Source organism: Frankia sp. Hr75.2 (assembly GCF_949319125.1).
GTDB classification, from domain to species: Bacteria; Actinomycetota; Actinomycetes; order Frankiales; family Frankiaceae; genus Parafrankia; species Parafrankia soli.
Map to the genome: position 1 here is coordinate 1 of NZ_CASGGV010000122.1, position 57,671 is coordinate 57,671.

Sequence of the window (57,671 nt, forward strand, 5' to 3'; positions counted from 1 at the left end):
GCATCGTCGTGCAAAGACAACACCGATCGCACATTCGATCATGTTCGGCTGGCGCTGCCCGTGACTGCTATCAGCGTAGAAGAACAAGGCCGCTCCCATGGTGCGATCTTCGGAGTCACCGTCCTGGAGGTAGGTGCTCGGCCGGTCTCGGGTGGCCGTCTGGCACGAGGGAGGACAGTGGGCTGGTCGGCAGTGCTATCCACCCCTCCCGTTCCGCGGTGGTGGCGTCGTCCGGTCCGGGGGCGGCGGTGTGGCCCAGCGTCGCGGCACGGGCGGTCATCGCGGCGATCACGGCATCGAAGGCGTCGTCAGAACGGCGGCAGAGATCTTCATGGGTGCCGAGATCCAGCCATCCAGCCGCATCGAGGAGAACGTCGACCAGCGTGCCGAGGACGGAAATGTTGTCCCTGGTCTTGTAACCGCGGTGCGGTAGCCCCCACCGGGCAAGCGACGCGGCTGGGTACACCTCGACGACGACGCCACCTCCGGCGCGGTCCACGGGCATGCCGTCGCCTGCGAGTGTTGCCAGTAGTCCCGCGCAGCGCATCGCCGTATGCGCGATCCGATCGGCGGCGACGCTGAGCGGCCGTAGCCCCGTCTCTGCCTGGACCCGCCGATCAGTGGCTCGGTACGCCAGGGCACGTCGCCACTCCAGACCAGTGACCCCCGGTGAGACGACGACGTTACCGGCCTGGTGGGCCGCGATGAAGGCGACGAAGGACTCCGGCCAACCGAACGGGCAATCGATACCGACCTTGTCCGCTTTCTTGATCGACATGACGATTGCGGTGTCCGACGTACCGAGTAGGACCTCCCTCACCGCCGCTGAACCTGGCGACCAGTCGATCCGGGCGAGTGCGGTCTTCTTCGGCTCCGCCGCCAGGTCCACGCCGATCGTCATCATCTGATCAGGGTACGCGACAGGGCATAAAGGTCTCTTCGCGATCGAATCCTCGGAGATCAGCACTACACCCAGCACCAGATGCGCTCCACTGGGAGGAGGAACGGGGCTACAGTAACTGGTAAGAACCCGCACGGTTCTGCGGCCGTCATAAAACCGGTCCAGCCAGCTTCCGGTGACCGCGAAAGCGCCAAAAGATTGACCTTGAGAGTGCTTGAAAAGTGCGCAGGAAGTGCCCTCCGAGGTGGGCCGTCAGGGACTCGAACCCTGAACTCACCGGTTAAAAGCCGGTTGCTCTGCCAATTGAGCTAACGGCCCTGCTGCGCACCATCGTACCCAACTGCTCGGTCAGGGGGAGGGCGGGGCGCGAGGTTCTGGCGGGTGGGCACGTTGGGAGGAGTTCTGAGGGTTGGTGGGGGTGGGGGTGTGGCCCCGCCCGGGTCAGGCCCGGGCGGGGCTGGTGGGGTCAGTCCTTGGTGATGGTCTTCGGGTAGTGGTGGGGGGTGCGGGCGCGGGGGATGAGCCGGGCGGTGTTCTCGGCGATCTCGCTGGCGAGATCGGGAGGATGTGGGTGTAGGTGTCGGCGGTGAGGGTGATGGTGGAGTGGCCGGGGAGTTCTTGGACGGCTTTGAGGTCGGCGCCGGCGGCGAGGGCGAGGGTGGCGGCGCCGTGGCGGAGGCCGTGGAGGCTGATGGGGGGTAGTGCGGCTTCGTCGAGGAGGGTGTGGAAGCGGTTGGTGAGGTGTTCGGGGTGGATGGGCTGGCCGTCGGGGTGGGTGAAGGTGAGTCCGGTGTCGGGCCAGTCGCGGCCGGCGGCGAGGCGGGCGGCGTGTTGGCGGGTGCGGGCGGTTTTCAGGACGGCGAGGGTGTTGGCGTAGAGGGAGATGACGCGGTCGCCTGCGTCGGATTTGGGCCGGCCGAGCTGGGTGGCGTAGCCGATCTGGATGACTTGCCAGCGGATGGTGAGGGTGGCGTGGGTGAAGTCGATGTCGTCCCAGTGGATGCCGACGGATTCGCCGCGGCGGAGCCCGCGGTAGGCGATGAGGTGGTAGATGGGGTAGAGCGGCCGGGTAGCCCGGGGGGATCTACCCCGCCACCGTTATCGACTGCTACTCCCGCAATGTCCTCGGCTGGTCGATGGCCACCCACCTGCGCACCGAACTCATCACCGACGCGTTCACCACGGCCACCTCCCGCACCACCCTCACCCAGAACGCAATTTTCCACTCCGATCGAGGCGCACAAAGATACGTCGGATGCCTACCATCGCGTCCTGAAAAGCCACGGTGTACGCCCATCGGTCGGGGCCACCGGAGTGTGTTGGGATAATTCCGCCGCGGAGTCGTTCTTCGGAACACTCAAGAACGAACTCGTCCACCGGGAAACCTATCCGACCCGCCGCGCCGCGCGTACGGCGATCGCCGAATACATCGAGGTCTTCTACAACCGGCAACGACTCCACTCCGCTCTCGACTACCGCACCCCAGAACACATCGAGCGCGCATACCACGCAACCCAGACCGAAGCGAAGGAAGCAGCATAAAGCTGATGTAGTCCGACTACACCGGTGTCCGAGAAACGGGCAGCACCTCAAAATATCTGGCCGCCTCTTCGGGATGCGCGGAGTCGTGCCCGCGCCGCTCGTCGACATCCACCGGCCCGGCATCGACCCAGCCTGACCCAGGCCCTGGCCGCCGACGCGGCCCGATTCCACACCCAGCTCCCCAGGAAACCGGCGAAGGCCGGAGGGCGGCACCGGGGGGCGGGGCCGGGGAAGGGACCACGCCTCGCCTCATCCTCGCCATGTGACGGCGCCATGCACCAGCGCGGTGGGGCGACAGTTCCCTGACAGATATTGACAGTGTCACTGCCAACTTGGCAGCATCACTGCCATGAAGTCGTCGCTGCGGGAGGCCCGCTCCGAGGTCGTGCGCGAACGCGTGCTCGACGGTGTGGCCGCCCTGCTTACGGCCGGGGAGGACCTCACCTTCGCGAAGGTGGCGAAGGAGGCCGGCGTTCCCGAACGCACCGTCTACCGGCACTTCGCCACAAGGGAAGCGCTGCTTGCCGCGGTCTTCGCCTGGGCCAACCGGCGGATCGGGTTCGACGGTGAGCTGCCGACCGACGGTCGGGGCGCCGTCGCGCTCGTACGGCGGGCCTTTCCAGGGTTCGACGCGGTAGCCCCGGTCATCCGGGAACTCCTGCTCACTCCCGAGGGCCTGCTCGCTCGCCTCTCGAGCCGGGAGCAACGCCAGAGCGCCGCCGTCGCGCTCGTCCGCGCGGAAGCGCCCGGCCTTGGTGCTGAGGACACCCGCCGCGTCGCCGCGGTCGTCCAGCTCCTCACGACCGCGTCCACCTGGCAGACCCTGCGCGACTTCTGGGAGATGGACGGTACGGAGTCCGCCGAGTCGGCCGCTCTCGCCCTCGAGCTCCTCCTCGAAGGCGCCCGGGCCCGAGGTGTCGCCCTTACCGCCCCCACGACTGCCGCCCACGCAACCGGCGGCATCGCCTCCGAAACAAACGCCTCCGAAACAAACGTCCCCTGAACGAAGACCCTTGAACCTTGCCCTGCCCGGGAATGACCGAAGGATCTCACATGTCTCTGCTCGTCGGCGTCAACCACGTCGCTGCCCTCACCGGGAACCTCGACCGGTTCATCGACTTCTATCGCGGGGTCTTCGACCTGGACGTCGTCTTCAGCGAGACGACCCCGGCCTTCCGGCACGCGATACTGCGGACCGGCCCGCATTCCTGGCTGCATCCCGCCGAGGTGGTCGGAAATCCCCACAGCGCCGCGCTGCCCGCGATGTTCGACCGGGGCCACCTCGACCATCTTGCCCTAACGGCCGAATCGCCGGAAGCGTTCGAGACCCTGCGCGCCCGCCTCGTCGCGTGCGGCGCCAGCGACGGCACAGTGGAGGATCTGGGTGCGTTCCATGCCGTCTGGTTCACCGATCCCGACGGCATGCGCGTCGAGCTCATCGTCATCGTGGACGCCGAGCTGCGGGACATCCACGAGCCCCGTCCCCTCGCTGATTCCGCCGCCTGACCCGGGTGGCGAGCCGGCCCACGCCGCACACACCGAGCCGGCGGCGTGTCGCGCTGCCTCCGGGAAACGCTGGCCGCCTGGTGCCAAAACCGGGTCTGGGTCATCCGGCAGCCGAGCTGCTCCGAACAGAAGACAACTGACCGCCTTCCGTCCGGAGCTCTCATGCCCCGGCCCCATCCCCATCCCTCCTACAGCCGTTTCCGCCAGGCCGTCTTCGGTCTGCTCGCCCTTGTCGCCCTGGCTGGAGCCGTCCTCATGGGCGCCGGACCGGCAAGTGCGGCGGCTGCGGTGGACTGCTCGCCCCACTGCAACACGCCGCGTCCCACACCGCTGCCGCCGCTGCCGCCGTCAGGTCCGGTGACCCTGCCGCCGGTGGACCCCGACATCCACCCGTACGTTGGACCGATCCCTGCTCAGGACAACGCCGTCGACACCGCCTGGGCACGCCGGTACGCCGTCCAACTGATGTACGAGAACCCGGCCTGCAACGACCTCATCACTGGAAAATTCACCCAGAAGGCGGTGAGCATTCTGCGGACCATATCCATCTTCGACGCCACGGCCCCAACCCAGCCGGCCGTCAGGGAGGGTGGAGGACTGCTTCCCTGGCGCGACGGTGGCCGTTCGCCTCAATCGCGGCGGGACGCACCACGCGGAATGCTGTCGGCATTCGGCAGCGGTCCGTCTATGCCGAACAGGACGCTGGCGCCGCCGTTCCAGTAGCGGCCCCCGTCCCGCGCGATCAGAAGCGGAGGTGGTCGCGTTCGTCCTGGTCGAGGTCGTGCAGCAGGCTGGTCAGCAGGCTCACCGGGTAGCTCCTCGTCGCGTTGGCCTGAGCCGGCGCATGATGTTCGCGGCGTTCGTTCGGGTACCCGGACAGCCCCGTCTCACACCGCGCTGAGCCGCCGTACGCCAGGCAGGCACGTCTCACCCCACCCCGCGGGCGGTGGGTTACCGACATCGGAGGGGGTAGGCCCGAAAGGAGAAGTGAAAGCCGACACGGAGGGTGTTATGCGTACACCGGCCCACGGGCATCGGGAGGTAGAGACCAAGTTCGACGTGAGTTCGACGTTCGTCGTCCCGGCCCTGACCGGTCTTGCCGGGGTCGCCTCGACCGCCGGGCCGACGGAGGAGCATCTCGACGCCGTCTACTACGACACCGAAGATCTGCGGCTTGCCCGCAACCGCATCACGCTGCGACGGCGCCAGGGCGGGCATGACGCCGGCTGGCATCTCAAGCTCCAGAGCTCGGGGGCCGGCCGGGACGAGATCAGCCGTCCGCTGGACGCGATCGAGCGGGACCCCTCCGCCGAGGGCACTGTCCCGGGCGAGTTCGCCGACCTCGTGGCCGCCACCACCCGCGGCAGGCCCCTGGCCCCCGTCGCGAGGGTGCGGACCGTCCGCCGCGCGACCACTCTGCGCGCCCCCGACGGACGGGACCTGGCGGAACTAGCCGACGACGAGGTCCACGCCCAGACACTGGGCACGTCGACGACGCTGTCCCGCTGGCGGGAGATCGAGGTCGAGGCCCTCGGCGACGACCTCGACGTCCTGCCGGCGGCCGGCGCGGTGCTGTGTGAGGCCGGGGCCCGGCCGGCCGCCGGGCCGTCCAAGCTCGCCCGGGCACTCGGATCGCGGGCGGCGCGGCCGGAACTCCCCGAGCTCCCCGCCGACGGCGCCCCGGCCGGGGGAACCGCGGGTGAGGCCGTCCGCGGCTATCTGGCGACCCATACCCGGGCCCTGCTGGCCGCTGACGCCCGCGTGCGCCTCGGCGATCCCGAGTCTGTTCATGACATGCGGGTCGCCGCCCGCCGGCTGCGCAGCGCCCTGCGCACGTTCCAGCGGCTGTTCGACCCAGCACCGGCGCGCGCGCTCCAGGCCCGACTGCGGGAACTGAACCTCCTGCTCAATGCCGCCCGCGACGGCGAGGTCCAGCTCGAGCGGTTCACCGCCGGGATCGACGCGCTCGACGAACGGGACCTGCTGGGCCCCGTCGCCGCCCGCGTGCAGGGCCATCTGCGCGCACAGCACCTGCGCGGCCGGGAGCAGGCCCTGACCTGGATGCGCGACGCGCAGTACCTGGATTTCGTCGACGACCTGATCGCCTTCGTCGGCGAACCACCGTATTCCGCCCTTGGTCGCCGCCCGGCAGGGCCGGCCCTGCGCGCCCCGATCCGCAAAACCGACCGCAAGCTGCGCCGCCGGGTCGATCGAGCCCTCCACACCCCCGCCGGCGACAGCCAGGACGTCGCCCTGCACGCCGCGCGGAAGGCCGCGAAGCAGCTGCGCTACGCGAGCGAGGCGGCCACGCCGGTCTACGGGGAACACGCCGCGAAGCACACCAGGCGAGCCAAGAAAATCCAGAACAGCCTGGGTGAGCACCAGGACTGCGTCGTCGCCCAGGGCGTCCTGCGCGAGTTCGCGATCGCCGCCAACCAGGCCGGCGAATCCTCCTTCACCTACGGCCTTCTCCTCGGCGGCGAGCGGGAACAGGCACACCTGACCAGGGATGTCTTCGCCGCCCGCTGGCCGAAGCTCTCCCGCCGGCGCCACCGCCGCTGGCTGCACTGATACACCACCCCAGAACGGGGCACAGATGCTTTTATCGCACTGATGGATGTGGGGACGTGGGCCTGGTGACCCGGAAGGCCCGAACGGCTGTCGCTCCACCCGGCATGCGGCGCTCCCCAGCCCCCGTCCCCGGGGCACGGCGCCCAGAGCGAACGCGGCGAACGGCGGAGCCGACGCGGACCGCCGCGCACGCCCTGCGGGAGACGACGGTGATCGCCTCCGACGGGGTGTCCCTGCATGTCGACGAGATCGGCCCGAGCGACGCGACGCTGACCCTCGTCTTCGCGCACGGCTTCTGCATGACCGCGGACGCCTGGTCCTCCCAGCGCCGGAATCTCGCCGATCTGGGACGCACGGTCTGCTACGACCAACGCGCGCACGGCCGGTCGGGCCCGTCCGACGCGGAGCACTGCACCCTCGCGCAGCTCGCCGATGACCTGCTCCGGGTCCTCGACGACCGGGTGCCGACCGGCCCGATCGCGCTCATCGGTCATTCGATGGGCGGGATGACCATCCTCGGGCTGGCCGAGACACACCCGGAGCTGTTCGGCGACCGGATCGTCGCCGTGGCCCTGCTGTCCACAAGCGCGGGTGGGCTGGCCAGGTCGGTACTCGGCCTGCCGGCCATGGTCGCCACCGCGGCACGCCGGACGCTGCCCGGTGTGGCCGCCGCGATGCGCCACTCCCCGTCAGTGCTGGAACGGGCCCGGTGGCGGGGCAGCAGCCTGTCGAGGGCGCTGACCCGACGGCTCGGCTTCGGCACCACTCACGTGCCAGACGAGGTGGTCGACCGCCTCGAGAGGATGATCGCGGACACCCCGATCCCCGTGGTCGGCGCCTTCCTGCACACGCTGCTCGACCACGACCGGCTGGCGGCGACGGGTGTGCTGCGGGACGTCCCCACGCTGCTTCTCGTCGGCGACGCCGACCTCATGACTCCCCTGGAACACAGCAGGGCGCTGGCCGAGGCCGTGCCGGCCGCCGAACTCTCCGTCGAGGCAGGTGCCGGGCACGCGGTGATCCTCGAACGCCCGAACGCGGTCAGTGCCCGCCTACGCGAGCTGATCGACAGGACGCTGCCGGGCCGCCGGGTGTGCCGGCGCCCAAGCCTGCGTCCGATGACCCCAAGCCTGCGTCCGATGACGCGGACCCGGCGCATCCCCACCACCGGCGATCGACAGCCCTGAGACCCGAAGAAAGGAAGGACGGTACGGCTGTTGGGCGCGCAGGCGCACATCGGTACGTCCGGCTGGAGCTACGCCCACTGGACCGGCGTGCTGTACCCGCCAGGCACGCCGGCGCGTCGACTCACGACGTGAACCACGAGCAGCGTTCGCTGTACCTGGCCATCGTCCTCCTGCCGGCCGGTGCGACCGGCCTGCTCGTGATGCCGGTCAGCATTCACCGGGCCGTGTTCGGTCACCGGGAGAAGCAGACGCTGGTCCGCGTCGCGAGCCGGGTCGCCCGGGTAGGGCTCGCGCGGCTCGCGCTGCTGGTGGTCCTGTGGGCGATCGTCCCGATGGCCGTCCGGCTGCGCGGCAATCGGGACACCGGCCGTTAGGCGGCCGGGGCCAGGGCTCGCAGCGGCGCCGCCAAGGTCGAGCGGAAGAAGTCGAAGAAGCCGTCCGGGTCAGGGCCGGCGTTCATCAGGACCAGCTGGTCGAAGCCGGCATCGGTGAACTCGCGGGCGGCCGCCAGATGCCGCGCCGGGTCGGGACCACAGGCGAACTGCCCCCTCACGTCGTCCTCGGTGACCGTCGTCGTCGCGGCGGCGAAGTTGACCGGGTTGGGTAGCTCGCTCATCACTTTCCAGCCGGTCAGCGCCCACCGGTTGGTCGCGTGTACAGCCTTGGCCGCCTCGGCCTCGTCCGCCGCGTAGGCCAGCGGAACCTCGGCGTAACGCGCCCCGGTTCCGCCCGCGGCCGCGTAGTCCTCGACGATCCCGGGCTTGGGCTCGGTGGCGAACAGGGCATCGCCGCACTCGGCCGCCAGCCGAACCGACGGCCCACCGCTGGCGGCGACAGCGATCTCCGGCAGCGGATCGGGCAGATCGAACACCCGCGCGTCCTCCAGCTGGAGGTAACGCCCGTCGTAGGACTGGTACCCACCCCGCCACAACAGCCGGATGATCTCGACAGCCTCCCGCAGCATCGCGTGCCGCCTGGCCACAGCGGGGAACCCGCGCCCGACGACATGCTCGTTGAGCCGCTCCCCCGACCCGAGCCCCAGCGTGAAACGCCCGTCGGACACGAGGGCGACGGTCGCCGCCGCCTGCGCGACCACCGCCGGGTGGTACCGGATCGTCGGGCACGTCACGCCGGTCACCAGCCCGACCCGGTCGGTGCGCTCGGCGATCGAGCCGAGCATCGTCCACGTGAACGCCGAATGCCCCTGGTTGTCCAGCCACGGGTGGAAGTGATCGCTCAGCTCCACGAAGTCGAAGCCGGCCTCCTCGGCGGCGACCGCCTGACGGATGATCTCCCGGGGGCCGAACGCCTCGGTTGCCAGCTTGTAGCCGACCCGCATCTCTTCTCCTCTCCCTCGTCCGGATCCCTCGTCCGGTCTCCCTCGTCCGGTCTCCCTCGTCCGGATCCCTTGCCCGGATCCCCCCGGGCCGCCGGCGAGATCGGAGTTGATGTCATCGGCTCTGTCAATGCGACGGGCCCGGCGGGTCTCGAACTCGGCGGTGCCGTTCTGGAGCCTGATGTCACCCGCCACCGCGCATCGGTCAACGCGTGGTGTCCTTCAGGTTCTCGCCGGCCTGCTTGATGTTCCCACCGATCTTCTCCGCGGCACCTCGGGCTTCCAGCCCTCGGTCCCCGCTGGCCCGGCCTGCGGTCCGCTTGCCGCGTCCCGTGAACCGCTGCAGGGCATTCCTCGCCTTGTCCACCATGCTCATCGAAAATTCCTCCGTCGGATGACCGCTCGCGCGTGGTTGCGGTGCGGCTATACCCAGCTCTGGCCCGGTGACCCGTAGGAGCAGGCACGTTCAAACGGTGGGAACTCTGCACGATGGCCACCGATCCGGGTCAGGTCAGGATCTCCCGTTACAACCCGCCGTCGCCGGGTAAGACGGCCATATGACCGATCCGAGCATTATCGGCACCCTTGCCGCTATCACGCTGATTGTGATTGGTGTCCTAATTGCTTTCACCTCCGCCATCTCCTGGGACACACAGACGACGTTCGGGGCGTTCGGGATCCTTCTGGGAGCGATTGGCCTGTTTGGTGGCGGCATAGGTTCGTTGATCCGTCACCGGGCCTGAGTCAGGGCGCCGCACGCAGTCGCCCGCGCGTTCATCGTCGGCCTGGAAGCCACGCCGGTGGGTGCACCGGCGCCGATCGCGACGACCCGGCACGCAACTCGGGGCGGGATCACCAGCGCTCCGTCGGTCCCGACTGCCGCAGGCCTCGTCCGCATCGGTTTTCCCGGTACGGGGATGGGTAGCCGACGAACAGGGGGTGGCTGTCGCACGGCGCTGCCGTCCGGCATCTGGTGACACGGAGCTCGTGATCGCCGAGGCCGGGATCGCGGTCCGGGACGGGTGCCGCGGCTGTCGACCGGGTGGGCAAGTCCCGCGATGTCAAATCCCGCGATGTAATGGAGTGAGTCGTGACCGTTCAGAAGCCTCGTCCGACGACGACCGATGCCGGAATACCCGTCGCCAGCGATGAGCACTCGCTGTCCGTGGGGCCGGACGGCCCGCTGCTGCTGCAGGATCACTACCTGATCGAGCAGATGGCGAACTTCAACCGGGAACGCATCCCGGAGCGTCAGCCGCACGCGAAGGGCGGCGGCGCGTTCGGCACCTTCCAGGTCACCCAGGACATGAGCGCGTTCACCCGGGCGGCGGTGTTCCAACCGGGCACCGAAACGGATGTGATCATTCGGTTCTCGACGGTGGCCGGGGAGCGCGGCAGCCCCGACACCTGGCGCGACCCACGCGGTTTCGCGGTCAAGTTCTACACCAGCGAGGGCAATCTCGACATCGTCGGGAACAACACGCCGGTCTTCTTCATCAGGGATCCGCTGAAGTTCCAGCACTTCATCCGGTCCCAGAAGCGCCGGGCCGACAACAACCTGCGTGACCACGACATGCAGTGGGACTTCTGGACGCTGTCGCCGGAATCCGCGCACCAGGTCACGTGGCTGATGGGTGACCGCGGCATTCCGCGTACCTGGCGAAACATGAACGGATACTCCAGCCACACGTACATGTGGATCAACGCCGCCGGCGAGCGGTTCTGGGTGAAGTACCACTTCAAGACCGACCAGGGCATCGAGTTCTTCACCCAGGACGAGGGTGACCAGATGGCCTCGGTAGACACCGACTACCACCAGCGCGACCTCTTCGAGCACATCGCCGCCGGGGACTTCCCGAGCTGGACGCTGAAGATGCAGATCATGCCGTTCGAGGAGGCCAAGACCTACCGGTTCAACCCCTTCGACCTGACCAAGGTCTGGCCGCACGGCGACTACCCGCTGCACGAGGTCGGCCGGCTGACGCTCAACCGCAACATCACCGATTTTCACACGGAGATGGAGCAGGCCGCGTTCGAGCCGAACAACATCGTCGCGGGCACCGGGCTGTCGCCGGACAAGATGCTGCTCGCTCGCGGGTTCAGCTACGCCGACGCCCACCGGGCCCGCCTTGGTGTGAACTACAAGCAGATCCCGGTGAACTCCGCGAAGGTGCCCGTCCACAGCTACTCCAAGGACGGCGCGATGCGGGTGCAGAACGTCACCGACCCGGTGTACGCGCCGAACTCCTACAGCGGCCCGGTGGCCCAGCCGGAACTGACCGACGACGGCGGCCACTGGTACTCCGACGGCGAGATGGTTCGCGCCGCCTACACCTCGCGCCCGGAGGACGACGACTGGGGGCAGGCCGGGACGATGGTCCGCGATGTCCTCGACGATGCCGCGCGGCAGCGGCTGGTCGACAACGTCGTCGGGCACCTGCTCGACGGTGTCAGCGAACCCGTGCTGGTCCGCGCCTTCGAGTACTGGCGCAATGTCGACAAGGACCTCGGCACCCAGATCGAGGCAGGCGTACGGGCCAAGCAGGACGAGACCGACCCGAAGGCCGCGCAGCAGGCCAACCCGGCCCGGTCCAGCGCGCAGGCCAAGGCCTGACCGTCCGCCGGCCGTGGTTCGGGGCCCGCCCTCCCAGCCGGGCCCGAACCACGGCCGGCGGCGCCACCTCCGCCACTACCTCGAGTCCGCCACTACCGCGAGCACGCTGAGATCGCCGGTTGGGCCAATGACCTCCAGCTCGGCGAGATCATGCGGGGCCCAGGGTGTTGACCATGACGGCGAGCAGGGCGGTGTCGTCGTCGTGGCCGGCCAGCCGGCCGAGTGCGGCCAGGGCCTGGTCGCACAGCTGGTCGGGGGAAGCTGCCGCGGTGGCAGCCACCCGCAGGAGCTTCATCCCCTCGTCCACTGGCCGTTTGCGGTCCTCGACAAGCCCGTCGGTGAAGAACAGGAGAATGCTGCCCGACTCGAGCGTGGTCTGCGTCTGCGGGTACTCGGGTAGTCCCGTGCTCAGTGGGGGACCTGGATCGACCGGCAGGTAGTAGGCCTCGCCGCGTGGAGGGACCAGCAGCGGTGGCAGGTGCCCGGCGGATGCCAGGGTGAGCCGCGCGTTCGCGGGGTCCAGCACGGCAAGCGCCGCCGTGGCGATCTGTCCCTGCTCGAGACGATTCGCCGCCTCATCGAGCCGGGCCAGTACGGCCGACGGACTGGGATCGGTGGTGATGTGTGCGCGGGCGGAGGCCCGCAGCTGGCCCATGGTCGCGGCGGCCTGGATGCCGTGCCCCATGACGTCCCCGATGACAAGCGCCACCCGACCGTCGTCCAGGGGAAGGACGTCGTACCAGTCGCCGCCGACCAGGGCGCCGGCGCTGCCAGGAAGGTAGCGCCAGGCGAACGACAGCCCACCGATCGTCGGCAGTCGCTGCGGGAGAAGGCTGCGTTGCAGGGTGAGAGCGGTGCGCCGTTCCTGTTCGTACAACTGAGCGTTGCCCACCGCGACGGCCGCACGCCGGGCGACCTCCTCGATGGCATCCTGCTCGTCGCGGGCGCGTGGGCTGTCCTCGCGACAGAGCACAGCGAGGACGGCGACCGTACGGCCGCCGACGGTGAGCGGAACAGCCAGTACGGTCTCGTCGCCGTCGGTAGTGGTGGTCGTGGTCGTGGTCGTGGTCGTGGTTCCGGTCTGGGTAACCGCCCTCATCAGGGCAAGTTCCCTCGGGGAGGGATCGCCGATGGAGGTCATCGGCTCGTCCGTCAGGACCGCGACGGCCCGTTCGGCGTACCGGGGCACCAACAGGTCGGTGGTCTGCTCGAGGACGCGCCGTGGGTCCAGCGTGGTGGTGATCCGGTCGGCGAGCGTCGCGAGGAAAGCGCTGCGTTCGAGCGCACGGCGCTCGGCGGCGAACAGCCGGGCCCGTTCCACGGCCAGCGCGGTCTGCACCGCCAGCGCCAGGACAAAGTCACGTTCGTCAGCGTCGAAAAGCCGGGGGTGGTCGAAGGAGAACCGCAACGCCCCGAGCACACGGTCACCGACGAGCAGCGGCAACGCACACATCGACACCACATTCGGTTCCCGCTCGGCCAGCTCCGGGTAGCGCGAGTCGCGGTCCTGGCGGGATTCCAACCAGACCGGCATACCGCCGCGGATCGCATCGGCGGCCGGCAAGCGGTCGTCGAGCCGTTCCGCACGCAGCATCGAGACCACCTCCTCGCGGTACCCGACGGTGCCGGGGACCGCGAGCCGCCCAGCGTCCCGCGCGACCAGCAGGCCGCCCCCGAACGCGCCCAGGGCGGTCACCCCCTCGGAAACCACCACCTCAGCGACTTTCTCCGGCGTCGTCGCCAGAGCGAGGGCCGCGGTGACCCCCTGCAGCCGCGCGGCCCGTTCTGCCGTGCGTTGGGTTCTGACCACCTCGTCGAGAGTGTCCAGCAGATACTGCTCGAAGGTACGCACCGGCTCGGGCACGCCGCCCCGGGCAGCGATCCGGAGCTGTGTCACCAGCGATCCCACGTACCAGCGGCGGAAAGCCACATGCTGCGGCGGCGATTCCAGGGTGAGCAGGCGGGCGGCACGGGCGTAGCTCTCGATCTCCTCCAACGCCGCCAGGTACTCCTCGCCGGCGTCCGCGGCATCCAGGGGCAACGCCAGCTGGAGATGGGTTCGCGGCTCCCCGGCCGCGACGGCGGCCAACGCCTGACGCTTGATCGCCTCCCGCGGCCGGGCGAAACGGTTCGTCACCAGCTCCAGTAGTTCCGCCAGCCGCTGCGGCACGGTGCCGCTCGCGCCGGTGGCCGCGCCGCCCGCGGCGAGGGCGAACTCCCGGATGAGGCCGTCCACGTGGTGCTTCGCCCCGAGCAGTAGATCTGTCGGGACATCCCCGAGAGTGATCAGATACTCGCCCCGGTCAGCCCTCGGCGCGCTGGGTGACGGCGCGTCGGACACAGCCCCGTGGTGGTTCCCCGCCTCGCCGAGCTCCGCCCACACGGTCTTTCCACCATGATCGGGTTCGACCCCCCACCGTGTCGCGGTGAAGGCGACCAGCGCCATACCACGCCCGGTCAGACCGCCGCCGTCCGGCGGCGGCCGGACGGGCTCCACCCGACTTCCGTCACTGACCTCGACCCGGATCGCCGAGGCGCCGGAACGGAGCCGGACATGCACCGGAACGCTTCCGTGTAGAACGGCATTTGTCGCGAGCTCGCTGACGACGAGCGCGACATCGGACGCGATCGCCTGCCAGCGGGTACCGGAGAGAGCCCTGGTGGCCGCCCGACGCGCGTGCGCGACCGCGTCGGGGGTGGCGTCGAGACGCAGCTCGGCGAGGGTGTCAGCCCGGCCCCCCACAGTCACCGCCGCCCACCCCGCTCCAGTCCAGGTGGACATGCCACCCCAGCCGGCACACAAACGCAACCGTGCTACCTGGATTATCAGCACATCCCCTGGCCACAGGGTCGCCCAAGCAGACGACAGCCGCAGCCCCGATACGCGAACGCAGAAGGCACCGGTCGGATCACGCCAAGCCGGATCACACCAAGCCGAAGATCATCCTGGCTCCCGCAGCCTGTAGCGGTGCGGGCCGTCGTCAGCCGGCGGGGGCACCGACGAAACGGGCGACCCGAGCGTCATCGGGTAGCTGGAACGCGCCCTGGGGCAGGCCGGAACCGGTCTCGTCGCCCGCGTCCTCCGGCAGGTCGGTGACGGTGGCGGGCTTCGTCAGAGCGTGGCGCGCCTGATGAGATCGGCCGTCGCCGCGGGCTGAACGATCATCGCGACGTGCGAGGCACCGACCTCGACGGTGCGCGCGCCGGCCCGCCGCGCCATGAACCGCTGCGCCGCGGCGGGAAGCACGTTGTCGTTGCGGGCAACGAGGTACCAGGAAGGAACGGTCTTCCAGGCCGGGGCGCCGGACGGCTCCTGCAGCGTGCGCACGTCACTCGGCCGCTGGCCGGCCCACATCAGGTCGGTGGTCGCCCTCGGCACATCGCCGGCGAACACGTCGCGGAAGACCTCTTTCTTGATATATTCGTCGGCGCCCGCACTGTGGGGACGGAGGTCCAGCGCCGTCTCGTTGAGCTTGCTTCCCGGGTACTTCGTCTGCAGGCCCAGCAGCGTCTCGCCCTGATCTGGTACGAACGCGGCCACGTAGACCAGCGCCTTCACGTTGGCGTTGCCGGTCGCGGCGTTCGTGACGACGATCCCGCCGTAGGAGTGGGCCGCGAGGACGAGCGGGCCGCTGAGGGTGGCGAGGATGCTGGCCAGGTAGGAGGAGTCGGCGGCAACGCCGCGCAGCGGGTTCGCCGGGGCGATGACCGGGTAGCCGTCGCGGATGAGCCGGGCGGCGACGTCGTTCCAGCCGGAGGCGTCGGCGAACGCGCCGTGCACGAGTACCACGGTGGGTTTCTGCCTGCCGTCGGGCTGGGTGCGTGCCTGCGCGGCGGACGCTCCGAGCACTGCGCCGGCCGTGGTGCCGGTCGCGACCGCGGCTGATCCGGCCAGCAGCGTTCGGCGAGTTGTCGTAGTCAATGTAGACCTTTCGATATCCGTTGCGCTCTAAGCCGCGATCTAGGGTCAGCGTAGAGTCAGATACTTGACGAGCACTGAACGAATTCGGACGCACACGACGGCGGATCCACAAAGAGTTCGCGCCCCGTCAAGTACGTCGACCTAGCCTGCTGGAATGAAATCGAAGAAAAGTGAGACCGCCGAGAAGTGGGGCCTGAGAATCCATCTTCTGTGCTATGTCCTGGCCAATCTTGTCCAGGTCGTACTGTGGGCGGTTCTCACCCCGGATCATTTCTTCTGGCCCCTGTGGTCGATACTGGCGTGGGGCATCGGGCTGGCGTTCCACGTCTGGGCTGTCCGCTCGCCGTCCACGTTGAACTCCAGGCACTGAGCCGTATCGTTCATCCGCTCCAGCGCGTCCGGGACCAGCAGGTGCAGTCGGGCCAACCGCCACAACGGTGTGGTGTCGGCGACCGACTCGCGGACGAGGTCGTGCGCGAAGCGGTAGGAGAACGGCTTCCCCGGCCGGGGTTCGAGCAGGCCGAGTGCTTCCAGGGGTTCAAGGTGGTCGATGCAGGTCCGGACGTCGAGCTCGGAGACGTGGGCGAGCAGGGCGAGGTCGACGTCCCGGCCGATCAGTGCGGCAATCTGTAACAGGTCTGTGGTGTCGTTGTCGAGGCCGGCCATCCGGTCACGGACGACGTCGCGGACGGTGGAGGGCACCCCGGCCTGTGCGGCGGCGGCGTCGGTGAGATCGCCGCTGTCGGCGAGATGCCGGGCCAGTTCCCGGATCAGGAAGGGGTTGCCGGCGGTGCGGGCGTGGATGCTGCGGGCGGCGCCGGGGCTGGGAATCTGGCCGGTGTCGCGGCGGACGAGTTCAGCTGCCTCTGCCGGGTTGAGCGGGCCGAGCCGGATCCGGCGGTGCCGGGGTTGCCGGCTCGCGGCGGCGAGCATCCGGGCCAGCTCCGAGCCGGGTGCGGGTAGCCGGTCGCGGATCGCACCGATGACCACCGTGCTGACCGGCAGGCGGGCGGCCAGGTGGCTGAACATCTGCAGCGAGGCGACGTCGGCCCACTGGAGATCGTCGACGACGATCACCACCGGGCGTCCCACCGAGATGTGGCTGATGAGGGCGACAGCTCGTTCGAACAGCCGGAACCGGGTGCCGCTGTCCGACAGCACCGGCGTGTCCGACAGCACCGGTCTGTCCGACAGCACTGGTCTGTCCCGCGGTGCCGGAGCCGCGGGGGTGACGCCGCGGGGCTCCACGAGGCGGCCGAGCTCACCGGCGTGCCAGTCCTCCCGCGCCGCGGCGGACAGGTTGTCGAGGAGCAGGGCGACCGCCTGTTCCCATGGCCACATCGCCGGTGTGCCGTCGCCTTCGAGGCAGCGGCCCCAGACCACGAGCGCGCCGCGCCTGTCCGCCTCCGCGCCGGCCTCCTCCAGCAGGCGCGTCTTGCCCACCCCCGACTCACCCTCTACGACGACGAGTCCCGCGCCGCCGGCGAACGCCGAGTCCACCGCGCGGCGCAGCACCGCGAGTTTCTCGGCCCGACCGATCAGGCCGTCTACGGACGGCGTCCCGAGGGCAGGCGCCCGCAGAGGCACCCGCAGCCGCTCGGAAGGCCTTCCCTCGGCCGATGCCGGCTCCAGCACACGCCGGTGTGCGGCCACCAGCGCCGGTCCGGGATCGATGCCGAGCTCCTCGGCGAGCCGGGCACGGACTGCCCGCAGGACGGACAGCGCTTCCGCCTGCTGACCGGCAGCGGCCAGGGCGATGACGAGACTCGCCTGCACGGTCTCGTGCAGCGGCGCCATCCCCGCGGCCAGGCGCAGCGGCGCGAGCACGCGCGCAGGCCGGCCCCGGGCCACCGCGAGCTCGGCCGCCGCCACGCACGTGTCAAGGAACTCACCATCCAGTGCGGAGAACACGGACATCGCACTCGATCCGTGAGCCTGGCCGTCACCTGCGGGGCCGTGCCAGAGCCCGAGTGCCTGCACGTACCAGTCGAGTGCCGCGTCGGGGCGCTGCTCCGCGACGCCGGCCCTGGCCACCTCGACCAGTTCCCGGAAGGTGACGACGTCCAGCATGACGGGGCCGGCGGCGAACAGGTAACTGTCACCGCGGCGCTGCAGGTACGACCCGGTCGCACGCGCGGGCAGCGTGGGCTCCAGCAGCCGCCGCAGCGCACCGACGTACTTCTGGAGAATGTTGACAGCCGAGGCCGGGACGTCGTCGCCCCAGATCAGATCGATCAACTGGCTCATGCTGGTCGGCCTGCCCGCACGGGCGAGCAGCAGAGCGAGCAGGTACGCCTGCTGGCGAGGCCCGGCCTCCAGCTCGACGCCGCCCCGCCAGATCCGCAACGGGCCGAGAATCCGAAGACACAGCTGTCCGCCGGAGGAAGCCGTGCCTGTTCCGGGGGTGGCGGTGGTACTCACTGCGGGCTCCTCCGTGCGGGCGATGCGCGCAGCATCGCCGAGCAGTCGGTGCCCGCTGATCTGTCAGATGACCTACGTCGTGTCAGCCGCTCTGGAGCGCGTCACGTAGCGAGGCCCGCGACGTGATGCCGAGCTTCGGGAAGACCTTGTACAGATGCGCACCGACCGTGCGCGGTGACAGGAACAGCCGGGCACCGATCTCCCGATTACTCAGCCCGGTCGCGGCCAGCTCGGCGATCTGCCGTTCCTGCGGGGTCAGCGCGGCCACCGCGGCGCGGTCCGCGCGGGTCGGCCTGCCGGCGGCGCGTAGTTCGGCTCGGGCCCGTTCGGCCCAGGTCGCGGCGCCGAGCAGGTCGAACGCGCCGAGTGCCTCGGTCAGCGTCTGGCGCGCCAAAGTCAGCTCGCGGGCGCGCCGCAGCCACGCGCCGTACGCCAGACGGATCCGCGCCAGCTCGAACGGGAACGCCCGACCGGCGGGATGCGCGACCGCGGCGACGAACAGCGCACCGGCCTCCTCCCGCGGCGCGGTGATCGCCAGTGCCCCGGCGGTGAGCAGCGCCAGACGCGGCGACAGCGCCGGCAGGCCCGCATCCCGGGCGGCTTCGGCGTGCGCGAGGGCGGCCTCGTGCCGGCCGGTGTGCGCGGCGGCCTCGACCAGGTCGAGCAGCGTGCGGGTGGCCTGCTGCGAGTAGCGGGAGAACGTGCCCGGGGCGGTGATTCCAGCGGCGTAGGCGTACGCGGTCTCGTACTCGCCTTCGCTCAGTGCCGCGGCAGCGCCGATCGCCTCCGCGTACTCGGTCAGGAACCCCAGCCCGCGCGGCCGCCCCCAGGCGTCCACGGCCGCCTGCAGGTCACGGGCTCGGGCCAGATCACCGCGGTAGGCGGCCAGCAGGCCGAGGAACGCCCGGAACGACTGAGCGAACAGCGTGTACCCGTGCCCGGCGGTCAGGTCCAGGCCGCGACGGCCGGTGCGCTCAGCCTCCGCCCACGCGCCGGCGCCGATCTGGTCAAGCATGACCATCTGGAGCAGCACCATCACGCTGGTGACCGCGCCGGCCTCCGTCTCCCGGTCGACCGTCCGCAGCAGCAGCTCCCGGTGGTCGCCGAGAACGCCCACATAGTAGGCGGAGACGGTCAGCCGCATCACGTCCCACGGCGCGCGAGCGGCGGGATCGGCGAGGGCGTCAGCGATCCGTTCCGGTATGCCGTGACCGCGCTTCACCAGGTCGCCCCACGCGTCCCGGGCAATCGCCGTCGACGGGCCCATCCGGTCGCCGAACCGGTCGAACAGCGCGTCGGTACGCTCCCAGCGGACCGGGTCGGCAGCGAACTGGCTGATCGCCAGCATCAGGCTCAGCGCACGTTCGGTCAGCTGTTCGTCGGCGACTCCGGACTCCAGCAGCGCGGTGATCCGCCGGTGATTCGCGACGACCTCACCCTCGCGGTAAAGCGCCACGTACCCTGCGGTGATCTCTGCGGCCGGGCCGTCCAACGCGGCGTCCTCCGCGAGGCCCTGTGCGGTGTCGAGCAGACCGGCCTGCCCGGCGACGTACGCGGCGTCGGCCAGCCGCCGGGACCGGTCGGCGGGTCGGCGGCTGAGTTCCGCTGCGCGGGTCAGCCAGGTGATCGCGGTCGCCGCACCGCCGCGCCGCGAAGCCGAGACGGCCGCCTCTTCGAGGGCCGCGGCGACGTCGTCGTCCGGGTCGACGGTGGCGGCGGCCAGGTGCACGGCCCGCCGTTCCGGGCTGTCGCGGTGCAGCTCGGCGAGGTCAGCGTGGGCGGCCCGGCGTTCGTGCGGGGTCGCGGCCTGCACGACGGCCGAGCGGACGAGGGGATGCCGGAACACCGGCTCCCCGGTGGCCGGGTCCGGGGCCAGCAGGCCCGCCTCGACCGCCCGGCCGACGCCGCGCATCCGGTACCGGGCCGCGCCGACCCTGCGCGCCGATCCGGCACCGGTGCCGTCCAGCGCCGCCAGCAGCAGCTCGCCGCGCTCGGTCGCCGGCAGGCCGCGCAGCCGCGTGCCGTAGATCTTCTCCAGCCGCCGCGGCAGCGCGATCGCGCCGGTGTCCAGCAGTTCCGCCCGGGGCAGCTCGATCAGCGCCAACGGGTTGCCAGCCGCGGTCTTCAGAATCATGTTCCGGTGGTACGGGCTGAGCCCGGTCTGCTGCAGGTCCAGCAACCGGGTGGAAACCTGCTCGGTCAGCGGCTCCAGGTTCAGCTCCGGCAGCCCAGCCCCGTCGAGCGGTGACGACGCCTCGGGGCGCACCGCGACTGCCACCCGCACGGCCGTACCCGCGAGGCGCCGCGCGGTGAACGCGAGGACCTGTGTGCTGGGTACGTCCAGCCACTGGCCGTCGTCGACGGCCAGCAGCAGCGGGCTGGCCGCCGAGACGAGGGTCAGCAGGTCCAGCACGGCGATGCCGAGCGCCATCACCTGCGGGGCGGCGGCGGCCGTACCGGTGAACGCCGCGTCGATCACCGCCCGGTGCGCGGGATCCAGGCCTGCCGCGTCGGGCAGCAACGGAAAGACCAGCTGATGCAGCCCGGCGAACGCCAGGTCCCGCTCCGCCTCCGCCCCCGCGCAGCGCACGACCCGGAACCCGGCCGCCGCCGCTGCCAGCTCGTCCAGCAACGCCGTCTTGCCGAGGCCGGCCTCCCCCCGGAGCACCAGGACCGGCCCGGCCGCGTCGCCGAGCAACGCCAGGAGCCGGGACCGTTCCTCGTCCCGCCCGATGAGCTTCCCTTGGCCCACGCGGGAACCTTATCCGGCGACAAATCCCCAGACGGCCCTACCGGACACCGGGTGATGTGACGATCAGTGGCCGGCCGGCTCCGTCGCCAGCCCGGCCGACAATTCCTCGGCGCGGTGGGCGAACAGGTGAGCCTCGCGCTCGGCGGACAGCGCGCGAGCCCGCTCGGCGGCGGCCTGGACGACGGCGGTGGGCTCGCCGCGTGCCTGCATCATCCGTGCCCGCAGCAGGAGTATCAGGCCTTCGGGGTAGCGCTGGCCGTAGGTGTCGAGGAACGAGTCGGCCCGGTCGAGGGTGGCGGTGGCCTCGGCCGGCATCCCGGCCGCCAGCCACATCTCGGCGAGCAGTCCGTACCAGGTGGCCAGGCCCGAGCGTGGCGGGTCGAGCAGGGTCGCCGCGATGATCATTTTGGCCTCTGTCGCGGCGCCGGCCGGGTCTTCGCCGGTCACGGCCCGCGCCCAGCACCGGGCCAGTCGCTGGTAGCTGCCGAGGAAGACGAAGGAATGTTCCGGGTCCACCGCGATTCCCCGTTCCGCTGCGCGTAGTGCCCAGGCGGGGTCGCCGGCCAGCGCCGCTACCGTGACGGCGAAGGCGGCCCAGACCGTGATCGCGTAGGAGTCGCCACACGCGGCGGCCTCCAGCCTGTCGAGCAGCACCCGCGCCCCGTCGACATCACCGTGCAGCGCGGTGTTCAACGCGAGCATCACGGGCGAGAGCAGCTGCAGGTCGTGCCGGAGCGGATCATCCTCGCGCTGGGCCAGGCCATCGAACATGATCGAGTTGGACTGGCTCAGATACCGGAACGCCTCGCCGATGTTGCCGACGTCCCACTGGTGGATGCCCCAGGCGTGCCGGCCGTAGGCACGCACGACCGGGTCGGCGGACGCCTCGCCCTGATCGAGCAGCCGGCGCGCCAGCCGGCCGGCGCGGTCGAGCTGGATGCCCTGGGAGCACGCGGCCCAGCGGGAGAAGAGGAAGTCGGCTGCCTCCCGTTCCCGGCCGAGGTCACGAGCCAGCTCCTCGGCGCGCTCCAGCAGGTCGACCGCGGAGCCGACGTACCCGGACCGCATCCCGACGACCGCGGTGAGCTGCGACAGGGCGGACAGCTCCCGCTCCGACATGCCCGCTGTCCTCGCCACCTGCGCGGCCGACACCAGCTGCCGTGCGGCGGCCTCGAACGCGGACTTGGCCGCGGCCCGGCGCCCGGCGCGCTCCAGCGCGCTCGAGGTCCGGGCCGGGTCCGCGAGTGGGCCGGCGGCCCACAGGTGGTGGGCGAGGCGCTCGGCGACGGACTCGCCGTCGGTGTCGGAGCGCTCCAGCGCGTCCGCGACGCGCAGGTGCAGCCGGGTGGCGCGCAGCGGCGGCGTCGTCCGGACGACCGACTCCCGGACCAGGTCGTGCGCGAAGCGGAACGAGAACGGGTCCCCGGGCGTGGGCTCGAGCAGACCGAGCGCCTCCAGGGGCTCGAGGCGGTCGATGCAGGTCTGTGCGTCAAGGTCGGCCGCGCGTGCGAGCAGGCCGAGGTCGATCTCCCGGCCGATGAGCGCGGCGATCTGCAACAGGCCGCCGGTGTCGTCGTCAAGGCCCGCCATCCGGTCGCGGACGACATCCCGCACGGTGGACGGCACACCGGCCCGCGCCGCGGCATCCTCAGTGAGAACCCCGCCGTCGGCGAGGAGCCGGGACAACTCCCGCACGAAGAAGGGGTTGCCAGCAGTGCGGGCATGGATGCTTTGGGTAACACCGACGTCGGGGGTCTGACCGGTCTCGCGGCGGACGAGCTCGGCCACCTCGGCCGCGTCGAGCGGGCCGAGCCGGATCCGGCGGTGCCGGGGCAGCCGGCTCGCGGCGGCGAGCATCCGCGCCAGCTCCGAGCCGGGCACGGGCACACGGTCGCGGAGCGCGCCGGTGATCACAGCGCCGCCCGGCGGGCGGGCCGCCAGGTGACTGAACATCTGCAGCGAGGCGACGTCCGCCCACTGGAGATCGTCGATCACGAGTACCACCGGCCGCCGCGCCGAGACCTGGCCGACGAGGGCGACAACCCGTTCGAACAGGCGGAACTGGGCGCCGCTGTCCGGCAGCACCGGCGTGGCGGGAACGCCGCCGCGCGGCTCCACGAGGCGGCCGAGTTCGCCGGCGTGCCACTCCTCCCGCGCCGCGGCGGGCAGGCTGTCGAGGACCGTGCCGACCGCCTGCACCCACGGCCACATCGACGGCGTCCCGTCGCCCTCCAGGCAGCGGCCCCAGACAACGAGCGCGCCGCGCCTGTCCGCCTCCGCGCCGGCCTCCTCCAGCAGGCGCGTCTTGCCCACCCCCGGCTCACCCTCGACGACGACGAGCCCCGTGCCGCCGGCAAACACCGAGTCCACCGCGTGCCGCAGCACCGCGAGCTCCTCAGCTCGGCCGATCATGCCGTCGGCGGTCGGTGTCTCGAGGGAAGGAGCCCGCGGCTGCTCGGCGGACGGCTTCCCGGCGCTGCCGACGAGCGTGGGCAACTCGGTCGGTGGTTGCCCTGACAGCGGCCCGCCTGCGTGCCCGCCCGCCGTTCCCGCCGGCGCGCACGCCGTTCCCGCCGGCCCGTCGTCGTCCGCGCCGGCCGATGCCGCCGAGGTCGGTGGCTGGCCAAGGACCCGCAGGTGCGCGGCCCGCAGCGCGGGCCCGGGATCGATGCCGAGCTCCTCGGCGAGCCGGGCGCGGACCGTCCCGAACACTGACAGCGCCTCAGCCTGCTGACCGGCTGCGGCCAGGGTGAAGACGAGGCTTGCCTGCACGGTTTCGTGCAACGGCGCCATCCAGGCGGCCAGACGCAGGGGCTGGAGCACGAGCTCGGGTTGGCCCAGCGTCACCGCGAGCTCGGCCGCCGGTACGCATGCGTCGAAGAACTCGTCGTTGATCGCGGCGAAGAGCGACACGGCGGTCGATCCGTGGGTCAGCCCGCCACCCGCGGGGCCGTGCCAGAGCGCCAGCGCCTGTACATAGCAGTCGAGCGCCGCATCGAGGCGCTGCTCCGCGAGGCATGTCCTGGCCTTTCCGGCGATTTCCCGGAAGGTGACGACGTCCAGCATGCCGGGGTCGGCCGAAAACAGGTAACCGTTGCCGCGGCGCTGCAGGTACGAGCCGGTTCCGCGGGCCGGCAGCGCGGGCTCCAGCAACCGCCGCAGCGTGCCGATGTATTTCTGGAGGATGTTGACAGCCGATGCCGGGACGTCGTCCTCCCAGATCAGGTCGATCAGCTCGCTCGTGCTGATCGGCCGGCCCGCCCGGATGAGGAGCAGCGCGAGCAGGCAGGCCTGTTGCCGGGGCCCGGCACCCAGCTCGACGCCGCCCCGCCAGATCCGCAACGGACCGAGAATCTGGAGGCAAAGATTCCTGCCGGGAGACGACTGTTCAGGGCTACCGGCACGGACAGGACGCAATGACATGGCCACGCCTGTTGCTACTCCCGAATCGATGAGGACAGATTGCCAGTCGCGCGGGTCCCGTTTGCTCGCAATGTCTGCAGGGCAAAGTTTACGTCCGGAACCAGCCCGCCGAGATCTGTTACTCGAGGTGGCCGCGGACCCGGTACCCAAAGACACCGGCCCTGCGTACCGACCCGCGTCCCGGCGCTGGCACGGCTGACCATCCATCAGTCGGATTGCGTGTGGGCTGGTGCGGGACGGAGACCAGGCGCCGATGGGGGCGGGTCCGCGCCTTCGCGCAGGCCGTGACGGGCGTAGAAGCGCCGCAGTGGCGACGGCGCCCACCAGTTCGTGTTCCCGAGCAGGCGCATCGTGGCCGGTACGAGCAGCGCCCGGACGATCGTCGCGTCCACCAGGACGGCAATGATCATCGCCACCCCGATCAGCTTGATGAAGGTGATGCCGGAGGTCGAGAACAGCCCGATCACGACCAGGATGAGTAGCGCGGCACTGGTGATGATCCGGCCGCTGCGCTGCAGTCCGACCGCGACCGCCGTGGTGTTGTCGCCGGTCCGGTCGTACACCTCGCGGATCCGGGACATCAGGAAGACCTCGTAGTCCGTCGACAGCCCGAACACGATCGCGAGCACGAGGATCGGCTGCGTCGCCTCCAGCGTCCCGGTGGGTGTGAAGTTCAGCGGACCGGACAGGTGGCCGTCCTGGAAGATCAGGACCAGTGCGCCGAACGAGGCGCCGAGCGACAGGATGTTCATCACGATCGCCTTGATCGGCAGCACGACCGAGCCGAAGGCGAGGAACAGCAGGACGAACGTCGCGCCGACGATGATCAGCGCCATCCAGGGCAGCAGGTCGGCGGTGGTGTCGAGCTGGTCGGTCAGCTCCGCGGTGAAGCCACCCACCAGCACCTCGCCGCCAGGCGGTGCGGGGACGTTCCGGATCCGGCGCACCAGGTCCCGCGCCTGCGCCGAGATCGGGTCGTCCTGGTAACTGACGGCGACCCGGGTGACACTCCCGGACTGGCCGGTGACCTCGGCTCCGGTCACGCCGTCGACGTCCCGGACCGCGGTGACGTATCGCTCCAGCCCGGCCTGTCGTTCCAGCCCGGCGCGGTCGGATGAGGTCACGATCGCCTCGATCGGCAACTGGCTGTTGCGGACGAAGTCCCGGTCGACGGTCTCGGAGACGACGCGGCTCTCGGTACCCGCCGGGAGCACCCTGGGGTCGACACCGCCGAACTCCACCCGGAGAAACGGCGAACCGGCCAGCAGCAGGACCGCGAGCACCCCGACCGCGTAGATGACCGGGCGCCGCATGATGCTGTGCGCGAGGCGGTACCAGAACCCGTGCTCGACCTCGCCCGCTGTGGGAGCCGGGCGCGGAATGCGACGGAACCGCCGCACGGAGAGCGCGTCCACCCGGTGGCCCAGGACCCCGAGCAGGGCGGGCAGCACGGTCAGCGCCGCCACCATCGCGACCACGACCGCGGACAGCCCACCGAATCCCATCGAGCGGAGAAAGGGCATCGGGAAGATCAGCAGCCCGGACAACGAGACCGCGACGGTGACGCCGGAGACCGCGACGGTGTGGCCGGCGGTGGCCATCGTCCGAACGATCGCGTCCTCGACGCCCAGCCCACGGGCGATCTCCTCCCGGAACCGTCCGGTCATGAACAGGCCGTAGTCGATCGCCAGACCCAGCCCGAGGATCGTCACCACGTTGATCGAGAAGACCGAGACGTCGGTCAGGTAGCTCAGCCCACGTAGCGCGGTGAAGGCCCCGAGGATGGCCAGACCACCGATCACGAGCGGCAGGCTCGCCGCGGCCACGCCGCCGAAGACGACCACCAGCAGGACGAGCAGCACCGGTATGGAGATCGTCTCGGCACGGCCGATGTCTGCCGCCACCCGCTCGCCGATGTCGCGGCTGACCGCGGTGTAGCCGCCGACCTGGGTCTGAAGGCCGGGAGCGGCCAGCCCGTCCTCGATCTCCTTCAACCCGTCGACGCGCTGCACCTCGTCGCCGGCCACGGTCAGCACGGCGTAGGTGGAGCGCCGGTCGTCGCTGACCAGCGCCGGGCTGTTCGTGCCCCAGTAGGTGATCGTCCTGGTCACCACGTCGTCCGGGAGCGCGTCCAGTGTCCCGGTCACGGCCCGCCGGAACACCGGGTCGTCGACCGTCGCGCTCGGGCTGCTGTAGAGAACGACCAGGTCATTGCCTGTTCGGCCAAGTGTCGCCTCGGCACGGTCGAGCGCACGGGCACTCTCGCTGGCCGGATCGTCGAACCCACCGGTGGTCAGCGCACCGAACACCTGCGTACCCCAGATGCCCCCGAACGCGGCGAAGGCCACGGCCAGGCTGATGACCCATCGCCGCCGACGGAACATCGCCCGTCCCAGTCGCTCGAACATTGCTGCTCCCTGGACATTCTGCGCGACCTCTGGTCGCAGTACGGGCACAGGCGGCAACCTGCCGCGCGCGGGACGGGCGTCACAGGCCTCGATGGGCGAGCCAGGCGAGGGCCTCGTCAGCGAGTTGGCGCCAACCGCGGACAGAGCCGGCGGACCGCCCTGACGGACCCTGGCGGGCACGGTATTGGGCCTTGCCCTCGACGATGAGCGGCGGAAACGGCATGTATCCACAGGCAGTGGATGAAGACCACGGGCTTCCTGATGGTGAGACCTCGCCTCCAGAGCCATGGCTGGACGAACCCACAACAGCCGTGCCCGACCGCATGCACCTGCCTTTGATCACACTAGGTCGACTCTCTTGATGACAACTGGACGCTTAGTGGATTCGGCGCCGCCTCCACCCGGCCCACCGGTCGCCGGACAGGGTTGGTGCGTGGTGGTCGCGGGGCTACGGCCACCGACGGGACGAAGCCGGGGACGACGGAACGCGGACGCGGCCCGGAATACACCGAGGTAGCGGCGCCCGGCGTGGAGGTGGAAGGCCCGGGGCCCCAGGTACGGAAGCGATACACAGATCGTCAACAGCCCGGTGGTGTGCGCGGGCCGCGCACTCCGCACAACTCCCATCAGGTCTCATCGGGAAAGGCCGACGAGCTTGTCCCAGCCCACTGTCGTCCTCGTCCACGGCGTCTTCGCCGACGCGTCCAGCTTCGCCAGGGTTGTTCCCGAACTGCTCGCCGACAGCGTCAGGGTGCTGGCACCCGCCGTCGGCGAACCGCTCACTCCTCGGTCCGGCGGTCGCCGCGTGGCGCACCAGGCCCTCGTGGGGCATCGTGTCCGCCTCGGATCACACCATCAATCCGGTGTCTGCCTGACCTGCACCGACGCCGGATAGTCGGCCCCGAAGGTGACGGCCGCGCCCTCGACCGCGACCTCGGCGGTGGCCGGTGAGGCAGAGGGCTCCGGAACGGGCGTAGCCGGAGGCTCGGGAGCAGACCCGGACCGGAGCGGCAGATCCCAGCTGACGCCGTGCCAGTAGCGAGCCGTCTCGCTCGTCTGCTTCACGATCCGGTCCGGACCGGCTGGGTGGGTGGGGCAGCCGGCACGGTCGAGTGACGGATCGAGGTCGTCAGCTGTCGGTTCGCACGGACCGTGGACCGCGGGCTCAACACTGGCTCCAGCCATGCGACGCGGCCACACAACACGTGGGCCGCACCGTGGGGACATGTCAGCATCACAGGTCCAACGGATTCGTCCCGAGCGTCCGCGCCACGACCCGCGTCCTGCCCGCGGACGAGGTCCGGTCATCGTCCGGTCCGACCCGCCCGCGAAGGTCGACGGGTCGCCGCGGCCGACAGAGACGGTCGCCGCACCGGCCACCCCCGTCGTCGGCTGGCGGCGGCTGTGGGCCGCGGCGCTGCTCGCAGGGTTCGTGACCGTCGCGGCGATCCAGCCGCCCCGCGAGGCACGACCGCCGACGCAACCGCCGTGGGTGGACGTCGTCAGCGCCGGCGCCCTCGTCCTCCTGGCAGCCGCGTTCGTCGCCCTGCTGGCCGACCACCGATGGGGCTTCACCCTCGCCGTGTACGGCAGCGCCGGCTTCCTCCTCGTCTCAGCTGTGTGCCCGGCGTGGAACCACCACCAGGCGGGAACGTCGTGGATCGGTCAGACCGGAGTCGCCACAGCGATGCTCCTCGGCTCGCTGGTCGGGCGGGAGCGGACCGGCTCGGCCGGCCGAGCCGGTCCGCTCAGATCGGCAGGGGCCCGGTAGACGGCGGCCGGGCGCCTGCGGTCAGGTGCAGCGGTCCGCCAGCATCCGGGCGGTGGTCCTCACCTCCGTCAGCAGAGCGGGGTCGTAGGTCCCGGAATCGACCCGCAGCCGGAGGAAACCGACGGCCGTGGTGACCCGTTCGAGGTCGCCGGCGTACTCCCCGGCCGTACCGATCCGGCCGTAGAGCTTCTCCTGGGGCGGTGTGAGGTCGCGGGCGAGCGCCTTGATCTCGTCCGGTGCGCCGGGGTCCGCCTGGGTCAGCCGCAGGGTCGCTATCAGGTCCGGGGCCAGCGTCTGGCAGGCACCGGGGGCGAACGACCCGGCTTCGGGCAGTGGCGGAGGTCCCTCCCCGCCGCAGGAGGCCGCCACGCCGACGATGACGGCGACCGTAATGGCGGCCGAGGCGGCTCGCCGGAGTCTGGTCATGGTCGTGCCGCCCTGTCAGCTCGAACCCGAGGTGGGCAGGCCGACGTACGGGAACCATCCGCGGAACCGCACGTCGGGCCCGTCGACGCCGTCACCGAGGCCGGTGACCGCCGCCGGCGGGTTGGGCAGCAGGGCGCCTTCGACAGCCTGGAGCGAGATGTCGACGACGTCATCGCCCAGCCGTCGGCCGTTCGGGTACCCGCCGGTGTCGCCCCCGAGGACGCCGAGCCGGTTCGGTTCCGCGGTCGGCGGGATCGACATGTTCAGCCGAAGCTGCTCGGAGGGCGCGATCTTCGCCGGGTCGACGTCGGCGTTGAGCGCGTGTGCGTTCAGGTCGACACCGAGGTTGGCCTTGTTCACACCGGTCAGGTACACCGCGACGAGGTCGTTGCGCGGTGTCGCCGGCGCGGGGATCTTGTAGATCGCCTCGATCAGCTTCGGCAGTTCGGGCTTGGTGACGAAGTTCAGGAACTGGGCGTCCCGGGCGGGAGTGGAGGCGTTGAACCGGTCCTTCTGGCCGACCGGCACGACCACCTCGTTGACGAGCGGCGAGCCGAGGCGCGAGACCTGCGACCAGTTACCGAAGGACATCCGCATGCCGGAGCCGTCGGTCGGCCCGTAGATCGAGGCGCTGCGCCGCTGGGTGCTGCTCCACACCCCGATCACCGGGTTGCGCGCCGGGTCGCCCTTGAGAGCCAGCTCGGTCTTGGGGACCTGCAGCACGACCGAGTTCACGTTGAACCCGGCGAGGCTGTCCTGCCCGACCTCGGACAGGTCACCGCCATAGAGCAGGTCGAACACCCTCAGGTCGAGGAAGAACGGGTCGTCGGCCTGTCCGGCGAACGTCTTGGCGCCGCCGGGCAGTTCCTTCAGGGACGCCGTGCGCAGCGCCAGGTAGTCCGGCATGGACGCGTCGCCCACGAACGAGGGCGCGACGGGCACCTTGTCCGCCAGCACGGTGGTCTTGCCACCGGCTATCCGCTCCAGCTTGTAGGTCTGCCGGAAATTCAGGTCCGGGTCGTCGAGCGAGGTGACAGGCCCGGTGTTGTAGAGGAACGTGTTCTGGTTCTGATAGGTGCTGGCGAACGTCCAGCGGTAGGTGATGTCGGGCTTCGCGTCGCCGTTGCTGTCGACATTGATGTCGTACTGGGCGTCGGTCGCGAACGGGTAGAAGTTCGGTCCGCCGGCGGGTTCCTGGAAGGGCAGCCAGTTGGCGACGAGCGTCACCGAATCCGGGTCGTCCGGGCTGACGAAGGCGTAGGTGTCGGTGTTGTCGACCGTCGGGTCGCTGCTGATCAGCGGGGCCTCCCGGTGGCTGGACGCGTCAGCGGCCGTCGGTGCGAGGGTCACCGCGGCGCCCGTCGCACCGAAGAGCAGGGCGGTCGCGCCAGCCAGAGCGCGCCGCCGGGGCAGCCGTCCCCGCCGTCGGCGGCCGGGCGTGCCGTCGCGTGCGGATGTCAGTCGGCTCATGGTTCTCCCTCACGGATCGACGGACCGGACGGATGCGCCTGTCCGGTGAACGTCCGTGGTTCGGTGATGAGAGGAGCACGGATCGTGTCGGCTACCTGACATCATTTCTGCGTCCCAGGTGCAGTCCGCGACCGCCGCGGATCCGAATCGCTGGCGAACGACCGGCGGGACGGAAGCGGGGAGGACACGCATGAAGCGGCGACTGGGCGGCGGGGCGAGTCGAGCGCGGGTGCTCGCCGGCCTGGTCTGCGTGGCCGGCCTGACAGGCGCGGCTGTGCTGGCCATGGTCGGCCCGCCGCTCGTCCGGGATGACTCGGGCCACGGTGTCGCGCCGACGCCGACCGGAGCGGCGGCCGTGGACGAGGCGTGGTCCTCCGCGGGCAGGGCGGCGGCCGCACCCGTCGCGAGTCTGCGTGACCGGCTCGACCAGGTGCCGGGGGACTGGCCGGCCTGGGCCGAGCTCGGCCTCGCCTACGTCGAGCAGGCCAGAGTGACCGGTGATCCGACGTCCTACCCACGGGCCGACGGGGCGTTCGCCCGCTCGCTGGAACTGCGTCCGGTGGACAACGACGCCGCCCTCGCCGGGCAGGCGGCGCTCGCCGCCGCACGTCACGACTTCCCCGGTGCGCTGCGCGCCGCGAATGCCGCGGTCGCCGTCAACCCGTTCAACGCGACCGCGCACGGGGTGCGCTTCGACGCGCTCGTCGAACTCGGGCGCTATCCCGAAGCGTGGCAGGCGGCGCAGACCGCGGTCGACCTGCGTCCCGATGTCGCGTCGCTGGCCCGGGTCGCCTACGCGTTCGAGCTGCGCGGCGAGATCGACCAGGCGGCCGCGATGCTGCGGCGGGTAGCCGACGACGCGACGTCGGCAGCCGATGCCGCGTTCGCCTACTTCCATCTCGGTGAACTGGCGCGGCACTCGGGCGACCTCGTCGGGGCGGACGAGGCCTACCGGCGCGGGCAGGCGAGCGACCCGTCATCGGTGTCGCTGCTCGTCGGTCGTGCCCGCGTGGCCGCCGCCCGGGGCGAGAGCGAGGCGGCCCTGGCGGACTACGCCGTCGCGGCCACTCGGAGCCCACAGCCGTGGATCGTCGCCGAGTACGGAGAACTGCTCGAATCGTTGGGCCGGCCCGACGAGGCGAAGCGGCAGTACTCCCTGGTGCGTTCCACCGCGGAGCTGATGCGCGCGCAGGGAGTCGAGGTCGACGTCGAGCTGGCGCTGTTCGAGGCGGACCACGGCGACCCCGCCGCCGCGCTGGCCGCGCTGTCCCCGGCGCCGGGCGGCGAACCGCACCGTGCCGGGGTCTTCGTGGACGACGCTCGCGCCTGGGTGCTGCACCAGCTCGGCAGAGACGACGAGGCGCTGCCGTCCGCCGAGTCGGCGCTCGGCCTCGGCACCCGCCGAGCACTGTTCTCCTACCACCGGGGCGTCGTGCACGCCGCGCTCGGCCGGACCGACGCCGCGGTCGCGGACCTCCGGGCGGCGCTGGACACCGACCCGCACTTCTCACCGTTGCACGCGCCCCGGGCACAGGCCCTTCTCGCGTCCCTCGACGCGAGTGCCCGGTGACCTCGCTGCGTCGGGCAGCCGTCCTGGCCGTGACGGTGGCCGCGTTCGTCCTGACGGCGGGCGGATCCGCGTCGGCACATCCCCTCGGGAGTTTCACCGTCAACAGCGCGAGCGTGCTGCGGGTGGGCATCGAGGAGGTTCTCGTCGACGTGGTCGCCGACTTCGCCGAGATACCGGCGGCGCAGGTCCGGCCGGACGTCGACGCGCTGGGAGCCGCCCGCTGGCGGGAAGCGGAGTGCGCCCGCACGGCCGGACGGGCGACGCTGGCGGTCGACGGCCGGGCCCGCCCGCTCGTCCCGATCGGCGGCTCGCTGTCGTTCCCACCGGGCGACGGCGGGCTGTCGACGATGCGGCTGGTCTGCCGATACTCCGCCGAGACCGCCGGGGCAGCGGACACGACCACGACCACGACGATTCGGTACACGCTGGCCGCGTACGCCGACCGGGTCGGCTGGCGGGAGACGGTCGCGGTCGGGGACGGCACCACGGTGGTCTCCTCGGACGTACCGTCCCGCTCACCGACGAACCTGTTGACCCGGTACCCCGACGACCCACTGGGCGGCGGTTCCGACGTCACTCGCGCGACGCTGACCGTTCGTCCGGGCGGACCCGCCGCGGCCGACCCGTTGTCGCAGGCGGGCGCCATCGGCACTGGAACGCCTGGTAGCGGTGCGTCAGACGAGGCCCGGCAGGCGGCCGGCGGCCTCGCCGGTTGGGTGAACGGCCTGGTCGAGCGGGACTCCTTCTCACTCGGCCTGGGCGTGCTCGCACTGCTCGCCGCGGTCGTGTTGGGGACAGCGCACGCGTTCGCCCCCGGGCACGGCAAGACGGTGATGGCGGCCCGGATCGTCGGCGGCTCGGCGACAGGACGGCAACTCGCCGCCACCGCCGGAGCGGTCACCCTCACCCACACCCTCGGCGTTCTCGTCCTCGCGGTCGTGCTGTCGGCGTCGAGCGGCTTCGCTCCGGAGAAGATCTATCCGTGGCTCGGTGTCGCGAGCGGGCTGCTGATGATCGGTCTCGGTACCAGTCTGCTGCGGTCAAGGCTGATCATGTCGCCGTATCGCGACCTACTGACCGCGGGCCACGACCACTCGAATAACCACCGCCATGAACACGACCGTGGACACAGCCACGCCCGTCCTCACCGCGACGACAGCCATCACCACCACCACGGCAGCGGCGTTCACAGCCATGGACACCACGACCACGGCCCTTCGCACGGTCATGGTCATGCGCACCAGCACGGTCACTCGCATGGCGGGCGCTGGCACGTGCACCCGCCCGTCACCGATCAGCCGAGGCTACGCGGCCTGCTCGCCGCGGGACTCGTCGGCGGCATGGTGCCGACGCCGTCGGCCGTCGTCGTGCTGCTTGGAGCGGTCGCACTGGGGCGGGCGTGGTTCGGGGTCCTGCTGGTTCTCGCCTACGGCGTGGGAATGGCGGCGACGCTGGTCGGCGTCGGGTTCCTGCTCGACCGCACACTCATCCCGCTGCTCCAGCGCACCCAGACGCTGGTGCCGGGATTCGCCGCGGGCCTGCGCTGGACGCCGGTGGCGACAGCCGCCCTGGTCGTGCTCGTCGGCGCCGTCGTGGCGCTGCGTGCCGGCAGCCAGGTCACGATATGACTCCAGGCGGATCACAGGGTGGCAGGGTCTACGGCTTGCGTCCGATACCGCCCGCCACCAGCCTGACAGCCAGTGGGTACGGCTCGACGACCGGTACGGCGGGCCGCCACAGCGGGTTGTAGACCACGCCTGGCTCGACGAGGTTCAGTCCGTCGAAGTAGGAGGTGATCTCGTCGACCGAGCGGAAGCGCCCCCTGGTCAGTTCGTTGAGAAGCACCTGCTCGATGGGCGCGGTCTCCGCTCCGTGGTCGACGAAGTGGGTCAGGAACAGGTAGCTGCCCGACGCCATCCGATCGACGTATGCGCGGACCAGGCCGGCCGGGTCCTCGTCGTCGTGGACGTGGTGAACGACCGCGAGCATCAGAAGCCCGACCGGCTTCGACAGATCGATCAGAGCAGCCACGTCCGGGTTGCTCAGAATCTCGTCGGGACGTCGGAAGTCCGCGGTGACGACCGTGGTGTTGTCGTTCTCTGCCAGCAACGCCCGGCCGTGCGCCAGCACGATTGGATCGATGTCGACGTAGGCTACCTTCGAATCGGGTGCGATTCGCTGGGCGACCTGATGGGTGTTCTCCGCGGTCGGAAGACCGGACCCCAGGTCGATGAACTGGCTGACGCCCTGCTCCACCATGAACTCGACGCCACGCCGGAGCATCTGCCGGTTGTACTGCGCGGACGTCTTGCCATCCGGAATCACCTGGATGAGCTGGTCGTGGACGACGCGATCAGCAGGGAAGTTGTCCTTGCCGTCAAGCAACGCGTCATAGACCCGGGCGATGCTGGGCACCGAGATGTCGATCCCAGACTCGATCCAGGTCGAGATGTGTGCCTCGTCACGCACCTTCAGCGGCGTCGAGTCTGGTATGCCATGCCGACTCTCACTGTCAGGCAACGCTCCCCCTCTGGATCAGGACGGGTCACCTCCGCACCCGGCCCGGGCCTCACGAGAAGCGGAAGTGACGTAGCGCGTTCGATCCTAGTAAGGCGGGCTCGTTGGCCGGGTCGAGGCGTCTCCCTTCTACCCTGGCTCCGGCGTCGATGCTCGAGGTGGAGCAGGTACTACCAGCCATCTTCGTGGCGCTGTACATCGTGGGCTGCGCGCTGGCGATCGCAGGCGCCCCGGCTTCCTGACAGCCGTCCCGTGGTCCGCCCTTACCTGTCAGTCAGTGCCCGGCGCGCCGAGTAACAAATCGTGGTCGCAGAGTCTGGCAGCGGACAGCGTGGGCCCCACAATCAGTTCAGGAATCCCGCCCGGTCCATGGTTGCCCTCGACTGGTGGGTGCCGTCAGCGACGCCGACAGCGACAGATCCTGCCATGATGATCCAGTGAGCCTCGTCGCCGTGGGAATCCGCATGTGGTGCGAACTCGATTCGGCCGGCCCGGTGGCTTCTCTCCTCCGGCGTCCGGATGGCCACATCGACGCCTACAGTGGGCTTTCTTTCACGGTGCACGAGTTCGCCGAGCTCTCGGACGGCCGTGAGGTCACCCTCCTGGATGACCGGGGCTGGGGCATGTCAGGCAGGGGCAGGACCCCCGACGAGCGCCTGTCCGAGCTGACGATCGAAGAGATCGAGCGCACGGTGTACATGGTCCTGCTGCCGGACTGGGCCGACGTTGACCACCCGCTGCCGCCGGACCTCGCGGCGGTCGAGGACAGCGGCGGGGCGCAGGACTGGGACCTGCTCGCGGAACGGCTCCGCGCGTTCGGGGTGGTCGTCACGCCGGCCGAGCTCATGCGGGTACCGCGCCGTCTCGACCTCGGCGACCGGCTTCGGGCGAGAATGATCGGATAGGGCGTGCGACGTCCGACGACATTCGTCGCCGGGGTCAGGGCAGCCGCACCGCGACCCGGAGCACGCGGGTCACCTGGGTGGCGCCGAAGTTGTCGTCGCTGAGCACGTTGACGATCGCCGTGCCGCGATCGACCCCCGGGGGTCGATCGCGAGTGCTTCGTAGTTGTCCATCAGCGGGTTGACCTGGGTGCCCGGGGTGGTAACGCCCAGGGTGGGGCAGGCGGTGAGGTCCGCGACGAGCCGCTTACCCACCAGCGCACGCTCCGGGAGCGCCGCAGGTCGGGCACGGTGGTGACGTCCGCGCCGCGGCCGGCGGCCGGCACCGAGTACAGGGCGTTCCGGTTGCCCACACCTGCGGTGAACGAGGCCTCCAGGACAAGGAGCCCGTCCTCGCCGTAGGCGGCGACCTCGGAGATCCGCTGCCCGGGTTCGACCTGGTAGCCGAGCTGCCTGCTCAGCTCGTACCGACCGGTGGAGCTGAGCCGGTACACGAGGATCCGCCGGGTCCGCGCCTCGCCGGTCACGGGAGCGTCCCACGACTCCTCCTCCGGTCGATTCCACTCTGCCGAACTCGCGGAACATCGACGGGCCCCGGCGGTGTCCTCCATGGGTCTGCTCCATGAACGCATCCCGGCTGACCGCGGGTACCCGCCACGGGCGGGCATTGGACGGATCATCGGCGCGCCCGACGCATACTCCGTATCGTCATCTCCGGCCTGCTCGTGCCGCCACTGTGTTGCGGTCGCGCCACAACCGCGACAGCAATCCGACCACCCGCCGGCGCCCGGAAATAGCACCTCGGTTAACCGTATGGCTCGTCGAGAGTTTTCCGTGTCGAAAGACACCTGTACACGGAGCGTGCTGAAGACTTCAATCGCCTGTAGTTCTCCGTATGCCCTGACTTCCTACACTGCGTGACGACGGGTTACGAACGGGGCAGTTCTCGTTGGCGACCGGTCCACGATGCCGTGTACCACAACCGGAACGTACGGAGATGGATCAATGGCCCGACACCATCGAAGAATCACTCGTGCCGCGGCCGTCGCCGCAGCCGGAGCACTCGTGCTCACCGGGATGGCCACCGCCGCGCACGCCGCTTCGCCCCCGGAGACCAACACCGTTGCCGGGGCCGACGAGCGATCGGGTGGTTCGACGGTGCGTTTCGCCACCTTCAACGCCTCGCTCAACCGAGCCACGGCGGGAGAGCTGCGGACGGACCTGTCAACACCCGATGACGTCCAGGCGCAGACAGTCGCCCAGATCATCCAGCGGGCCCACCCCGACGTACTTCTGATCAACGAGTTCGACCACGACCCGCTGGCCGTAAAGCTGTTCGCGGACAACTACCTGGCCAGGAGTCAGGAAGGCGCTCAGCCGGTCAGGTATCCCTTCCGGTACATCGCGCCGAGCAACACCGGAATCGCCTCCGGTTTCGACCTCAACAACGACGGCCAGGTGGTCACCGTCCCCGGAGCGCCGGGCTACGGCGACGACGCGCTGGGTTTCGGAGCCTTCCCCGGGCAGTACGGTCTGGTCGTCTACTCCCGGTTCCCGATCGACGTCCGGCAGGTCCGGACCTTCCGGGACTTCCGCTGGAAGGACATGCCGGGCGCACTGCTGCCGGACGACCCGGCGACGGCGGCGCCCGCGGACTGGTACTCGCCGAAGGAGCTGGCGGCCGTCCGGCTTTCGTCGAAAAGCCACTGGGACGTGCCGGTCCAGGTCGGGCGGGACACGGTTCACCTGCTGGTGAGCCACCCGACACCGCCGACCTTCGACGGGACGGAGGACCGAAACGGGCGGCGCAATCACGACGAGATCCGCTTCTGGGCCGACTACGTCCGGCCGGGCGGCGGTTCCTACGTCTACGACGACCAGAGCAGGCGCGGCGGGCTGCGACCGGGCTCGCGGTTCGTCATCGCCGGTGACATGAACGCCGACCCAGTCGATGGCGACAGCGTCTCCTCGGCCGCCAACCAGCTGCTCCAGAGCCGCCAGGTGAACGCCTCGGTCATCCCGTCGAGCGCGGGCGCCGCCGAGGCGGCGGTACTGCAGGGCGGCGCCAACGCCACGCACCGTGGCGACCCGGCCCACGACACGGCCGACTTCGCCGACACCGCGCCGGGCAACCTGCGGGTCGACTACGTGCTGCCCTCCCGCGATCTGGCCCCGGCGGGAGCGGGCGTGTTCTGGCCGGAGACCGCCGATCCGCTCTCGCGGCTGACCGGGAAGTACCCGTTCCCCAGCTCCGACCACCGGCTCGTCTGGCTCGACATCAGGCCCCGTCGCGCCTGAGCCGAATGGCGGTTCTGCCGGTCATCGCGGACTGCCGGAGCGGGATCGACCCGTTCCGGCACGTCCTCGCAGCGGGCGGATAGCGGCAGGCGCGGCACGCGGATCCGGCGCTACAGCGTCGAATAACGGAACACCGTCGTGGGGAGGAGCAGGAAGTTCAGCTCCCCCCGGCCGAGAACGAAGCCGCCGAGGGTGCCCCACAGCGACAGCACCTCGATCTGCAGGAAATTCGCCGGGTCGGCGGTCAGAACCACCATGACATGGTGCAACGGCTGACCCGCGTGTTCGACCATGATGACGTCGCCGGCCTGGATGTTGTTCGCGGGGGCGGCATTCGCGCAGTTGATCTGCTGCACGCCGCCTGCCGTCAACAGGTTGTACACGGCGGTGTCGGGGTCCACGGCTCCGTACGCGTGGGTCAGTTGGGCGACCGTGACCAGACCGGCTTCTGCCGCGGCTACCAGTACCGCCTCCCAGCAGTTGATGGTCGCGTTGTCGCCGATGGGATTCGCCAGTGGCGCCGCGCCGTTGATCCAGGCGTTGAAGGCCACACTGCGGCCTTCTCTCCAGGTGTACGCGCCGCGCCGGGCTTGCATCCGTGCCCGCAGGGCCGCCCGCCGCGCTCCCGCCGGTGCTCCTGCGGCCACTGCCGCGACCGGCGCGGCGGCCGGAGCCGTGTTGGGGATGGCCAGGGCGGCTTCCTGATTACTGATCTCGATCCGGACGACGCTGGGCGTGATACGCGGGTGGGCGTTGATCGCCGCGATCGACGGGTTGATGAGATTCGCGGGTGGCCCGGCGGGATACCTCAGCAGAAGCTCCGCCAGGAACATGTTCGTGTGCTCACGGTCCTGGATCTGCTGGCTGGTCGCCCTGGCCGGAACGAACCAGCTGACCGGCTGACCATAATTGAGAACGATCTCAACGTCGTCTCCTATGATTGTCACGCGCGCCCCTTTGGTCACCAAGGAATGAATGCCGTCCACGACTTCACCCCGATAGTCGGGGAAGGTGCCATACGGCGACCTTCGCCACCTTCGCCGATCTGGGATTCCCTACGTAACGAAAGCGCGACTCAGGTTCACCTGGGTAAGCAGATGTCCATTTTGACTGGAATAACCTATCTTGCCGATGGAGACCGCGAAGACCAGAGACCACACAGTGCCGACTCGGCGCCCGCAACGGGGCCGCCCCCAACAACAACACAACATCACCACAACCCACACATGACGTAGGCGTCAGAGATCTAGCCTGGACTCGCGCGTCGCAGCATTCTTCCCGATGAGAGGTTCGTCCGATGAGGGCCATTTCGGCTCCGACTCTTCTACCGCTCGGCCATCCGGTCGACGCTGCCGACGTCCGGACACTCGTCGACGCCGTCGCGGACGCGGGGTTCGACGGGGCGCAGCTGACGAGTTCGCACCTCGCTGGCGCCGTCGCTGACGGTATGACTCCGGAGGAGTTCTTCGGTTACCACCGGGACAGGGGGCTGACGGTCCCCACTGTCGAGGTTCTGATGGAATGGGTCACCGCCGACCGACAGGAGATAGCCGAGCAGGCCCGACCACTTCTCGACATCGCGCAGTGGGCCGGCTCCCCGACGGTTATCGCGACGACGCTGGAGGCCGAGGTACCGTCGATCGCCGGCGTGGCGGAGCGGCTGGCGTACCTGTGCGATCTCGCGGCGGAGCGGGGTCTGCGGATCAGTTTCGAGTTCCTGCCGTGGTCGGTGGTGCCGAACATCAGGGCGGTGACGCGGCTCCTGGATGCGGTGGACCGCGACAACCTCGGCCTGGTAGTCGACATGTGGCATTGGTTCCGCCAGCCTGGTGGGCCCGATTACGACACCCTGCGTGACGTGCCGGCGGAGCGGATCCATGTCCTTCAGCTGTGTGACGCGCCTGCGCGGCCGGCCGACGACCTGAGGACGGAGACGATCACCGCCCGCCTGCTGCCCGGGGACGGCGACGCCGACATCGAGGCTGTCCTGGATGTTCTCGTCGCGACCGGAGCCGATCCCGTCGTGGCGACAGAGGTGTACTCCGCCTCGCTCGCGAGCCTGGGGCCAGCCGAGATGGCGCGGCGCGCGTTCGCCGCCACGGAGACAGTTCTCGGTGGACGTTTTCCGTCCCACGGCACGAGTGGTTGAAGGCGCGGCGCACGGCGCGCGCGGGTTGGGATCGTTGATCGGGTGACAGCGCGGTCGGGTTGCCGGCCGTGCTCGCGGCCCGGCGTCCCCGTGTCCCCGCGTCCCGGCGCCGAGCGGATCACCTGATGGAACGCTGACCGGCCGCGGGCAATCCGGCACAGCCGGTCCGTCATGGCCCGGCTTCACCCTATTTCGCACGCTGGCCCACTGATCTGATGTAGCACTGGGTTTGTGCAGCCTCTTTCGGTCGTAATCGTTCACCGTGACCAGCCGAAGCGACTCGTCGACACCATCGACGCGTTCCGCGCGCAGGACGTTCCCGTCTCGATCACGATCGTCGACAACGGATCGGCGGTCATGCCGCCGGTCGAGGCCGCCGATGTCACGGTGGTGCTCGCCGGCAGCAACCTGGGGTTCGGACCGGCGGCCAACGTCGGCTACCGCGCGTTCCTCGCCGACGCGGACGCGGGAGAGTGGGTGGTGCTCGCGCCGCACGACGCGCTGCCCGAGCCCACCTGCCTGAGTCACATGCTGGGCGTGCTGGCGCAGCAGCCGCGAGCGGGTCTGGCCTGTGCGGACGTCGGCGACGGAGCGACGCCGGTCATCGACCCCTACTTCGGCGGGATCCTCATGCCCGCGAGCGTGGACGAGGGCTGGGAGCCCGCCGGGCACCCGCACGGCACGCTGATGTTCGCCCGCCGTGCCTGCCTCGACGAGATCGGGATCTTCGACGAACGCTACTTCGCGTACTGCGAGGAGGCGGACCTCGCGCTGCGGGCGAGGTCCGCCGGCTGGGAGTCCGGACTCGTGCGGGGCGCGATGGTCAAGAACCCGAACATCGGCTCCACCGCCGCGGCGATCGACTACCTGCAGCTCCGCAACACCCTGCTGCTCGTGCGGGACCACTCCGGCCGCTACCACGCGTTCATCCGGTTCTGTATCGCACTGTGGCATCTCGCCTCGGGCGCGGTCGTCCCGGCCCGGCGCGGCCCCTACTGGAACCTCGAAGGACGTGTCCACGGGCTCCTGGACTTCGTCCGCGGGCGTTTCGGCCCTCCCCCGCCGCATCTACTCGTCAAGCGCTGACTCGCGCGATACGGGCCCGTTCGCCAGGCGCGGTCAGGACAGGCGCGGTCAGGACAGGTAGGTCGCGCCGAACGCCTCGAGGAACTCGAGCGTGGCCGCGGACGACACCGATGGGCTCGACACCACCACGGCGGTCACCCCGGCCTTCTCGATCTCGGCGATCGCCTCACGGTGGCGGTCGGGCTCGACGGTCGGCGTCGCGATGGAGCGGTCCTTGTAGGAGTACTGCACATCGATCGTGTCCGACCGCCCGGCGGCCGCGGCGGCGTCCCGGATCTCGTTGATCATGAAAGCCAGCTCCCCCAGCGAACCGATGGAGGTCGTCCGCACCGCCGCGCTGAGCTCCGGCGGGCCCACCAGCGGCATCCAGCCCTGCGCCCGCTGCGCGATGCGGCGCCGGCTCAGCTTCGAGTTACCGCCGATCCAGATGGGAATCGGGTCCTGCACCGGTCGGGGCCGGGCGATGACGTTCCGGGCGTCGAAGTGCAGGCCCTTGTAACTGAACGGCTCACCGCTCCAGTGCATCGGCAGCACGTCAAGGATCTCGTCGAACAGCGTGTTGCGCTCGTCCATGTCGACTCCGAGCGCGAAGAACTCGGTCTTCATGTACCCGGTGCCGAGCCCGAGCACGATCCGTCCACCGGAGAGCTTGTCGACGGTCGCCGCGGCCTTGGCGAGCAGGAACGGGTTCCGGTAGGGCGCGACGGAAAGGTTCGTGTGCAGCCGCAACCGCTGGGTCGCGGCGGCGACATGGCCGAGCGCGACGAACGGATCGAGGCTCTGGTGCCCGCCGGAGGCCAGCCATCGGGCACTCGGGGCCGGGTGCTCGCTGAGGCAGAATCCGTAGAATCCGCCCGCTCGGCTGCTGCCGCGACCTCGGCCAGCGCGCCGGCGTCGAGCATGTCGCGGTCGGTGCCGTTGGTCTCGGGGTAATGGTAGATGAAGCGCATTTTCACCTCGTCGAGAGGAACTGTCGGGAGCAGGTGACTCGGGAGATCCACCGGGGAGGATTCAAACACACCGGTTGACCCGACATGGGAGAGCACGATCGCCCGGGGCCGGGCGCGAGCCTACTCAGGTCGCTCGGCCTAGATGCTGAGGAGGAACTTGACGGTCGCCGTGGCGTTCGGGAACGACTCGGTGATTCCGGTGGCACCCCGACCACGAGCACACGCCTACCGTCGTACCTGAATGCGTCGAACAAGGTCATCCGAATTTTCCCTTCGCGCATTCTCAGCTGTGATTGTTGGCATGCCGAACGGCGTGGAACTCTGACGTGATTGACGGCGGAGGGGTAGTTGGGCCTGTATGGCCGCGGATGGCGGCCGTCGCCCTGGAATCGGCGGGGCCCATGGGGATCAGGGCCGCGTTACGGTGGCCAGACCCACACTGTGCGTGCCACCCTGTATCACCACAGTGGCACCGACCAAGCCAAGATCCACAGCCACTCTCCCTTAACTCGAGCCGCCTTCGCGGCAGTAGGATGTCACCAATATGAGCGCCGCGGCAACACCCAGCCCAGACCGAAGCGCGGCGACACCGCCTCGCCGGCGCTACGACAGCCCGCGCCGGCGGGAGCTGGCGGCTCAGACGCGCGAGCGGATCGTCGACGCCGGCTCGGCCCTGGTCCACAGCTTCCCCGCGTGGGACTGGCGTGATCTGACGTTCCGTGCGGTCGCCGAGCGGGCCGGCGTCGGTGAACGCACGGTCTACCGGCACTTCCCCACCGAGGCTGATCTCCACGACGCCGTCCTGCGCCGCCTCGAGGACGAGGCGGGTGTGAGCTACGAGGGCCTCGACCTCGATCGCCTCCCCGAGGTCACCGCACGCGCCTTCGCGACGCTGTCGTCCTACGCGGTTCCACGGTGGACCCCCACGAACCCCGCGCAGGCGACGTCGATACCCAAGGACCAGCGCCGCCGCGAGGCGCTTGTCACCGCCGTCGCTCAACACACGGCCGACTGGCCCGAGGCCCAACGCGTGATGGCCACCGGCATGCTGGACGTCCTGTGGCACATTCCGTCCTACGAGCGGCTGACCACGATGTGGAACCTCGACGGCGATCAGGCGACCCAGGCCATCGCCTGGGCCATCGGCCTGCTGGTGGACGCGATCCACGACGATCACCTTCCCGGCTCCGCCGGCCCGGGCTCCAACCAGGGCTGATCACTTCCGCCAGAAGCGACGGCCTGGGTTTACTCCCGAACCCTGACCTCGGCCGGGTTCACCGCAACGTCTACATTAGTGACATCGTTCTGTCGCGAAGCGGACCTGCACCGGGAGGATCCCTGTGGATCTGGGCTTGGCGCCCACCACCGCGGTGGCGCACGGACGGCTCCCGGGGCATCGGCCCGACCACGGCCACCCGCTTCATCGTCGACGGAACCAATAGCGGATCCGAGATGCGAGACGTCCCGCCTGCCCGGGCATGGCTCAACGACTCCAGAACAGGACCGCGCTCGTCACCGGTTCCACGAGCAACATCGGCCGGGCCATCGCCGTGGCGTTCGCCGCCGAAGGGGCCCACGTCGTCGTCTCCGGTCGGGACGGCGCCCGTGGCGAGGCCGTCATCTCCACGATCCGGGAGAGCGGCGGCCGGGCGGACTTCGTTCACGCCGACCTCGACGGGACCCCGGCCCGCAGTCGAACGCTGGCCGAGGAGGCGACCCGCCGCCTCGGCGGCCGTCTCGACATTCTCGTCAACAACGCCGGCATCTTTCCCCCGAACACCACGCTGACCACCGACGATCGCACCTTCGACCGGGTTTACGCCGTCAACGTCAAGGCTCCGTTCTTCCTCACCCAGGCCGTGGCCCCCGCCATGGTCGCCGCGGGCGAGGGCGTGATCATCAACCTCGGTTCCTGGGTCGCACGGCTGGGCCTGCCTGTGGGCTCGCTCTACAGCTCCACGAAAGGGGCGCTGGAGACGCTCACCCGGGCCTGGGCCGCCGAGTTCGGACCGCTGGGTGTGCGCGTCAACGCCGTCTCGCCCGGCGTTATCCGCACCCCTGACCTGGACGCCGCCGTCGAGCATCCGGCCGAGGCCATGATGCGGGGTACTCCCGCCGGCGGCTCCGGTCATCCCGACGCGATCGCGGCCGCGGCCGTCTACCTCGCCTCGGACGACGCGGCGTTCATCCACGGAACGGTCCTCGACGTGGACGGCGGCCGGATGGCGGTAGCCGTCATCGACAGCGCTGCCTGAGCATCGGCGACGCTGACATTTGTCATGGGCGAGCCGTGCGCGCCGCACGGAAACCGATGACACCGTCACCATCGGTGACACGGATGGTGACGGATGCTCGAGGTCATGAACAAGGACGTGGACGAAAAAGCCGGCGTCATCACCGCCGGGAATCTCTGGCGTCGCTACGGTCCGGTGGGGCGGCGCGGCCACGACGCGGTCCGGGGGGTGGCCTTCGTGGTGCCTCGCGGCTGCCTGTTCGCTCTGCTGGGCACCAACGGCGCGGGGAAGACCTCCCTCCTGGAGGTGCTCGAGGGCCTGGCCCGGCCGAGCGCCGGCACCGTCCGGGTACTCGGGCGTGACCCGTTCCGGGACAGGCGCCTGGTGCGGCCCCGGATCGGGATCATGCTCCAGTCCGGGGCTTTCCCCGCCGACCTGACAGTCGCGGAGGCGATCAGGGCGTGGGCCGGCACGCTGACGTCGCCGCGCCCGGTGGACGAGGCACTCGAGCTGGCCGGCATGCGCGATCGGGCGGGGATTCGCGTCCGGCAGCTGTCCGGCGGCGAGCGGCGCCGGCTCGACTTCGCGGCGGCCGTCCTCGGCCGGCCCGAGGTGCTGTTCCTCGACGAGCCGACGACCGGTCTGGATCCGCAGAGCCGCCGGGCGACCTGGGACGGGGTCGAGGGCCTGGTCACGGCGGGAACGACCGTGCTGCTCACCACCCACTATCTCGAGGAGGCCGAGACGCTGGCGGACCAGCTGGCGATCATGCATCGGGGCCGGATCGTGCGGACGGGCACACCGGCCGAGGTCGTCGCGGCGCAACCCGCCCGTATCACGTTCGAGCTCGACGCCGGACTCCCCGTCGAGCTGCCGGAGTTCCCCGGCGCGCGGCTGCACCTGACCGAGGCGTGGTTCGGCGGCCGCAAGGGCAAAGGCAAGGGCAAGGGCGGGAGCGGCGACGGAGGCGGCAGTGACAGCGACGGGAGTGGGAGCGGCGACGGAGGCGGGGGTGGCGACGGAGGCGGGGGTGGCGGCTGTGGAAGCGGGGTCCTGCTGACCACCGCGGATCTCCAGCGGACCCTCACGATGCTGCTGGCCTGGGGCGACCGGAACGGGGTGCGGTTGCGCAACCTCAATGCCCGGTCGGCGTCGCTCGAGGAGGCGTTTCTCGCCGTGGCCCGTTCCGAGGTCGCTGTGGACGGTTCCGGCGGTTCGCTCCCCGGCGAGGTCGACCAGCCCGGCCGCCAGGCCCGACCGGATGCGGCGGCGGAGCGAGCGGCGTGAGCGGAGCGAGCGAGGGTGCCGCGCCGGCACGCCCGCTCCCGGGGACGAGCGGCTCCGGTGCGGCGCGTCGGGTCAGGTCGCTGGGCCGCGCCGAGATGGTGCTGCTACGCCGGAACGCCGTTGCGCTGCTCATCGCACTCGGAACACCGGTGAGCCTGATTCCGGTGGTCATGTCGGTCCCGGTCGAGGGCGGCCGATCGACCCGTGCCGGGGCGGCCGCCCTCACCGCGATCACGGCGGTCGTGCTCCTGGCCGCCGTGTACTACAACCTGGTCACCGCGCTGGTGGCCCGGCGCGAGGACCTGGTGCTCAAACGGTTGCGCGCCGGTGAGGCCGGTGACCTCGAGATCCTGGCCGGGACGGCGGCTCCGGCCGTCGCGGTGGCCTGGGCGCAGATCTTCGTGGCGGCCGCGGTCACGGCGGCGCTGTCCGATCTGGCCGCGCCGGTGAACCCGCTGCTCGTGGTGGTCGCCATCGTCCTTGGCACGGCCGTCTTCGTCGCGCTGGCCGCGCTCAGCACCACGGTGACCCGCAGCGTCGAGATGGCCCAGGTGACGACGATGCCGGTGCTGGTCGTGCCGCTCGTCCTGTCCGGGCTGCTCGTCCCGCTCGACGCGCTGGCCGCGCCGTGGGAGCTGGCCGCCCGGATGCTGCCGCTGACCCCGGTGGTCGATCTGATGCGACTCGGCCTGACCGGCGCGGCGGGCGACGGCCGCACCGTCGACTTCACCGGCTCGTTCGAAGCGGCGGTGCCGCCGGCCCTGGTGCTGGTGGCGTGGGTGGTCGCCGCCGGTTGGGCGGCGCGGCGGTGGTTCCGGTGGGAGCCGCGCCGTTGACCGGTTCGCCCGCCGCCGGCTGTCGGGTGTCCGATGGCCCACCCGGCGGGCGGGGCATGACACGGTGGGTTCCATGACCGGGTGGTGGCGCTGGTGGCGCGAGCGCGGCAGCGCCGAGCGCATGGACGCCATCACCCGGTGGCCGCTGTACCTGTTCTCCGCCACCGAGCCGGGGCTGGTGCTGCTGGCGATCAGCTCCCGGCCGGGTGCCTGGGGGCTGGCCGCCGGTGGGCTCCTCGTCGTGTCCGCGCTGCACGCCGTGGCCTGTGTGGTGCTGCTGCGCGCCGGGCTCGCGGCCCATCTGGGCGGGCGGCGGGCGGCGGCCCCGCTGATCGCCGGGGTGGCCGCGGGCGCGGTCGTCCTGGCCGCGATGGGCACCGCCATCCCCGGGTTCGACGCCGATCCCGGCGGCGGTGGCATGTCGGTCACGCTCATCGTGACGATGATCGCCGGTGGCGCGTCGACCGCGGCGGTCACGCCACTGCTGCGGACACCGTCGCTGCTCGCCTGCGTGGTGGTGGGGGCCGCCGGCTGCGCCCTGATCCAGGCCATGGTGGACGCCGTGGCGCCGGCGGCCGACGTGGGCCCCGAAGTCACACCGCTCCAGGCGGCCGGGTACTACGCGTACCCGATTGTGCTGGTGGCGCTGACCTACCGGGTCTCGACCTGGATGCTCGGCGTGGTGTGGGAGATAGACCGGTCCCGGGCGGTCCACACCAGCCTCGCCGTGGCCGAGGAGCGGCTGCGGTTCGCCCGGGACCTGCACGACGTGCTGGGCCGGAACCTGTCGCTGATGGCCGTCCAGAGCGAGCTCGCCGCACGCCTGGCCGAGCACGGAGACGCTGCCGCGGCGGAACGCATGCTGGAGGTTCGCCAGGTCGCCCACGACTCGCTGCGCGAGATGCGCGCGGTTGTCGACGGCTACCGCCGGGCCGACCTGGGCGCGGAGCTCGCCGGCGCCCGGGCGCTGTTGCGCTCGGCGGGGGTGGCCTGTCAGATCACCGGAGGTGTCAGCCGGGAGACCCTCGACCGGGCGTTGCCCCCCTCCGCGCAGACCGCGTTGGGCTGGGTCGTCCGCGAGGCCACCACCAACGTGATCCGGCACAGCGCGGCCACCACCTGCACCGTCGACCTCGATGTGCGCCTCGGGCCCGGGCGCGCACGCACCGCGGTACTGCGGATCACCAACGACGGTGTGCCGCCGGCCGCGCCGGGCACTGCCAGCCAGCACGCCCCGCGACCCGGCGCGGCCCCGAGCCCAGGGCCTGTTGCGGGGCCTGGGCCCGGGCCCACGGCGGGCAGCGGCCTGGCCGGTCTGGGCGAGCGGCTCGCCGGCCTGGGCGGCGTTCTCAGCGTGGCCCGGGAATCCGGGGGCTGCTTCGTCCTGGAGGTTCGGCTCGCCGTCCCGGACGATGTCTCGGAGGGCCCGGTCACGGCACCGCGACCCGCACCCACCGCGGCCGAGGCGCAGCCGTGATCCGGGTTCTGCTCGCCGACGACGAGAACCTCATCCGCGGCGCGCTGGCGGCACTGCTGGCCATGGAGGACGACATGGCGGTTGTCGCCCAGGCCGCGTCCGGGCCCGAGGCGCTGGCCATGGGGCGGCTGCACTGCCCCGACGTCGCGCTGTTGGACCTGCAGATGCCGGGCATGGACGGCATCGCCGTGACCCAGGCGATGCGTGCCGAGGTCCCCGGGTGCGCCAACGTGATCGTGACCAGCCACGGACGTCCCGGTTATCTCAAGCAGGCGCTCGCGGCGGGGGCGCGCGGCTTCCTTCCGAAGACCGTCTCCGCGCAGGTCCTCGCCGACGTGGTCCGGGCGGTGCACGGCGGCGGCCGCTACGTGGACCCGGAGCTGGCCGCGGAGGCGATCGCGGCCGGAGAGAGCCCGTTGACCTCGCGTGAGGCCGAGGTCCTCGAGCTGGCCGCCGGCGGCGCACCGGTCGAGGAGATCGCGGCCCGGGCCGCTCTGTCGAGGGGCACGGTACGCAATTACCTGTCATCGGCTGCCGCGAAGCTGGGCGCCGTCAACCGGCACGAGGCCGTCCAGCTCGCCCGCGCCCGCGGCTGGATCTGACCCGAGGCATCCCCGGCCGGCCGGGGATGAGCATCGAGGGAGGAGGTGGCCTGCCACCTACGGGGCCACAACGGGGCCCGCTCGGCCAGCGGCTATTTCGGCGCCAATCTCCAGGCCAGTCGCTCGACGCGCACCTAATGGCAAGGATACCGCGACGCCGGTATACGGGCAGCGGGTCCGAGAACGCGCCGGGCGGACGTCCACCGGGCTCGCACAGTTGCCCCTCGTGCCAATGGCAAAGGCGCCGGGTTCCACGTGATCCCGGTGGCGGATGTCCGCCACCGAAGCAGGACGGCGACGGTCTGTCTGGTGCTGGGCCTGGCATGCGCGAGCGCGTGGGCTACGGGAATCACACGCGGACCAGTGCCTGTAGTGTGCTGCCAGTGGTCTCGATATGGCCACGGGTTTCACATCAGATGGGCGGAGATCCTCGCCCTGTATCGATCGCGGAGGTCGTCATGGCGGAAGCGCCTGAGCGGCGGCGTTGGAGTGCGGCCGACGTTCCCGACCTGAACGGCCGGACGGCCGTCGTCACCGGCGCGAACTCCGGAATCGGCTTCGAGGCCGCCAAGCTGCTCGCCGGGCGCGGCGCGACAGTGGTGATGGCCTGCCGTAACCCGGTCAAGGCACAGGACGCCCTGGACACCATCCGGATCGCCGTACCCGAGGCGGACGTCTCAGTACTGCAGATGGATCTCAGCTCGCTCACCTCGGTCCGCAAGGCCGCCGACGCGCTGGTCACGGAGCGCCCCGTCATCGACCTGCTCATCAACAACGCGGGCGTCATGTTACTGCCCCAGGGCAGGACCGAGGACGGCTTCGAACAGCACTTCGGCATCAACCACCTCGGCCACTTCGCCTTTACCGGGCTCGTCCTGGAAGCCGTGACGGCCTCCGACGCCGGCCGCATAGTGACGGTCAGCAGCAACGGGCACCGGATGGGAAAGATCGACTTCGACGACCTCGACCTGGCCCAGAAGTACCGGCCGTTCCGGGCCTACGCCCGGTCGAAACTCGCGAACCTGCTGTTCACCTATGAGCTGCAGCGCCGGCTGACGGCGGCGGGAGGATCGGCACGGTCCGTCGCCGCGCATCCTGGTGGCGCGAACACGGAGGTCGGGGGCAACCCCAGCCCGATCCAGCGGAAACTCAAGAAGGTCGTCGACCACATCCCCAACCCCATCGTCCACTCCGCGTTCAAAGGCTCCCTGCCCCTTCTGCGCGCGGCGGTTGATCCATCGACGAGGGGTGGCGAGTACTACGGGCCGTCCGGGCTGCTGAAGATGACCGGCCACCCGGTCCTGGTCACCTCCAACGCCGCGTCGCGGGACACCGGGACCGCCGAACGTCTGTGGGAACTGTCCGAGCGGCTGACCACGGTGACCTACCCGCTCTGAGCGGCGCCGCGGCACCCACCGGCAGCGGGCGACGGCACGGCGGGCCCACTTCGCCAGGTTGCGACGTTTTTATACTTGGTATAAATTCGTCGCAGCCTACGGCGAGGAGCTCACATGTCGACTGACAGTGCGGCGTCGGGTACGGCACCCGAGTCGGGAAATCCCGTGGAGAACCCTGCGTTCCTGACGGCTCCACAGGCCGTCTTCCCCGGCTTACGCGCCCAGCGCGCGATTTCGCTGGGCGAAAGGGGGGTACTGGTCACCCGGAGCGCGGACATCGCAACACTTCTCACAAACCCCGAGGTCTTCTCCTCCGGAGTCGGCGTGGCCCAGACGGGCACCGAGCGGCCGTTGATCCCCCTGCAGATCGACCCGCCGGAACACCGTGAGTACCGCAGGATCCTTGACCCGCTCTTCTCCCCGCAGCGCATGAAGGAGATGGAAGGGCCGATCACCGAGCTGGCCCGCGGCCTCGTCGATGCGATCGCCACCGAGAGCGAGGTGGACTTCGTCCAGCAGTTCTCGCTGCGGTTCCCGTCGCAGGTCTTCCTCGCCCTGCTGGGGCTTCCGCTCGGCGAGCTCCCCACTTTCCTTGAAATGAAGGACGGCTTCATCCGGCCCGAGTCGATCACCGGGCGGCCCCGAGGCCACGAGGACTCGGTTGCCCTGTTGAAGACGACCGCCGCGTCGATCTACGAGTATTTCGACGCCGTCATCGCCGACCGGCGCTCCACCCCGGGCGAGGACATCGTCAGCCGCTTCCTGCAGACCGAGGTCGAGGGCGCACGCCTCAGCCACGAGGACATCCTCGACATCTGTTTCCTTTTCCTCGTCGCCGGCCTGGACACCGTCTCGGCCTCGCTGGACTGCATGATGCTGCACCTCGCGCTCCACTCCGACCGGCGGCATGCGCTGGTGAACGACCCGACGCTGATTCCGAACGCCGTGGAGGAGCTGCTCCGCTGGGAGTCGCCGGTGATGATGGTGGCGCGATTCGCGACCCAGGACACCGAGATCGCAGGCTGCCCGGTACGCAAGGGCCAGGTGGTGACCGGTCTGCTCGGCGCCGCCAACACCGACGAGCGGGAGATCCCCGAGCCTGAGGCCGTCCGGTTCAACCGCGACGCGAACCGGCACATCGCGTTCGGGCGGGGGCCGCATCGCTGCCTGGGCTCACACCTGGCTCGGCTGGAGCTGCGCATCGCCCTGCGCTAATGGCACGCCCGCATCCCCGACTACCGCGTTCCGGACGGCTTCCAGCCAGCCTTCACGACGACGATCCGCTCGCTTGTCGCACTCCCGCTCCAGCTCGACCCGTCCGCCTGAACCGGCGGCCCTGATCGTTACGACCCCAGCCGCGGGCCCCGCCCGGTCGTCGACCGCGGCGTCCCGCCAGCCGGTCCGGTCGGCGGTCGGCGGTCGGCGGTCGGGCATGCTGAGGGAATGCGTGAAGTGAGCATCGACGGCGACGTCATCCGGCTCGGCCAGTTCCTCAAGCTCGCCGACGTCGTCGAGGCGGGTTCGGAGGTCAAGGCGGTGCTGGCCAGCGGGAGCGTCAGCGTCAACGGCGAGGTCGAGACCCGCCGGGGCCGCCAGCTGCGGCCAGGCGACGAGGTGACGCTGCCCGGCGAGCAGCTGCGCGTCGGCTGATCCATCCCCGGCGTGACCTCGGCGCGACCTGCCCGGATCGGCTGGCGCGTCCCGTCGATGCCGGCCGTCAGGGCCCCGCGCCGCCGACAGACCCTCGCGGGCAACGGGCTCCACTGCCCGCCCGCTGCTCGCCTGCGCCCGCCCGCTGCCCGCCGGCTGTCCTGGTCCGCGCCCGTCGGCGGCGCCCGTTCCACCGGAGATCCCGCCGAAATTCACATTCCCGCCATTGGTGACACACGTCACCGATGGCCGGCCCGAATGTGAGCGGCGCAACCCTGCAGTCGCGATCTCGCGACACTTTTCGGCCGCATTGTGTTCCAGGACACGGGCGTCGGTCACATTTTTCACGGTTCCCTGCCGAGTGCGTCCGAGGTCACGTCGATCGGGCCCACAAGAACTCCGTGGTGCATGCACTATTAATTAGGGCGGCTGAGATTCGACCGCCTCATCACCTGCCCCTTCTCTGCACCCGGGAGCCCGCCGTGCTGAACGCCATCCATGCCGCCACTCACTCCAGCGGGTACGAGAAGCCGGCCACCCGTCGCTCGGACAACCCCTGGCACTTCGGTTCCGAGGAGACCTTCCTGTCCCTTGGCGCCACCACCGCGCAGCCGGAGCGGCGGACGGTCCGCACCCGCCTCGACCTGGCCGGCGAGGCTGTCGGGCAGCGGCGTCCCATCCGTCGCCGGGTCCTGCGCTGGGCGCACTCGCACAGCTGATCGAGGCCGTACCCATCGGCACCAGATCACCGCTGTGTGCACCACGGCCCCCTGGCTGTGGGCATGAGTACCGGCGGGAGAAACCATCAGCCGGGCATGTCGACAAACGGCCGGCGATGTAAGAAAGCGCTGGAGGAAGTCCTCCACAGAGGACAGCTGTTCATCCGGGAACTCATCGTGCAGCGTCCGAGAGTTCCCGGCGGCGTGACGCACCGGAACAGCGTTACGTAGGCAACCTACGATCGCCGACATCACCGCTCGTGCCTGAACACCTGGCCGGCGAAGAGACCCGGATACCGACGGGCATCAAGCAGAACAACCGGCCGCGGCTACGACGGCAGTGACGAGGCTGCCGCCCGCGATGGCGGCGGACTGATCTTCACGGTGGACAGCGTCAGCTGCGGATCCGTCAGGCCAGGACCGTCACCGCGGGCTGACGCGTCAACCGTGCCGGGCTGGCCGAGCGAGCTCGGGGCGATGCCGGTCGACCCGCTGCCGGCGGCGGGCGAGGAGCACGTCCGCGAGAGCGTCCGCGCGCTCCATGTCGTCGAGGGTCGCCCGCGATCGCCCGTCGACGGTGAGGATGGCGGCGAGCAGTTCGGCGGACAGTCTCGTCCGCGCCGCGACCCGGGCCACGCTCGGCGGCAGGCCGCTCGACGCCCGCGCGGACAGCGGGCGGGAATCATCGGCTACTCGCTGTGACGGAAACTGCTCGCCCGGCGCGACGGAGTCATCCTGGACGGTGCGAGGGCGTGGCCGGACTCCGAGGAGATCGAACATACATTCGATCCTGGTCGCGATAGATCATCCTGTCAAGTGCCGCGGCGCCGATCGGCCCGAATCGGTGCCGGCGCGGACGCTCGCCCCGACGACACGCCCGACACGTCACCCATCACCCACCGTCGGCACCACCTCGATGGCCGCCGACCACGGTTGGCGCAGCGGGCGCGAGGCCGCGGTAGGCCCGCCGCACGGTGGCGCGGCCCGCGTCGGCCGGTTGGCGATGGCACACGCCCGCCACCAGAGAGAACAGGCGGACTCAGGCCGGTTTACGGCGGTCGCTACCATCCTGACCTGTCCAGAGCGATCGCCACTGAAAGCGGGTTCCTGGTGGGCCGGCGGCTCCGCGAGCTGTTTATCCGGTTTACCGCTCACCGGACCCCGCCATCGCTCCCGTTTACCGTTGATAGGGACGTTTGTGTTTCGGGGTAGTTTGACACGAAAGTTAGGGATGGCGGCCACGATCCTCGTGGTCGCCGCGACCAGTTGCTCGGCCGGCGGGGGCGGGTCCAGTGCATCCAGTGCCTGCGGCGCTCCCGGCGTCACGCCTGATCAGGTCGAGATCGGATTCCTCGTCTCCGATTCGGGTGCGGGTAGCGCCGCGTATGCTTCGGCCCGGGCCGGGATCGACGCCAGGATCGGCCTCGCCAATGACGAAGGCGGAATACACGGCCGCCTGATCACCTACGACTGGCGTGACGACCAGAACTCCCCGTCGCAGAACGCTCATGTCACCGATGACCTGCTCCGGAGTAAGCCCGTCTTCGGCCTCGTGGCGGCCACCTCCGCGATCAGTGGTTCGCTGGAAAACCTTTCCCAGCAGGGGATCCCCGTCGTCGGCCTCGGCCGGACGGACTGGGCCAAGTACCAGAACTTCTTCTCCTACCAGTACGAGCCGTCGCGGGAGACCATCGGTCGCTACATCCAGAGCGGCGGCGGCTCGAAGGTCGCCTTCGTGACCTCGGGGGCGACCACCTTCACGTTGGATATCCTCGCGCGCTACAAGGCCTCCTTCGAGGCACTCGGGCTCGCCACTACCGAGCCGATCTCCTACTCGCGCAGCACGGACAGCCCGGCCGCCGTGGCCCAGAAGCTGGCCGCGACAGGGGCCAACGCCCTGGTCGGCTTCACCGCCCCGCAGGATCTCGCCGCCATCATGCAGGCCGTGCGCGCCGCGCAGCTGAGTTTCGCCACGAGCGTCTCGCTCACGGGGTACGACCGGACCATCCTGCCGACTCTGGGCCAGAGCCTGGCGGGAGTCTCGTTCACCGTGTACTTTCGGCCCTTCGAGGCGGGCGGGCCGGCGATCGAACGCTACCGCAGCGCGATGACACGCTTCGCCCCGCAGACCACCATTCCAGAACAGCAGTTCGCGATGTACGCCTATATCTATACCGACCTGTTCCTGCGTGGGCTTGAGCTGGCCGGTGACTGCCCCACCCGCGAGGGCTTCATCAGCGCCCTGCGCGGCGTGACCGACTATGACGCGGGCGGGCTGATCCAGCCGGTCGACATCGGAAATAACGCCAGCCAGCCGCTCGACTGCTACGCGTTCGTCCAGATGAACCCGGCGGGTAACGCGTTCCAGGTCGTCCGAGAGCATCTCTGTGCCGACGGAACAGGCACCTGACAAGGACGGCACCGCTCCGGGCCGGCCCGTGGGCGTGAGCGGGCCGGCCACCAGCAGCGCGGGCCGGCGGTCAGCGGCCGGGTGGGAAAGCCGGCGGGTGCCCTGAGAATCACGAGGAATGGTTCGCGGCCACCGCACGCGGCATGACCTCGACATTGGCGGGCGCCGCGAACATCGCCGCGATCTCGGCCTGGTATTTCGCCGCGATCTGATCGCGGCGGAGTTTCGCGGTGGGCGTGAGCTCGTCGGAGTCGAGCGGCCACTCGTGGCGCAGCACGTGAAACCGCCGGACCTTCTCCTGGCGCACGAGCAGGTCGTTGGCCCGGGCGATCTGCCGCCCGACCTCGGCCAGCACCCGCGGATCGGCCGCGAGCTCGTCGACGTGCGTGAACGGGATCCCGTTCACGCCGGCCCAGACCGCGGCGGCCTGGGGGTCCAGGACGACGAGAGCACCCAGCGCCGGCTGGCCGTCGCCGAGCACGCACACCTGCCCCACCAGCAGCTGCGCCACGAGCGCGAACTCGACCGCCACAGGTGAGACGTTCTCGCCTCCGGCGGTGATGATGAGCTCCTTCTTACGTCCCCGCAGCCGGACGTAGCCGTCGTCGATGGTGGCCAGGTCACCGGTGCGCACCCAGCCCTCCGCGTCGACGGCGGCGGCGGTCTGCTCGGGGTCGTCCAGGTAACTTCGGAAGGCGCTGCCGGCGCGGAAGTGCAGCTCGCCGTCCGGCGCGACGCGCAGCTCGACGCCGGGCATCGGGCGGCCGACGCTGCCGAGGCGGTAGGCGAACGGGTCGACCGTGAGCATGCCGGTCGACTCGCTCAACCCGTAGCCCTCGAACATCGGCACGCCGAGGCCGATCCACGCCGCGGTGAGCTGGGGGTTCGCGGGCGCGGCCCCGATCGCCCCGGTCAGCAGGTCGCCGAGCCCGAGGCGGGCGCGCAGCTCCCGGGTGGCGGGCCGCAGCTCCTCCCGTTCCCGGGCGAGCCGGGGTGGCACATCCCCGCCGGTGAGCTCGAGCAGCGCCGCCTCCTCGCCGACCCGCATGGCGCGGGTGAGCCGCGTCGCGCGGGCCGGGTCGTCCATGGCGCCGATCCACTCCCGCAGGGAGATCAGGTATTTCTCCCACAGCCGCGGCGGCGCGAAGAAGAGGTGCGGCGGCCGGTCGATCAGCACCGATTCGACGTCCGCCGGGTTCGGGCAGGTGATGTCCTCCAGGCCCGCGTAGACGTGGAAGTACTGCGCGTAGAACCGGGTCGCGATGTGTGCCACCGGCAGGTAACTGACCCAGCGGGCACCGGTCAGGTCACGGTCGAGCCGGCGCAGATAGCTCTCACACTGCCAGATCACCGCCCTGTGATCCAGCATGACGCCCTTTGGGACGCCGGTCGTCCCCGAGGTGTAGATCACGGTGCACGGGTCGTCGGGGCCGGCGGTCGCGGCCCGCGCCTCGAGGTCGACCGGGTCGGCCGCGAGCAGGTCGTCCCAGCGGAGCACACCCGGCGGCACGTCACCGGCGGCCCCGCCGCCGAGGTTCTCGCCGCCGGCGGCCTCACCGCCGGTATCGCCGCCGCCGGTGTCGCCGCCGCCGGTGGGAGCCGGATCGATGACGACGACGTGCCGCAGGTCGGGCAGCTCGGCGCGCACGGCCAGCACCCGGGCAAGCAGCTCGCGTCCCTCGACGACGACGAGGCTGGCCCGGCAGTGCGCGGCGAGGTAACGCACCCGCTCCGCCGGCGACGAATTGTAGATCGAGATCGGGCAGCCGCCGAGCAGGAGCACGGCGGAGTCGATGACGTGGAACTCCGGCCGCGGGTGCGTCATCAGCAGCGCCCGGTCACCGCGGCCGAACCCGAGACGCTCCAGCGCGCCGGCCATCCGCGCGACCTGCGCGCCGTACTGGCGCCACGTCCACGCCTGCCACTCGCCGTCGCGCATCCAGTGGATGCTCACCGCGTCCGGGCGGGAGCGGCACTGGCGGGCCAACAGCGTGGGGACGGTCAGGCCGGCGACCGCGGCCCGGATGTCCGCCGCCTCGTCTGCCGAGCCGACCACCTCGAAGGATGTCGTCGTGTCAGCCGCCATGTGGCACCCGCTCCCCTCGGTATGCACCCTTGCTCATGGCCCCGGTGACATCGTCAGGTCGCCGTTCGGCCGACCATTGTTCGCGCCGCTGCCGGCGACCGCACGTTCGACGAAGAGCCACCCGCCGCCAGCAGTAGCAGGAGTGCCGGGGCCGACCAGAGCCCTGCCCGCTTCAACCCCGTGTTCCTCCTGGACGTCGACGCCCAACCGCCCGAAGGAAAACAGATCTCCCCACCCTTGTCAATGAACGCTCACAAACCTGGAACGCCAATTTGATGCAGTCAGGGTTCTTCTGGCGGTACGCCCGGATTACGATGCTTTCTTCCCCTCAATCCGATAGGCTGCGCGGGTCTCCGCCCTGCCGGCCGGCGCCACCGAACAGCATGCCGGTCCCGGCCGGGGCAGCACGACCGGAGGCCGGGCCGCCCCGGCCCTCCGTCCGACGACAGGGCCCTGGACCAGGGCACGAAGCGCCGCCGGCGCCGGCGGACACCCCTTGACGAGCCGCCCGGTCCGGTAGGTGACTTCTTCTCCCCGCCGCCGCGCACACCGATACCGAAACCGATTCCCGGCGGTCACCGCGGCGGGGAACGTCAGCGCGACAGCCATCGTCGGACGCATTTCGCAACCGCACTGTTCGGCTGCATTTCGCGACCGCATGACGGAATTTCTCGACCGCCTTGAACGGCAGGTCTCACCGATTCGTCGGCAGCCATCCGGAAACGTGTCCCGCCCGCTTCTCGACCGTTCCTCCCCTCGCAAGGATGTCAGCGTGACATCATCCACGGATCATTCGGACGCAGACCCGCTCCGGCCCGTCGAGAGCTTCTTCCGGGCCATCAGCACAAAGGACGTCGACGGGCTCAGGGCCTGCCTCGACCCGCCTTCGAGATGATCGTCCCGCAACAGCCGGCCCGTGGCTTCCGGGGGCGTGACCAGGAGATCGCCACCCTGAACACCCTGTTCGAGACGCACCCCGGCTCCGCCGTCGAGATCCATCGGACGGCGGTCAACGGGAACGCGGTGTGGACCGAGACGACCGCGACCGCGGCCGCCACGGGGATGGAGATGGCGGCGGTCGTCATCTGGACCGTCGACCCGGCCGGCACCACGATCTCCAGCGGCCGCTACTACTCGGAGGCCGTCCGGCGGGAGGGCCCGGGGATCACCGGGTTCATCCGCGGTCTCGGCCGGCCCTCGTAGGTGCCCCGGCGGCAGCGCGGCACGCAATTCCCGAGGTCAGACAATCCC

The 57,671-nt window shown here is 70.4% G+C and carries 48 protein-coding genes, 1 tRNA gene and 3 pseudogenes; 30 read left to right on the forward strand and 22 right to left on the reverse strand.

Translation table 11 applies throughout. The features are described 5' to 3' along the window. Positions 1 to 115: 115 nt before the first annotated feature. From AC559T_RS11325 to AC559T_RS11335, 3 genes are all read right to left on the reverse strand, one after another. A complete protein-coding gene (locus AC559T_RS11325; protein ID WP_498868668.1) occupies positions 116 to 904 on the reverse strand; it encodes a DUF429 domain-containing protein in 789 nt (262 codons plus the stop codon). Positions 905 to 1,146: 242 nt separating this feature from the next. Then, a tRNA-Lys gene (locus tag AC559T_RS11330) sits at positions 1,147 to 1,219 on the reverse strand. Between the two features lie 123 nt (positions 1,220 to 1,342). Continuing rightward, positions 1,343 to 1,954, reverse strand: coding sequence for a tyrosine-type recombinase/integrase (locus AC559T_RS11335; protein WP_498868712.1), 612 nt, complete (start codon positions 1,952 to 1,954; stop codon positions 1,343 to 1,345). 23 nt (positions 1,955 to 1,977) lie between these two features. Between AC559T_RS11335 and AC559T_RS11340 the strand changes: the two are divergent. The 4 genes and pseudogenes from AC559T_RS11340 to AC559T_RS11355 all read left to right on the forward strand — a co-directional run. After that, positions 1,978 to 2,443: pseudogene (locus tag AC559T_RS11340) on the forward strand (IS3 family transposase); the annotation flags it as partial. Positions 2,444 to 2,792: 349 nt separating this feature from the next. After that, positions 2,793 to 3,446 (forward strand): TetR/AcrR family transcriptional regulator, encoded by a 654-nt coding sequence (locus AC559T_RS11345; protein ID WP_498868669.1) that lies wholly within the window; start codon positions 2,793 to 2,795, stop codon positions 3,444 to 3,446. 50 nt (positions 3,447 to 3,496) lie between these two features. After that, complete coding sequence (locus tag AC559T_RS11350; RefSeq protein ID WP_498868670.1) at positions 3,497 to 3,949, forward strand: VOC family protein; 453 nt, start codon at positions 3,497 to 3,499, stop codon at positions 3,947 to 3,949. A gap of 162 nt (positions 3,950 to 4,111) precedes the next feature. Beyond that, positions 4,112 to 4,672, forward strand: a complete 561-nt coding sequence (locus tag AC559T_RS11355; RefSeq protein WP_498868671.1) for a hypothetical protein — start codon at positions 4,112 to 4,114, stop codon at positions 4,670 to 4,672. A 19-nt stretch (positions 4,673 to 4,691) separates the two neighbouring features. Here the strand turns inward: AC559T_RS11355 and AC559T_RS11360 are convergent, their stop codons facing one another. Beyond that, complete coding sequence (locus tag AC559T_RS11360; protein ID WP_112109104.1) at positions 4,692 to 4,880, reverse strand: hypothetical protein; 189 nt, start codon at positions 4,878 to 4,880, stop codon at positions 4,692 to 4,694. A gap of 80 nt (positions 4,881 to 4,960) precedes the next feature. Between AC559T_RS11360 and AC559T_RS11365 the strand changes: the two genes are divergently transcribed. The 4 genes from AC559T_RS11365 to AC559T_RS11380 all read left to right on the forward strand — a co-directional run bounded on the left by AC559T_RS11365 (position 4,961) and on the right by AC559T_RS11380 (position 8,081). Further along, entirely contained in the window at positions 4,961 to 6,520 is a 1,560-nt protein-coding gene (locus AC559T_RS11365; protein WP_498868672.1) for a CYTH and CHAD domain-containing protein, read from the forward strand. Positions 6,521 to 6,729: 209 nt separating this feature from the next. Beyond that, entirely contained in the window at positions 6,730 to 7,707 is a 978-nt protein-coding gene (locus AC559T_RS11370; protein WP_498868673.1) for an alpha/beta fold hydrolase, read from the forward strand. 30 nt (positions 7,708 to 7,737) lie between these two features. After that, on the forward strand, positions 7,738 to 7,839 hold the full coding sequence (locus tag AC559T_RS11375; RefSeq protein ID WP_498868674.1) for a DUF72 domain-containing protein: 102 nt from the start codon (positions 7,738 to 7,740) through the stop codon (positions 7,837 to 7,839). Next, the gene (locus AC559T_RS11380; protein ID WP_235014987.1) at positions 7,836 to 8,081 is read left to right on the forward strand and encodes a DUF6328 family protein; all 246 of its coding nucleotides are present in this window, start codon (positions 7,836 to 7,838) and stop codon (positions 8,079 to 8,081) included. The genes AC559T_RS11375 and AC559T_RS11380 overlap by 4 nt, the downstream gene beginning before the upstream one ends. On the opposite strand, the gene AC559T_RS11385 is transcribed toward AC559T_RS11380, so the two are convergent. Together AC559T_RS11385 and AC559T_RS11390 are read right to left on the reverse strand one after the other, a co-directional pair. Next, entirely contained in the window at positions 8,078 to 9,046 is a 969-nt protein-coding gene (locus AC559T_RS11385; protein ID WP_112109102.1) for a TIGR03557 family F420-dependent LLM class oxidoreductase, read from the reverse strand. The two genes, AC559T_RS11380 and AC559T_RS11385, sit on opposite strands and share 4 nt — an antisense overlap. 202 nt (positions 9,047 to 9,248) lie before the next feature. Continuing rightward, the gene (locus tag AC559T_RS11390) at positions 9,249 to 9,419 is read right to left on the reverse strand and encodes a CsbD family protein (protein WP_071059584.1); all 171 of its coding nucleotides are present in this window, start codon (positions 9,417 to 9,419) and stop codon (positions 9,249 to 9,251) included. A 181-nt stretch (positions 9,420 to 9,600) separates the two neighbouring features. Between AC559T_RS11390 and AC559T_RS11395 the strand changes: the two genes are divergently transcribed. Next, entirely contained in the window at positions 9,601 to 9,786 is a 186-nt protein-coding gene (locus tag AC559T_RS11395) for a magnesium transporter accessory protein (RefSeq protein ID WP_112109101.1), read from the forward strand. Between the two features lie 347 nt (positions 9,787 to 10,133). Further along, the gene (locus AC559T_RS11400; protein WP_112109100.1) at positions 10,134 to 11,657 is read left to right on the forward strand and encodes a catalase; all 1,524 of its coding nucleotides are present in this window, start codon (positions 10,134 to 10,136) and stop codon (positions 11,655 to 11,657) included. Between the two features lie 148 nt (positions 11,658 to 11,805). Here the strand turns inward: AC559T_RS11400 and AC559T_RS11405 are convergent, their stop codons facing one another. Both AC559T_RS11405 and AC559T_RS11410 read right to left on the reverse strand, forming a co-directional pair. Then, positions 11,806 to 14,406 (reverse strand): SpoIIE family protein phosphatase, encoded by a 2,601-nt coding sequence (locus tag AC559T_RS11405; protein ID WP_498868675.1) that lies wholly within the window; start codon positions 14,404 to 14,406, stop codon positions 11,806 to 11,808. 363 nt (positions 14,407 to 14,769) lie between these two features. Further along, positions 14,770 to 15,579, reverse strand: a complete 810-nt coding sequence (locus AC559T_RS11410; RefSeq protein ID WP_498868676.1) for an alpha/beta fold hydrolase — start codon at positions 15,577 to 15,579, stop codon at positions 14,770 to 14,772. Positions 15,580 to 15,733: 154 nt separating this feature from the next. Between AC559T_RS11410 and AC559T_RS11415 the strand changes: the two genes are divergently transcribed. Continuing rightward, positions 15,734 to 15,949 (forward strand): 2TM domain-containing protein, encoded by a 216-nt coding sequence (locus tag AC559T_RS11415; RefSeq protein WP_112109098.1) that lies wholly within the window; start codon positions 15,734 to 15,736, stop codon positions 15,947 to 15,949. A gap of 14 nt (positions 15,950 to 15,963) precedes the next feature. On the opposite strand, the pseudogene AC559T_RS11420 reads toward AC559T_RS11415, so the two are convergent. The 6 genes and pseudogenes from AC559T_RS11420 to AC559T_RS11445 form a co-directional block, all read right to left on the reverse strand. Continuing rightward, a pseudogene (locus AC559T_RS11420) lies at positions 15,964 to 17,925 on the reverse strand (BTAD domain-containing putative transcriptional regulator); the annotation flags it as partial. A gap of 157 nt (positions 17,926 to 18,082) precedes the next feature. Further along, the gene (locus AC559T_RS11425; protein ID WP_498868677.1) at positions 18,083 to 20,752 is read right to left on the reverse strand and encodes a helix-turn-helix transcriptional regulator; all 2,670 of its coding nucleotides are present in this window, start codon (positions 20,750 to 20,752) and stop codon (positions 18,083 to 18,085) included. 63 nt (positions 20,753 to 20,815) lie between these two features. Further along, positions 20,816 to 24,175 carry an AAA family ATPase gene (locus AC559T_RS11430; RefSeq protein WP_498868678.1) on the reverse strand — a complete coding sequence of 1,120 codons (3,360 nt, stop codon included), beginning with the start codon at positions 24,173 to 24,175 and terminating at the stop codon, positions 20,816 to 20,818. A 206-nt stretch (positions 24,176 to 24,381) separates the two neighbouring features. Next, entirely contained in the window at positions 24,382 to 26,583 is a 2,202-nt protein-coding gene (locus tag AC559T_RS11435; protein WP_498868679.1) for an MMPL family transporter, read from the reverse strand. A 633-nt stretch (positions 26,584 to 27,216) separates the two neighbouring features. Beyond that, positions 27,217 to 27,366: a hypothetical protein gene (locus AC559T_RS11440; protein WP_498868680.1), complete on the reverse strand. Its 150-nt coding sequence runs from the start codon at positions 27,364 to 27,366 to the stop codon at positions 27,217 to 27,219. Positions 27,367 to 27,438: 72 nt separating this feature from the next. Continuing rightward, positions 27,439 to 27,648: a hypothetical protein gene (locus AC559T_RS11445; RefSeq protein ID WP_498868681.1), complete on the reverse strand. Its 210-nt coding sequence runs from the start codon at positions 27,646 to 27,648 to the stop codon at positions 27,439 to 27,441. A 160-nt stretch (positions 27,649 to 27,808) separates the two neighbouring features. Here AC559T_RS11445 and AC559T_RS11450 point away from each other — a divergent pair, with 160 nt between their 5' ends. Continuing rightward, positions 27,809 to 28,354 carry a hypothetical protein gene (locus AC559T_RS11450; RefSeq protein ID WP_498868682.1) on the forward strand — a complete coding sequence of 182 codons (546 nt, stop codon included), beginning with the start codon at positions 27,809 to 27,811 and terminating at the stop codon, positions 28,352 to 28,354. Between the two features lie 21 nt (positions 28,355 to 28,375). Here AC559T_RS11450 and AC559T_RS11455 read toward each other — a convergent pair whose 3' ends face one another. Both AC559T_RS11455 and AC559T_RS11460 read right to left on the reverse strand, forming a co-directional pair. Then, a complete protein-coding gene (locus AC559T_RS11455; protein WP_020464201.1) occupies positions 28,376 to 28,780 on the reverse strand; it encodes a hypothetical protein in 405 nt (134 codons plus the stop codon). A gap of 15 nt (positions 28,781 to 28,795) precedes the next feature. After that, positions 28,796 to 30,250: a DUF4331 domain-containing protein gene (locus AC559T_RS11460; protein ID WP_112109090.1), complete on the reverse strand. Its 1,455-nt coding sequence runs from the start codon at positions 30,248 to 30,250 to the stop codon at positions 28,796 to 28,798. Positions 30,251 to 30,440: 190 nt separating this feature from the next. Between AC559T_RS11460 and AC559T_RS11465 the strand changes: the two genes are divergently transcribed. Both AC559T_RS11465 and AC559T_RS11470 read left to right on the forward strand, forming a co-directional pair. Then, entirely contained in the window at positions 30,441 to 31,820 is a 1,380-nt protein-coding gene (locus AC559T_RS11465) for a tetratricopeptide repeat protein (protein WP_498868683.1), read from the forward strand. Continuing rightward, positions 31,817 to 33,448: a HoxN/HupN/NixA family nickel/cobalt transporter gene (locus AC559T_RS11470; RefSeq protein ID WP_498868684.1), complete on the forward strand. Its 1,632-nt coding sequence runs from the start codon at positions 31,817 to 31,819 to the stop codon at positions 33,446 to 33,448. The genes AC559T_RS11465 and AC559T_RS11470 overlap by 4 nt, the downstream gene beginning before the upstream one ends. A 28-nt stretch (positions 33,449 to 33,476) precedes the next feature. On the opposite strand, the gene AC559T_RS11475 is transcribed toward AC559T_RS11470, so the two are convergent. Beyond that, on the reverse strand, positions 33,477 to 34,289 hold the full coding sequence (locus AC559T_RS11475; protein WP_475600918.1) for an SAM-dependent methyltransferase: 813 nt from the start codon (positions 34,287 to 34,289) through the stop codon (positions 33,477 to 33,479). Positions 34,290 to 34,774: 485 nt separating this feature from the next. Between AC559T_RS11475 and AC559T_RS11480 the strand changes: the two genes are divergently transcribed. Continuing rightward, positions 34,775 to 35,242: a hypothetical protein gene (locus AC559T_RS11480; protein ID WP_243657687.1), complete on the forward strand. Its 468-nt coding sequence runs from the start codon at positions 34,775 to 34,777 to the stop codon at positions 35,240 to 35,242. Positions 35,243 to 35,412: 170 nt separating this feature from the next. On the opposite strand, the gene AC559T_RS11485 is transcribed toward AC559T_RS11480, so the two are convergent. After that, positions 35,413 to 35,766 carry an esterase-like activity of phytase family protein gene (locus AC559T_RS11485; RefSeq protein ID WP_498868685.1) on the reverse strand — a complete coding sequence of 118 codons (354 nt, stop codon included), beginning with the start codon at positions 35,764 to 35,766 and terminating at the stop codon, positions 35,413 to 35,415. A 478-nt stretch (positions 35,767 to 36,244) separates the two neighbouring features. Between AC559T_RS11485 and AC559T_RS11490 the strand changes: the two genes are divergently transcribed. Then, the gene (locus AC559T_RS11490) at positions 36,245 to 37,537 is read left to right on the forward strand and encodes an endonuclease/exonuclease/phosphatase family protein (RefSeq protein WP_498868686.1); all 1,293 of its coding nucleotides are present in this window, start codon (positions 36,245 to 36,247) and stop codon (positions 37,535 to 37,537) included. A gap of 110 nt (positions 37,538 to 37,647) precedes the next feature. On the opposite strand, the gene AC559T_RS11495 is transcribed toward AC559T_RS11490, so the two are convergent. Beyond that, positions 37,648 to 38,523, reverse strand: coding sequence for a hypothetical protein (locus AC559T_RS11495; RefSeq protein ID WP_498868687.1), 876 nt, complete (start codon positions 38,521 to 38,523; stop codon positions 37,648 to 37,650). Between the two features lie 311 nt (positions 38,524 to 38,834). Between AC559T_RS11495 and AC559T_RS11500 the strand changes: the two genes are divergently transcribed. Both AC559T_RS11500 and AC559T_RS11505 read left to right on the forward strand, forming a co-directional pair. Continuing rightward, on the forward strand, positions 38,835 to 39,686 hold the full coding sequence (locus AC559T_RS11500; RefSeq protein ID WP_498868688.1) for a sugar phosphate isomerase/epimerase family protein: 852 nt from the start codon (positions 38,835 to 38,837) through the stop codon (positions 39,684 to 39,686). Between the two features lie 231 nt (positions 39,687 to 39,917). After that, entirely contained in the window at positions 39,918 to 40,772 is an 855-nt protein-coding gene (locus AC559T_RS11505) for a glycosyltransferase (protein WP_368951918.1), read from the forward strand. 48 nt (positions 40,773 to 40,820) lie between these two features. On the opposite strand, the pseudogene AC559T_RS11510 reads toward AC559T_RS11505, so the two are convergent. Further along, positions 40,821 to 41,722: pseudogene (locus AC559T_RS11510) on the reverse strand (LLM class F420-dependent oxidoreductase). Between the two features lie 544 nt (positions 41,723 to 42,266). On the opposite strand from AC559T_RS11510, the gene AC559T_RS11515 reads away from it, so the two are divergent. The 10 genes from AC559T_RS11515 (at position 42,267) to AC559T_RS11560 (ending at position 51,924) form a co-directional block, all read left to right on the forward strand. Then, on the forward strand, positions 42,267 to 42,938 hold the full coding sequence (locus tag AC559T_RS11515; RefSeq protein ID WP_498868689.1) for a TetR/AcrR family transcriptional regulator: 672 nt from the start codon (positions 42,267 to 42,269) through the stop codon (positions 42,936 to 42,938). Between the two features lie 262 nt (positions 42,939 to 43,200). Next, entirely contained in the window at positions 43,201 to 43,977 is a 777-nt protein-coding gene (locus AC559T_RS11520) for an SDR family NAD(P)-dependent oxidoreductase (RefSeq protein ID WP_112109080.1), read from the forward strand. A gap of 105 nt (positions 43,978 to 44,082) precedes the next feature. Next, positions 44,083 to 45,243 (forward strand): ABC transporter ATP-binding protein, encoded by a 1,161-nt coding sequence (locus AC559T_RS11525; protein ID WP_498868690.1) that lies wholly within the window; start codon positions 44,083 to 44,085, stop codon positions 45,241 to 45,243. Next, positions 45,240 to 46,079, forward strand: a complete 840-nt coding sequence (locus AC559T_RS11530; protein WP_368951915.1) for an ABC transporter permease — start codon at positions 45,240 to 45,242, stop codon at positions 46,077 to 46,079. Before AC559T_RS11525 ends, AC559T_RS11530 begins: the two co-directional genes overlap by 4 nt. 73 nt (positions 46,080 to 46,152) lie before the next feature. After that, the gene (locus AC559T_RS11535; RefSeq protein WP_235014974.1) at positions 46,153 to 47,556 is read left to right on the forward strand and encodes a sensor histidine kinase; all 1,404 of its coding nucleotides are present in this window, start codon (positions 46,153 to 46,155) and stop codon (positions 47,554 to 47,556) included. Continuing rightward, a complete protein-coding gene (locus AC559T_RS11540) occupies positions 47,553 to 48,158 on the forward strand; it encodes a response regulator (protein WP_498868691.1) in 606 nt (201 codons plus the stop codon). Before AC559T_RS11535 ends, AC559T_RS11540 begins: the two co-directional genes overlap by 4 nt. A gap of 458 nt (positions 48,159 to 48,616) precedes the next feature. Next, positions 48,617 to 49,555 (forward strand): oxidoreductase, encoded by a 939-nt coding sequence (locus AC559T_RS11545; RefSeq protein ID WP_112109079.1) that lies wholly within the window; start codon positions 48,617 to 48,619, stop codon positions 49,553 to 49,555. A 114-nt stretch (positions 49,556 to 49,669) separates the two neighbouring features. After that, a complete protein-coding gene (locus AC559T_RS11550) occupies positions 49,670 to 50,770 on the forward strand; it encodes a cytochrome P450 (RefSeq protein ID WP_498868692.1) in 1,101 nt (366 codons plus the stop codon). Between the two features lie 228 nt (positions 50,771 to 50,998). Next, positions 50,999 to 51,205, forward strand: coding sequence for an RNA-binding S4 domain-containing protein (locus tag AC559T_RS11555; protein WP_198541142.1), 207 nt, complete (start codon positions 50,999 to 51,001; stop codon positions 51,203 to 51,205). 482 nt (positions 51,206 to 51,687) lie between these two features. Beyond that, positions 51,688 to 51,924 carry a hypothetical protein gene (locus AC559T_RS11560; protein ID WP_112109078.1) on the forward strand — a complete coding sequence of 79 codons (237 nt, stop codon included), beginning with the start codon at positions 51,688 to 51,690 and terminating at the stop codon, positions 51,922 to 51,924. A gap of 441 nt (positions 51,925 to 52,365) precedes the next feature. Here the strand turns inward: AC559T_RS11560 and AC559T_RS11565 are convergent, their stop codons facing one another. Then, positions 52,366 to 52,704: a hypothetical protein gene (locus AC559T_RS11565; protein ID WP_020464221.1), complete on the reverse strand. Its 339-nt coding sequence runs from the start codon at positions 52,702 to 52,704 to the stop codon at positions 52,366 to 52,368. A 451-nt stretch (positions 52,705 to 53,155) separates the two neighbouring features. On the opposite strand from AC559T_RS11565, the gene AC559T_RS11570 reads away from it, so the two are divergent. Beyond that, entirely contained in the window at positions 53,156 to 54,334 is a 1,179-nt protein-coding gene (locus tag AC559T_RS11570) for an ABC transporter substrate-binding protein (RefSeq protein ID WP_112109077.1), read from the forward strand. Between the two features lie 109 nt (positions 54,335 to 54,443). On the opposite strand, the gene AC559T_RS11575 is transcribed toward AC559T_RS11570, so the two are convergent. Next, positions 54,444 to 56,420 carry an AMP-dependent synthetase/ligase gene (locus AC559T_RS11575; protein WP_498868693.1) on the reverse strand — a complete coding sequence of 659 codons (1,977 nt, stop codon included), beginning with the start codon at positions 56,418 to 56,420 and terminating at the stop codon, positions 54,444 to 54,446. Positions 56,421 to 57,311: 891 nt separating this feature from the next. Here AC559T_RS11575 and AC559T_RS11580 point away from each other — a divergent pair. Beyond that, complete coding sequence (locus AC559T_RS11580) at positions 57,312 to 57,623, forward strand: nuclear transport factor 2 family protein (protein WP_112109075.1); 312 nt, start codon at positions 57,312 to 57,314, stop codon at positions 57,621 to 57,623. Positions 57,624 to 57,671 lie beyond the last annotated feature (48 nt).

What these genes read in the sequence shown, in the direction of transcription:
- AC559T_RS11350 (WP_498868670.1), top strand. Translation starts at nt 3,497, where the DNA reads ATGTCTCTGCTCGTCGGCGTCAACCACGTCGCTGCCCTCACCGGGAAC.
- AC559T_RS11580 (WP_112109075.1), top strand. Translation starts at nt 57,312, where the DNA reads ATGATCGTCCCGCAACAGCCGGCCCGTGGCTTCCGGGGGCGTGACCAG.
- AC559T_RS11460 (WP_112109090.1), bottom strand. Translation starts at nt 30,250, where the DNA reads ATGAGCCGACTGACATCCGCACGCGACGGCACGCCCGGCCGCCGACGG.
- AC559T_RS11430 (WP_498868678.1), bottom strand. Translation starts at nt 24,175, where the DNA reads ATGTCATTGCGTCCTGTCCGTGCCGGTAGCCCTGAACAGTCGTCTCCC.
- AC559T_RS11390 (WP_071059584.1), bottom strand. Translation starts at nt 9,419, where the DNA reads ATGAGCATGGTGGACAAGGCGAGGAATGCCCTGCAGCGGTTCACGGGA.
- AC559T_RS11325 (WP_498868668.1), bottom strand. Translation starts at nt 904, where the DNA reads ATGATGACGATCGGCGTGGACCTGGCGGCGGAGCCGAAGAAGACCGCA.
- AC559T_RS11520 (WP_112109080.1), top strand. Translation starts at nt 43,201, where the DNA reads ATGGCTCAACGACTCCAGAACAGGACCGCGCTCGTCACCGGTTCCACG.
- AC559T_RS11465 (WP_498868683.1), top strand. Translation starts at nt 30,441, where the DNA reads ATGAAGCGGCGACTGGGCGGCGGGGCGAGTCGAGCGCGGGTGCTCGCC.
- AC559T_RS11570 (WP_112109077.1), top strand. Translation starts at nt 53,156, where the DNA reads ATGGCGGCCACGATCCTCGTGGTCGCCGCGACCAGTTGCTCGGCCGGC.
- AC559T_RS11515 (WP_498868689.1), top strand. Translation starts at nt 42,267, where the DNA reads ATGAGCGCCGCGGCAACACCCAGCCCAGACCGAAGCGCGGCGACACCG.
- AC559T_RS11385 (WP_112109102.1), bottom strand. Translation starts at nt 9,046, where the DNA reads ATGCGGGTCGGCTACAAGCTGGCAACCGAGGCGTTCGGCCCCCGGGAG.
- AC559T_RS11545 (WP_112109079.1), top strand. Translation starts at nt 48,617, where the DNA reads ATGGCGGAAGCGCCTGAGCGGCGGCGTTGGAGTGCGGCCGACGTTCCC.
- AC559T_RS11535 (WP_235014974.1), top strand. Translation starts at nt 46,153, where the DNA reads ATGACCGGGTGGTGGCGCTGGTGGCGCGAGCGCGGCAGCGCCGAGCGC.
- AC559T_RS11395 (WP_112109101.1), top strand. Translation starts at nt 9,601, where the DNA reads ATGACCGATCCGAGCATTATCGGCACCCTTGCCGCTATCACGCTGATT.
- AC559T_RS11500 (WP_498868688.1), top strand. Translation starts at nt 38,835, where the DNA reads ATGAGGGCCATTTCGGCTCCGACTCTTCTACCGCTCGGCCATCCGGTC.
- AC559T_RS11345 (WP_498868669.1), top strand. Translation starts at nt 2,793, where the DNA reads ATGAAGTCGTCGCTGCGGGAGGCCCGCTCCGAGGTCGTGCGCGAACGC.
- AC559T_RS11450 (WP_498868682.1), top strand. Translation starts at nt 27,809, where the DNA reads ATGTCAGCATCACAGGTCCAACGGATTCGTCCCGAGCGTCCGCGCCAC.
- AC559T_RS11565 (WP_020464221.1), bottom strand. Translation starts at nt 52,704, where the DNA reads ATGTTCGATCTCCTCGGAGTCCGGCCACGCCCTCGCACCGTCCAGGAT.
- AC559T_RS11550 (WP_498868692.1), top strand. Translation starts at nt 49,670, where the DNA reads ATGTCGACTGACAGTGCGGCGTCGGGTACGGCACCCGAGTCGGGAAAT.
- AC559T_RS11455 (WP_020464201.1), bottom strand. Translation starts at nt 28,780, where the DNA reads ATGACCAGACTCCGGCGAGCCGCCTCGGCCGCCATTACGGTCGCCGTC.
- AC559T_RS11525 (WP_498868690.1), top strand. Translation starts at nt 44,083, where the DNA reads ATGAACAAGGACGTGGACGAAAAAGCCGGCGTCATCACCGCCGGGAAT.
- AC559T_RS11415 (WP_112109098.1), top strand. Translation starts at nt 15,734, where the DNA reads ATGAAATCGAAGAAAAGTGAGACCGCCGAGAAGTGGGGCCTGAGAATC.
- AC559T_RS11490 (WP_498868686.1), top strand. Translation starts at nt 36,245, where the DNA reads ATGGCCCGACACCATCGAAGAATCACTCGTGCCGCGGCCGTCGCCGCA.
- AC559T_RS11365 (WP_498868672.1), top strand. Translation starts at nt 4,961, where the DNA reads ATGCGTACACCGGCCCACGGGCATCGGGAGGTAGAGACCAAGTTCGAC.
- AC559T_RS11555 (WP_198541142.1), top strand. Translation starts at nt 50,999, where the DNA reads ATGCGTGAAGTGAGCATCGACGGCGACGTCATCCGGCTCGGCCAGTTC.
- AC559T_RS11575 (WP_498868693.1), bottom strand. Translation starts at nt 56,420, where the DNA reads ATGGCGGCTGACACGACGACATCCTTCGAGGTGGTCGGCTCGGCAGAC.
- AC559T_RS11355 (WP_498868671.1), top strand. Translation starts at nt 4,112, where the DNA reads ATGCCCCGGCCCCATCCCCATCCCTCCTACAGCCGTTTCCGCCAGGCC.
- AC559T_RS11435 (WP_498868679.1), bottom strand. Translation starts at nt 26,583, where the DNA reads ATGTTCGAGCGACTGGGACGGGCGATGTTCCGTCGGCGGCGATGGGTC.